General features: G+C 71.4%; 56 protein-coding genes (2 of these 56 running past the window's edge). 7 read left to right on the plus strand and 49 right to left on the minus strand.

Features of this window, described 5'->3' with window-relative positions; genetic code table 11:
• The 9 genes from DEJ04_RS04900 to fmt form a co-directional block, all read right to left on the minus strand.
• On the minus strand, positions 1–592 hold the beginning of the coding sequence (locus DEJ04_RS04900; protein ID WP_111046406.1) for an anthranilate synthase component I. The gene continues 953 nt to the left of window position 1, outside the view; 592 of the gene's 1,545 nt are visible here — the first part of the coding sequence; the start codon lies at positions 590–592; the stop codon falls past the left edge of the window.
• Complete coding sequence (hisI, locus tag DEJ04_RS04905; protein ID WP_110864563.1) at positions 589–987, minus strand: phosphoribosyl-AMP cyclohydrolase; 399 nt, start codon at positions 985–987, stop codon at positions 589–591. The genes DEJ04_RS04900 and hisI overlap by 4 nt, the downstream gene beginning before the upstream one ends.
• Before the next feature lie 25 nt (positions 988–1,012).
• A complete protein-coding gene (gene hisF, locus DEJ04_RS04910; RefSeq protein ID WP_232536485.1) occupies positions 1,013–1,768 on the minus strand; it encodes an imidazole glycerol phosphate synthase subunit HisF in 756 nt (251 codons plus the stop codon).
• An 11-nt stretch (positions 1,769–1,779) separates the two neighbouring features.
• The gene (gene hisG / locus DEJ04_RS04915; protein WP_071403725.1) at positions 1,780–2,619 is read right to left on the minus strand and encodes an ATP phosphoribosyltransferase; all 840 of its coding nucleotides are present in this window, start codon (positions 2,617–2,619) and stop codon (positions 1,780–1,782) included.
• Between the two features lie 58 nt (positions 2,620–2,677).
• A complete protein-coding gene (locus DEJ04_RS04920; protein ID WP_027465728.1) occupies positions 2,678–2,941 on the minus strand; it encodes a phosphoribosyl-ATP diphosphatase in 264 nt (87 codons plus the stop codon).
• 101 nt (positions 2,942–3,042) lie between these two features.
• Positions 3,043–3,702, minus strand: a complete 660-nt coding sequence (gene rpe, locus DEJ04_RS04925; protein ID WP_111029262.1) for a ribulose-phosphate 3-epimerase — start codon at positions 3,700–3,702, stop codon at positions 3,043–3,045.
• Positions 3,703–3,739: 37 nt separating this feature from the next.
• Positions 3,740–4,642, minus strand: a complete 903-nt coding sequence (locus tag DEJ04_RS04930; protein WP_258371314.1) for an Abi family protein — start codon at positions 4,640–4,642, stop codon at positions 3,740–3,742.
• Positions 4,643–4,743: 101 nt separating this feature from the next.
• Complete coding sequence (locus tag DEJ04_RS04935; RefSeq protein WP_258367002.1) at positions 4,744–6,312, minus strand: RsmB/NOP family class I SAM-dependent RNA methyltransferase; 1,569 nt, start codon at positions 6,310–6,312, stop codon at positions 4,744–4,746.
• Positions 6,309–7,244: a methionyl-tRNA formyltransferase gene (fmt, locus tag DEJ04_RS04940; protein ID WP_111046408.1), complete on the minus strand. Its 936-nt coding sequence runs from the start codon at positions 7,242–7,244 to the stop codon at positions 6,309–6,311. The genes DEJ04_RS04935 and fmt overlap by 4 nt, the downstream gene beginning before the upstream one ends.
• A 134-nt stretch (positions 7,245–7,378) precedes the next feature.
• On the opposite strand from fmt, the gene DEJ04_RS04945 reads away from it, so the two are divergent.
• Together DEJ04_RS04945 and DEJ04_RS04950 are read left to right on the plus strand one after the other, a co-directional pair.
• The gene (locus DEJ04_RS04945) at positions 7,379–7,708 is read left to right on the plus strand and encodes a hypothetical protein (RefSeq protein ID WP_111046409.1); all 330 of its coding nucleotides are present in this window, start codon (positions 7,379–7,381) and stop codon (positions 7,706–7,708) included.
• A gap of 14 nt (positions 7,709–7,722) precedes the next feature.
• Entirely contained in the window at positions 7,723–8,178 is a 456-nt protein-coding gene (locus tag DEJ04_RS04950) for a DUF4383 domain-containing protein (protein ID WP_111046410.1), read from the plus strand.
• 126 nt (positions 8,179–8,304) lie between these two features.
• Here the strand turns inward: DEJ04_RS04950 and DEJ04_RS04955 are convergent, their stop codons facing one another.
• The 14 genes from DEJ04_RS04955 to DEJ04_RS05020 all read right to left on the minus strand — a co-directional run bounded on the left by DEJ04_RS04955 (position 8,305) and on the right by DEJ04_RS05020 (position 24,502).
• Entirely contained in the window at positions 8,305–10,287 is a 1,983-nt protein-coding gene (locus DEJ04_RS04955; protein WP_111046411.1) for a primosomal protein N', read from the minus strand.
• 8 nt (positions 10,288–10,295) lie between these two features.
• Complete coding sequence (metK, locus tag DEJ04_RS04960; protein WP_110858970.1) at positions 10,296–11,507, minus strand: methionine adenosyltransferase; 1,212 nt, start codon at positions 11,505–11,507, stop codon at positions 10,296–10,298.
• 5 nt (positions 11,508–11,512) lie between these two features.
• Entirely contained in the window at positions 11,513–11,776 is a 264-nt protein-coding gene (gene rpoZ, locus DEJ04_RS04965) for a DNA-directed RNA polymerase subunit omega (protein ID WP_017887186.1), read from the minus strand.
• Between the two features lie 27 nt (positions 11,777–11,803).
• Entirely contained in the window at positions 11,804–12,727 is a 924-nt protein-coding gene (gmk, locus tag DEJ04_RS04970) for a guanylate kinase (RefSeq protein WP_239001435.1), read from the minus strand.
• A complete protein-coding gene (pyrF, locus tag DEJ04_RS04975) occupies positions 12,724–13,608 on the minus strand; it encodes an orotidine-5'-phosphate decarboxylase (RefSeq protein ID WP_111046412.1) in 885 nt (294 codons plus the stop codon). The genes gmk and pyrF overlap by 4 nt, the downstream gene beginning before the upstream one ends.
• An 11-nt stretch (positions 13,609–13,619) precedes the next feature.
• Positions 13,620–16,913 (minus strand): carbamoyl-phosphate synthase large subunit, encoded by a 3,294-nt coding sequence (carB, locus tag DEJ04_RS04980; RefSeq protein ID WP_111046413.1) that lies wholly within the window; start codon positions 16,911–16,913, stop codon positions 13,620–13,622.
• Positions 16,913–18,112, minus strand: coding sequence for a glutamine-hydrolyzing carbamoyl-phosphate synthase small subunit (carA, locus tag DEJ04_RS04985; protein ID WP_071403717.1), 1,200 nt, complete (start codon positions 18,110–18,112; stop codon positions 16,913–16,915). Before carA ends, carB begins: the two co-directional genes overlap by 1 nt.
• Complete coding sequence (locus DEJ04_RS04990) at positions 18,109–18,672, minus strand: hypothetical protein (RefSeq protein WP_051596738.1); 564 nt, start codon at positions 18,670–18,672, stop codon at positions 18,109–18,111. Before DEJ04_RS04990 ends, carA begins: the two co-directional genes overlap by 4 nt.
• The gene (locus DEJ04_RS04995) at positions 18,669–20,027 is read right to left on the minus strand and encodes a dihydroorotase (protein ID WP_111046414.1); all 1,359 of its coding nucleotides are present in this window, start codon (positions 20,025–20,027) and stop codon (positions 18,669–18,671) included. The genes DEJ04_RS04990 and DEJ04_RS04995 overlap by 4 nt, the downstream gene beginning before the upstream one ends.
• A complete protein-coding gene (locus tag DEJ04_RS05000) occupies positions 20,024–20,998 on the minus strand; it encodes an aspartate carbamoyltransferase catalytic subunit (protein ID WP_071403715.1) in 975 nt (324 codons plus the stop codon). The genes DEJ04_RS04995 and DEJ04_RS05000 overlap by 4 nt, the downstream gene beginning before the upstream one ends.
• Positions 20,998–21,597, minus strand: a complete 600-nt coding sequence (pyrR, locus tag DEJ04_RS05005; RefSeq protein WP_017887177.1) for a bifunctional pyr operon transcriptional regulator/uracil phosphoribosyltransferase PyrR — start codon at positions 21,595–21,597, stop codon at positions 20,998–21,000. Before pyrR ends, DEJ04_RS05000 begins: the two co-directional genes overlap by 1 nt.
• 24 nt (positions 21,598–21,621) lie before the next feature.
• Entirely contained in the window at positions 21,622–22,074 is a 453-nt protein-coding gene (gene nusB / locus DEJ04_RS05010; protein WP_027465744.1) for a transcription antitermination factor NusB, read from the minus strand.
• A gap of 11 nt (positions 22,075–22,085) precedes the next feature.
• Entirely contained in the window at positions 22,086–22,649 is a 564-nt protein-coding gene (gene efp, locus DEJ04_RS05015) for an elongation factor P (RefSeq protein ID WP_017887175.1), read from the minus strand.
• Positions 22,650–22,810: 161 nt separating this feature from the next.
• The gene (locus DEJ04_RS05020) at positions 22,811–24,502 is read right to left on the minus strand and encodes an AarF/ABC1/UbiB kinase family protein (RefSeq protein WP_181437739.1); all 1,692 of its coding nucleotides are present in this window, start codon (positions 24,500–24,502) and stop codon (positions 22,811–22,813) included.
• Between the two features lie 466 nt (positions 24,503–24,968).
• Here DEJ04_RS05020 and DEJ04_RS05025 point away from each other — a divergent pair, with 466 nt between their 5' ends.
• On the plus strand, positions 24,969–25,148 hold the full coding sequence (locus DEJ04_RS05025; RefSeq protein WP_110864577.1) for a hypothetical protein: 180 nt from the start codon (positions 24,969–24,971) through the stop codon (positions 25,146–25,148).
• 9 nt (positions 25,149–25,157) lie between these two features.
• On the opposite strand, the gene aroB is transcribed toward DEJ04_RS05025, so the two are convergent.
• The 9 genes from aroB to DEJ04_RS05070 form a co-directional block, all read right to left on the minus strand.
• Positions 25,158–26,255: a 3-dehydroquinate synthase gene (gene aroB / locus DEJ04_RS05030; protein WP_111023065.1), complete on the minus strand. Its 1,098-nt coding sequence runs from the start codon at positions 26,253–26,255 to the stop codon at positions 25,158–25,160.
• Entirely contained in the window at positions 26,252–26,833 is a 582-nt protein-coding gene (locus tag DEJ04_RS05035; protein ID WP_111039074.1) for a shikimate kinase, read from the minus strand. Before DEJ04_RS05035 ends, aroB begins: the two co-directional genes overlap by 4 nt.
• Positions 26,830–28,050: a chorismate synthase gene (aroC, locus tag DEJ04_RS05040; protein ID WP_110858979.1), complete on the minus strand. Its 1,221-nt coding sequence runs from the start codon at positions 28,048–28,050 to the stop codon at positions 26,830–26,832. The genes DEJ04_RS05035 and aroC overlap by 4 nt, the downstream gene beginning before the upstream one ends.
• Before the next feature lie 42 nt (positions 28,051–28,092).
• The gene (gene mltG, locus DEJ04_RS05045) at positions 28,093–29,655 is read right to left on the minus strand and encodes an endolytic transglycosylase MltG (protein ID WP_146248643.1); all 1,563 of its coding nucleotides are present in this window, start codon (positions 29,653–29,655) and stop codon (positions 28,093–28,095) included.
• A 93-nt stretch (positions 29,656–29,748) separates the two neighbouring features.
• Complete coding sequence (ruvX, locus tag DEJ04_RS05050) at positions 29,749–30,192, minus strand: Holliday junction resolvase RuvX (RefSeq protein WP_171907752.1); 444 nt, start codon at positions 30,190–30,192, stop codon at positions 29,749–29,751.
• Positions 30,193–30,200: 8 nt separating this feature from the next.
• Entirely contained in the window at positions 30,201–32,858 is a 2,658-nt protein-coding gene (gene alaS, locus DEJ04_RS05055) for an alanine--tRNA ligase (RefSeq protein ID WP_111046417.1), read from the minus strand.
• Between the two features lie 59 nt (positions 32,859–32,917).
• Positions 32,918–33,100, minus strand: a complete 183-nt coding sequence (locus tag DEJ04_RS05060; RefSeq protein WP_110891564.1) for a hypothetical protein — start codon at positions 33,098–33,100, stop codon at positions 32,918–32,920.
• A gap of 247 nt (positions 33,101–33,347) precedes the next feature.
• Positions 33,348–33,977, minus strand: a complete 630-nt coding sequence (gene rpsD / locus DEJ04_RS05065) for a 30S ribosomal protein S4 (protein ID WP_017887166.1) — start codon at positions 33,975–33,977, stop codon at positions 33,348–33,350.
• 234 nt (positions 33,978–34,211) lie between these two features.
• On the minus strand, positions 34,212–35,564 hold the full coding sequence (locus DEJ04_RS05070) for a replication-associated recombination protein A (protein WP_084740335.1): 1,353 nt from the start codon (positions 35,562–35,564) through the stop codon (positions 34,212–34,214).
• A 132-nt stretch (positions 35,565–35,696) separates the two neighbouring features.
• Between DEJ04_RS05070 and DEJ04_RS05075 the strand changes: the two genes are divergently transcribed.
• Together DEJ04_RS05075 and DEJ04_RS05080 are read left to right on the plus strand one after the other, a co-directional pair.
• Positions 35,697–36,509: a peptidylprolyl isomerase gene (locus DEJ04_RS05075; protein ID WP_111046418.1), complete on the plus strand. Its 813-nt coding sequence runs from the start codon at positions 35,697–35,699 to the stop codon at positions 36,507–36,509.
• Positions 36,510–36,622: 113 nt separating this feature from the next.
• A complete protein-coding gene (locus DEJ04_RS05080) occupies positions 36,623–37,855 on the plus strand; it encodes a DUF349 domain-containing protein (protein WP_110864584.1) in 1,233 nt (410 codons plus the stop codon).
• A 97-nt stretch (positions 37,856–37,952) separates the two neighbouring features.
• Here DEJ04_RS05080 and DEJ04_RS05085 read toward each other — a convergent pair whose 3' ends face one another.
• From DEJ04_RS05085 to DEJ04_RS05105, 5 genes are read right to left on the minus strand one after another with little or no spacing between them, the layout of a single operon-like run.
• Positions 37,953–38,915: a bifunctional riboflavin kinase/FAD synthetase gene (locus DEJ04_RS05085; RefSeq protein WP_111046419.1), complete on the minus strand. Its 963-nt coding sequence runs from the start codon at positions 38,913–38,915 to the stop codon at positions 37,953–37,955.
• Positions 38,916–38,923: 8 nt separating this feature from the next.
• On the minus strand, positions 38,924–39,379 hold the full coding sequence (locus DEJ04_RS05090) for a hypothetical protein (protein ID WP_111046420.1): 456 nt from the start codon (positions 39,377–39,379) through the stop codon (positions 38,924–38,926).
• Between the two features lie 45 nt (positions 39,380–39,424).
• Positions 39,425–39,790 carry a hypothetical protein gene (locus DEJ04_RS05095; RefSeq protein WP_071403707.1) on the minus strand — a complete coding sequence of 122 codons (366 nt, stop codon included), beginning with the start codon at positions 39,788–39,790 and terminating at the stop codon, positions 39,425–39,427.
• Entirely contained in the window at positions 39,787–40,749 is a 963-nt protein-coding gene (truB, locus tag DEJ04_RS05100; RefSeq protein WP_111046421.1) for a tRNA pseudouridine(55) synthase TruB, read from the minus strand. Before truB ends, DEJ04_RS05095 begins: the two co-directional genes overlap by 4 nt.
• A 22-nt stretch (positions 40,750–40,771) precedes the next feature.
• Entirely contained in the window at positions 40,772–41,218 is a 447-nt protein-coding gene (locus tag DEJ04_RS05105; RefSeq protein WP_111046422.1) for a hypothetical protein, read from the minus strand.
• A 52-nt stretch (positions 41,219–41,270) separates the two neighbouring features.
• Here DEJ04_RS05105 and DEJ04_RS05110 point away from each other — a divergent pair, with 52 nt between their 5' ends.
• Positions 41,271–42,197, plus strand: a complete 927-nt coding sequence (locus DEJ04_RS05110; protein WP_375334724.1) for an A/G-specific adenine glycosylase — start codon at positions 41,271–41,273, stop codon at positions 42,195–42,197.
• On the opposite strand, the gene rbfA is transcribed toward DEJ04_RS05110, so the two are convergent.
• From rbfA to DEJ04_RS05170, 12 genes are all read right to left on the minus strand, one after another.
• Positions 42,194–42,667, minus strand: a complete 474-nt coding sequence (gene rbfA / locus DEJ04_RS05115) for a 30S ribosome-binding factor RbfA (protein WP_111046423.1) — start codon at positions 42,665–42,667, stop codon at positions 42,194–42,196. The two genes, DEJ04_RS05110 and rbfA, sit on opposite strands and share 4 nt — an antisense overlap.
• A 113-nt stretch (positions 42,668–42,780) precedes the next feature.
• The gene (infB, locus tag DEJ04_RS05120; RefSeq protein WP_110864590.1) at positions 42,781–45,633 is read right to left on the minus strand and encodes a translation initiation factor IF-2; all 2,853 of its coding nucleotides are present in this window, start codon (positions 45,631–45,633) and stop codon (positions 42,781–42,783) included.
• A 74-nt stretch (positions 45,634–45,707) separates the two neighbouring features.
• A complete protein-coding gene (locus DEJ04_RS05125) occupies positions 45,708–46,019 on the minus strand; it encodes a YlxR family protein (RefSeq protein WP_031259737.1) in 312 nt (103 codons plus the stop codon).
• A gap of 68 nt (positions 46,020–46,087) precedes the next feature.
• Positions 46,088–47,083 (minus strand): transcription termination factor NusA, encoded by a 996-nt coding sequence (nusA, locus tag DEJ04_RS05130; protein WP_071414715.1) that lies wholly within the window; start codon positions 47,081–47,083, stop codon positions 46,088–46,090.
• 143 nt (positions 47,084–47,226) lie between these two features.
• The gene (locus DEJ04_RS05135; RefSeq protein WP_111046424.1) at positions 47,227–48,978 is read right to left on the minus strand and encodes a proline--tRNA ligase; all 1,752 of its coding nucleotides are present in this window, start codon (positions 48,976–48,978) and stop codon (positions 47,227–47,229) included.
• Between the two features lie 693 nt (positions 48,979–49,671).
• The gene (ispG, locus tag DEJ04_RS05140) at positions 49,672–50,826 is read right to left on the minus strand and encodes a flavodoxin-dependent (E)-4-hydroxy-3-methylbut-2-enyl-diphosphate synthase (RefSeq protein WP_171907786.1); all 1,155 of its coding nucleotides are present in this window, start codon (positions 50,824–50,826) and stop codon (positions 49,672–49,674) included.
• Between the two features lie 56 nt (positions 50,827–50,882).
• Complete coding sequence (locus DEJ04_RS05145; protein WP_111046425.1) at positions 50,883–51,443, minus strand: cysteine hydrolase family protein; 561 nt, start codon at positions 51,441–51,443, stop codon at positions 50,883–50,885.
• Positions 51,440–52,930 carry a cytosine permease gene (locus DEJ04_RS05150; protein ID WP_111046426.1) on the minus strand — a complete coding sequence of 497 codons (1,491 nt, stop codon included), beginning with the start codon at positions 52,928–52,930 and terminating at the stop codon, positions 51,440–51,442. The genes DEJ04_RS05145 and DEJ04_RS05150 overlap by 4 nt, the downstream gene beginning before the upstream one ends.
• 24 nt (positions 52,931–52,954) lie before the next feature.
• On the minus strand, positions 52,955–54,289 hold the full coding sequence (locus DEJ04_RS05155) for an RIP metalloprotease (protein WP_173034034.1): 1,335 nt from the start codon (positions 54,287–54,289) through the stop codon (positions 52,955–52,957).
• Positions 54,290–54,417: 128 nt separating this feature from the next.
• The gene (dxr, locus tag DEJ04_RS05160; protein WP_111046427.1) at positions 54,418–55,530 is read right to left on the minus strand and encodes a 1-deoxy-D-xylulose-5-phosphate reductoisomerase; all 1,113 of its coding nucleotides are present in this window, start codon (positions 55,528–55,530) and stop codon (positions 54,418–54,420) included.
• 2 nt (positions 55,531–55,532) lie between these two features.
• Positions 55,533–56,504: an FKBP-type peptidyl-prolyl cis-trans isomerase gene (locus DEJ04_RS05165; protein ID WP_071404621.1), complete on the minus strand. Its 972-nt coding sequence runs from the start codon at positions 56,502–56,504 to the stop codon at positions 55,533–55,535.
• A gap of 6 nt (positions 56,505–56,510) precedes the next feature.
• Entirely contained in the window at positions 56,511–57,020 is a 510-nt protein-coding gene (locus tag DEJ04_RS05170) for an OsmC family protein (protein ID WP_071404620.1), read from the minus strand.
• Positions 57,021–57,054: 34 nt separating this feature from the next.
• On the opposite strand from DEJ04_RS05170, the gene DEJ04_RS05175 reads away from it, so the two are divergent.
• Positions 57,055–57,098, plus strand: the 5' portion of a protein-coding gene (locus DEJ04_RS05175; RefSeq protein WP_111046428.1) for an asparaginase. The gene runs 949 nt beyond the window's last position; only the first 44 of its 993 coding nucleotides appear in the window; the start codon lies at positions 57,055–57,057; its stop codon lies off the right edge, out of view.

The following is a 57,098-nucleotide window of genomic DNA, read 5'->3' on the forward strand; positions in this document are numbered from 1 at the left end:
AGAGGGTGTCCGCGTCGTCGGTGCCGTCGTTCAGCACGCTCGCGACCAGCAGCACGAGACCGGTGCGGTGGTCGAGCGCGGCGAGTTCGGAGACGAAGGACAGCGCCTGTCCGGGCACGTCGAAGTCGGCCGGCGGCACGTTCGGCAGGTGCTCGAGCTGACGAACGGCCTCCCACCCGATGAAGCCGACGGTCCCGCCGACGAGCGGCGGCGAGCCGGGCACGCGGGGCGTCGCCCAGCGCTCGTGCAACCGTGCCAGGACCTCGAGCGGGGCGCCGTCGAGCGACCCGACGGCGCGCTCGGCGTCGATGCCGGTGTCGATCCAGGCCGCGCGGTCGCCGTCCTGGGTCAGGACTCCGAAGCTCCGCACGCCGACGAACGACCAGCGCGACCACAGGCCGCCCTGGCCGGCGGACTCGAGCAGGAAGGATCCGGGGCGGCCGTCGGCGAGCTTGCGGTAGACGCCGACCGGCGTCTCGCTGTCGCCGTACAGCGCGCGGACGACCGGCAGGACACGGTGGTCGCCGAGCAGGCCGTCGAACTCCGGTCGGGAGGTCGTGTGCGGGGTCTCGGAGATCGTCGCGGTGGTCATCGGGTCGGCTCCACGGCCGTGTCCGCCGGGGCGGACATGGTCACGGGCGCGAGCGGGTCGACGTCGAAGCACCGGTGCGCACCGGTGTGGCACGCAGCCCCGACCTGCTGCACCGTGACGAGGAGCGTGTCGTCGTCGCAGTCCAGCGCGGCACCGCGGACGTACTGGGCGTGTCCCGACGTGTCGCCCTTCCGCCAGTACTCGTTCCGCGACCGCGACCAGAAGGTCACACGGCCTTCGGTGAGGGTGCGGCGGAGGGCTTCCCGGTCCATGTAGCCGAGCATGAGGACGTCCTTCGACGATTCCTCCTGCACGATGGCGGGGAGCAGGCCGTCCGCACCGAAGTGTGCGCGGTCGAGGACCGCCTCGGTGTCGGTGCTGGTGCTGTCGGTCATGAGGCTCCTAGCCTACGGCGGCGGATCAGCGGACGGCGTGGCCGGTCGCGCGGAGCGCGGCCTTGACGTCCCCCACGGTCATCTCGCCACGGTGGAAGACGCTGGCGGCGAGGACTGCATCCGCACCCGCGTCGACGGCCGGGGCGAAGTGCTCGACGCGACCCGCGCCTCCCGAGGCGATCACCGGGACGGACGAGACGGCGCGCACCGCGGCCACGAGTTCGAGGTCGAACCCGTTCTTCGTGCCGTCGGCGTCGATGGAGTTGACGAGCAGCTCCCCCGCGCCGCGCTCGACGGCCTCGCGTGCCCACGCGATGGCGTCGAGGTCGGACTCGGTCCGCCCGCCGTGGGTGGTGACCACGAAGCCCGAGGGCATCCGGTCGGAGCGCTTGACGTCGAGCGACAGCACGACGGCCTGGGCACCGAACCGGTCGGCGATCTCGCCGATGAGCTCGTGCCGGGCGATCGCTGCGCTGTTCACGCCGATCTTGTCCGCGCCGCACTGCTGCAGCCGCGAGACGTCGTCCACACTGCGCACCCCGCCGCCGACGGTGAGCGGGATGAAGACCTGCTCGGCCGTCCGGGTCACGGTGTCGTACATCGTCGCCCGGTTCTCGACCGTGGCGCCGACGTCCAGGAAGGTCAGCTCGTCGGCACCCTGCTCGTAGTACCGAGCCGCGAGTTCGACGGGGTCACCGGCGTCCTGCAGGTCGAGGAAGTTCACGCCCTTGACGACGCGGCCGCCCTTGACGTCGAGGCACGGGATGACCCGGACCGACACGCCACCGGGGGTCACAGGCGTGCGGCGTGGATCGGGCTGACGAGGATCGCCCGGGCGCCGAGGTCGTAGAGCGCGTCCATGATGAGGTTCGCGTCGTCGCGCGGGATCATCACGCGGACCGCGGCCCAGTCGCGGTCGTGCAGCGGTGAGACCGTGGGTGACTCGATGCCGGACGCCACCGCGGTCGCCTGCTCGAGCAGGGCCGTGGGGACGTCGTAGTCGAGCATCACGTAGCCACGGGCGACGAGGACGCCCTGCAGGCGTCGGCGGAGCACGTCGATGCCCGGGATGGTCTCGTCGGTGGAGACGAGCACCGCGGTCGACTCGAGGATCACCGGGCCGAAGATCTCGAGGCCCGCCTGCCGGAGCGTGCTGCCCGTCGACACGACGTCGGCCACGGCGTCGGCGACCCCGAGCCGCACGGCGCTCTCGACCGCGCCGTCGAGCTTCACGAGCGTGGAGCTGACCCCGTGCTCGGCGAGGAACGCCCCGACCAGTCCGGGGTAGCTCGTGGCCACGCGGACGCCGTCGAGGTCCTGCAGCGAGCCGAACCGACCCGGGGTGCCGGCGAACCGGAAGGTGGAGTCGGCGAAGCCGAGCGCGTCGACCTCGTGCGCCTCGGACCCGGAGTCGAGCAGCAGGTCGCGGCCGGTGATGCCGACGTCGAGCGCGCCGGACCCCACGTACGTGGCGATGTCCCGCGGGCGGAGGAAGAAGAACTCGACGCCGTTGCGCTCGTCGAGCAGGTGCAGCGCCTTCGGGTCGCGGCGGCCGGCGTACCCGGCCTCCCGCAGCATGTCGGACGCGGTCTCGGACAGGGAGCCCTTGTTGGGCACGGCGATGCGGAGCATCAGTGGGTCTGCTTTCTGTGGGGTCGTCGGCGGTCGTCGGTGCACCGGGCGGCGCTTCCTACAGATGTCGCCAGACGTCCGCCGGGGTGAGCCCCTTGGCGACCATGAGGACCTGGAGGTGGTAGATCAGCTGCGAGATCTCCTCCGAGGTGCGCTCGTCGCCCTCGTACTCGGCCGCCATCCAGACCTCGGCGGCTTCCTCCACGATCTTCTTGCCGATCTGGTGCACGCCGGCGTCCAGTTCGGCGACGGTGCCGGAGCCCTCGGGGCGCGTGCGCGCCTTCTCGGTGAGCTCCTGGAACAGGTCGTCGAACGTCTTCACGGGGTCCAGGCTACCGGTCTCCGCTGACGCTTCCGACGCACCGTCCGGACGGGAGGCAGTGGTCACCCCGGTGACACCGGTACCGTCCGACGCTCCCCCGGTCACGAGCGAGCCCGAGCGGCGGCCTCGCGCAGGTCGGCGATGCGCGCGGCGGGTTCGCCGCCGTACACCGCGGAGCCCGCGACCAGCGTGTCGGCACCGCTCCGGACGGCCTCGGGCACGGTGTCGACGGCGATCCCGCCGTCCACCTCGAGCCAGACGTCGAGCCCGGACGCGTCGACGGCGGCGCGGGCGTCGGCGAGCTTCGGCATCACGGACGGCATGAAGGACTGGCCGCCGAACCCGGGCTCGACGGTCATCAGCAGGATCATGTCGTAGGCGTCGAGGTGGTGCAGCACCTGCGTGATCGGGGTGCCGGGCTTCACGGCGACGGCGGCGCGGGCACCGTTCGACCGGATCGCCGCGGCGGTCGCCACCGGGTCGTCGGCTGCCTCGAAGTGGAACGTGACGCTCGACGCACCCGTCTCGGCGTACTTCGGCGCGTTGCGGTCGGCGTCGGTCACCATCAGGTGGACGTCGAGCGGCACCGGCGACACCTGCTGCAGGCGCTGCACGATCGGCAGCCCGAGTGTCAGGTTCGGGACGAAGTGGTTGTCCATCACGTCGACGTGCACCAGGTCAGCGGTCTCGATGCGCTGGAGTTCGCGCTCGAGGTTCGCGAAGTCGGCGGACAGGATGCTCGGCGAGATGCGGATCGTCACCGGGCAAGCCTACCGGCGTGCCGCTGGAGGCCCGCGGTCATCGCCACAGCGACGTCGCGTTCCAGTCCGCTGGCGCCCCCGTCTGCTCGAAGGGGACCAGTGCGATCGGCGGGTAGGCAGCCATCGCTCCGGCGAGCAGCCGGGATGGCCCGATGCCGCTGGCTTGACGGAGGTACTGCACCAGCGTCAGCTGGCCGTAGGTCCGGTTCATCGCGTGGGCGGCGAGGTCGAGTCCGTCGTGCGTCCCTCCGCGCGGCAGGCGGGGGCGCTTCGGGTACACCCGGTTGAACAACCGCCCGTGGTGGGCACAGGCGTTTCGGACGACGTTCAGCGCGCGGAGCCACGAGGCGAACTGCGGCGGCCTCAACCCGAACGCTCCGGCGACCTCGGTCTGCACCATCAGCGGTGCGAACCCGAAGAGGCGGCTCAGACTCCCCCAGTCCATGAGCTCGACCGCGGCCCACACGGGCAGGGTCCCGCCGTAGGCGAGCCGGTGGTGCTCCACGAAGTCCTCTCGGGACCGCCCGACCTCACGGTCGTGGCGACGGCGCCAGTCGGCGTACTGGTCACCCGACCGGGCGAGCACGCCGAGCAGCGCCGGCTCCAGGTGGGCGCACGGATCGAGCCGCCCCAGTTCATGGCCGAGTGCGGCGCGGACGGCGAGTTCGATCGGCGCGATCGCGTCGAAGACCGTGGTCCGGAGGCGGGCGTCGAAGTCGGAGAGGGAGACCACGTCAGCGAGACGAGTGCCCGCCGCGAAGTCGTCGCTCCGGTGCCCGGACCGCAGTCGACGGAACGAGTACCAGTACCCACTGAGTCGGTAGTAGCTGACCCGCCGCAGCAGCTCGACCGCGGCGTCGTGGTCCCCGACGTCCATCCCGCGGGCCTCGAGCAACGCGACCTGTTGGCTTGTCGACCGGAACGCCTTGACCTCGCTCAACGCACCCCCACACGAAGAGGACCGGCCCTGGACCTGCTTTCGCAGGCGGAACCGGTCTTGTGGAACCAACATATCAGAAGCGTTCCAGCGGAGCAACCGCCTCAGTCGACGCGACGGAACAGCGCGATGAACATCGCGTCCGTCCCGATGCGGTGCGGCCACAGCTGCGCCGTGGCACCGTCGGCGATCTCGGGGTCACGTGCGGCGACACCCCGGACGATCGCGGCGGTGTCGAGCTGTTCGAGCCGGTCCCCGTGCCGCCCCATCAGCGCGTCGACCTGCCCGCGGGTCTCCGCCAGGTGCGGCGAGCAGGTCACGTACGCCAGGGTCCCGCCCGGTGCGAGCACCCGGACGGCGGCGTCGAGCAGTTCGGTCTGCAGGGCAGCGAGCTCCTCGACGTCCTCGGGGAGCTTCCGCCAGCGTGCCTCCGGTCGGCGACGCAGCGCGCCGAGCCCGGTGCACGGGGCGTCGAGCAGGATGCGGTCGAAGGTCATCCCGGTGCCGTCGCGTCCGTACCGACGGGCGTCGCCCTCGACGACCCGCACGTGGTCGCCGAACACACCGAGCGCGTTCCGCACGAGGCCGGCGCGCGCGGGCACGAGTTCGTTGGCGACGAGGGTCGCCCCGCCCTGCTGCGCCTCGGCGGCGAGCAGCGCGGCCTTGCCGCCGGGCCCGGCACACATGTCGAGCCACCGCTCCCCCGCACGCACGTCCGACGAGCGGCTCAGCGCCAGCGCGGCGAGCTGCGACCCCTCGTCCTGCACACGCAGGCGTCCGGCGGCGACGCCCGGCACACGCGCCGGGTCGCCGCTGATGCCGCGGATGCCGACGGGCGACACCGGCGCGGCGTCCGCCTGCACAACGGGCTCGCCGGCCCGGACGGGAGGCACGGTGCCGGTCGCGCCGTCGGCCTCCGGTTCGTCGTCGGCGGGCACCAGGGCCGCGGGCACGTCGTCCGCACCGGTCGCGTCGGCGAACGCGGCATCGATGTCGTCGTCCGGGGCGGTGCGGGCGGTCGCGGTTGCGATGTCCTCGTCGGTGGCGAGGCCGGGCAGGGCCGCGAGCTGCACCCGGGGTGCGGCGTTGTCGGCGGCGAGCAGGGCGGCGAGCTCGTCGCGGGAGCGTTCGGCGGCCAGGGCGTCGCGGAGCGCCGAGACGACCCAGACCGGGTGCGACCAGCGGGTGGCGAGCAGGGCGTCCCCGGCGCGGCCCTCGGTGATCAGGGCGTCCCACTCCTGGTCGGTGCGGGCGGCGATCTTGCGCATCACGGCGTTCACGAACCCGGTCGCGCGGCGGGCACCGACCTCACGGGCGAGCTCGACCGTGGCGTCGACGGCGGCGTGCGTCGGCGTGCGCATGGCGAGCAGCTGGTGCGCACCGAGGCGCATCACGTCGAGGACGTCCGCCTCGATGTTCTCGGCCCGGCGACCGGATGCCAGCGCGATGATCACGTCGTAGCGGCCGAGCATCCGGATCGACCCGTAGGTGAGCTCGGTCGCGAACCCGGCGTCGCGGGCGGTGAGCCCGGCGCGGCGGATGCGCGTCGGCAGCAGCAGGTTCGCGTAGGCATCGTCGACCTGCACGGCGCGGAGCACGTCGAACGCCACGCGGCGGGCACTCGCCGGACGCGGGCCGCGGCGGGCACCCTGGGGCTTCGTCTGGGGGCTCATGCGAGGACCTTCCCGTCCAGTTCGCCGAGGCCACGGGCCCAGGCGGCGGCGTCCATCGCCTTCTTGCCCGCCGGCTGCACCTCGAGCAGCACGAGCGGGGTGTCGGCGGTCCCGACCAGCAGCCGGCCGCCGTGGAGTGCGAGCGCACCGGGCGCGAGCGACGGGGCGGGGTCCTGCGTGCCTCCAGGCTCGATCGTGCTGCGGAGCAGCTTCACGCGGGTCTCGCCCAGGTGGGCGTACGCGCCGGGCTCGGGCGTGACCCCGCGCAGCCGCGCGTGCACGGAGGCGGCGGGCGCGGCGAAGTCGGTGCGGCCGTCGTCGATCGTGAGCTTCGGGGCGAGCGTGGGCTCGCCGGACTGCTCCGTCGCGACGGCGGTGCCGGTGGCGATGGCGTCCACGACGTCCGCCACCACGTCGGCGCCGACCTCGGCCATCGCCGCGAGGACCTCGCCCGAGGTCGCCTCGGGGTCGATCTCGAAGGGCCGCGCGGCGTAGACCGGGCCGGCGTCCAGCGACTCGACCAGCTGGAAGACGGTGGCGGCGGTCCGGGTGTCGCCAGCCATCACCGCACGCTGCACCGGAGCCGCACCGCGGTACGCCGGCAGGTCGGAGAAGTGCAGGTTGATCCACCCGTGCCGCGGGGCGTCGAGGGCCGGGCGGCGGAGCAGTGCGCCGTAGGCGACGATCACGCCGAGGTCGACGTCGAGGTCCGCGATCCGGGCGGTGACGGCGTCGTCGACACGCGAGGCCTCGATGACCGGCAGTCCGAGCTCCGCGGCGACGACGGCCACCGGGGTCGGGGTGAGGACACGCTTCCGGCCCTGCGGGGTGGCCGGCCGCGTGAGCACCGCGACGATCTCGTGGTCGGACGCCGCCAGACGGCGGAGGGTGGGGACGGCCGCAGCGGGGCTGCCGGCGACGACGAGACGCATGGGTTCGATCCTCCCACGCCGACGGGCCCACCCGACCCCGACCGCCTGTCCGGAGCACGCGGTGCTCGGCACTGCCTGTGCACCAGCAGAGCGTGGGCTGCGTAGGTTCTGGCGGTATCGACGGAAGGAGCACCATGACCGACCGAGACCTGCCCATCCCGGACTTCGACCACGTCCCGCTCGGCAACCTGACGGAGCACTTGACGGCCCTCGACCGCGAGCAGCTCGAGGTGCTGCTCGACCACGAGCACGCCCACGGCGCACGGTTGCCGGTGCTGGAGCGGATCCGTCACCGGATCGAGGCCCTGGACGGTGGCGCGGAGCCGACCGGTTCCGTGCCGGAGCACCTCCCCGAGACGTCTGCGGGGGCCTCGGCACCCGCGGACGTCACGCCGGCCACCGCCGGTCCGACGATCAACCCGCCGTCCCACGGCGTGCCCACCAACCCCGCGCAACCGCGCTGAGATCAGGAGACACCATGAGCGACGTCACCACCGCCACCAACCGCTACGCCGGTTCGTCCGTCCAGAAGGCCGCCCTCGTGGTCGGCATCGTGTTCCTGCTCGTCGGGATCGCCGGGTTCGTCCCCGGCATCACGACCGGCGACCTGGCCGGGGCCGGACACGAGTCGATGGGCATGCTGCTCGGAATCTTCCAGGTGTCCGTGCTGCACAACATCGTGCACCTGCTGTTCGGCGTCGTCGGACTGCTCGCCGCCAACCGCGCTTCCGGCTCGCGGATGTACCTGGTGCTCGGCGGGATCGTCTACTTCGTGCTGTGGATCTACGGCCTGTTCACCGCCGGCCACAGCTCGGGTGCGAACTTCGTCCCGCTGAACAACGCCGACAACTGGCTGCACCTCGTGCTCGCCATCGGCATGGTCGCCCTCGGCGTCGTGCTGCCGCGCGAGCGTCGCCGGCCCACCAACGCCTGACCGACCCGCACCAGCCGGTCGCCGCACGGCGGCAGACCCCGAACGACACCGCCGACGTCCCACGACGTCGGCGGTGTCGTTCTGCGTCGTGCCCCCACAGCCGTACCCACACGGACCCGGGCGCGGTCAGACCTCGGAGAACGGCTCCGCGTCGTCCAACCGCACCCGCAGCGTCGGAGCGGCCCGTCTTCGGTTGCCGCCCTTGAGCACCCGCCGGGTCGACGAGCGCCGGATCACCTCGGCCTTGAGCGTCGCGGCGACCTCGGCCCCGTGCGCGTACGGGAACCGCACGATCGCCCGGACCGTGCCCGGCAACGTGTCGTCCTCGACCGGGACCGGGCCGAGCACCGGACCGACGACAGCGTCGCCGAGGGCCTCGACCGCAGCGGTGACGGCCTCGTCGGTACCGGTCATCGTCGCCACCCGCACCGCCGGCGGGAAGTGGAGTTCGCGGCGGTCGGTGAGCTCGTCGTGCGCGGGACCGTCGAGCCGCCACAGGGCCATCGCCGACGCCAGCCGCCCACCGATCCCGACCAGGTACACCTCGGCACCGGGGGCCGACTTCGCGGCGGCGTTCGTCCAGAAGCGCAGCACGTCCTCCTGCACCCGCAGCCCTTCGCGGGCGAGCATCTTCTCGCCGTCGAGCAGCAGCACGCAGGCGTACCCGCCCGGCACCGACGGCTCGGCCCCACGGGTGGCGACGACGACCGATGGCTTGGCGGGAACCTCGTCGAGCGGGCGGGAGCCGTCCGCGACGATGATCCGGGTGCCGGGGAACGCCCGCCCGAGCTCCTCCGCGGTGCGCTGTGCCCCCTGGCCGACCGGCTTCACGGTGCCGTTGCCGCACGTCGGGCAGCGGAACCCGACGGCCAGGGCGCCGCAGAACCGGCACTGGGGCGTGGCGCCGCGGTGCGGGCTTCCGAGCGGCCCGCCGCAGACCCGGCAGTGCGCGCGTTCGCCGCACTCGGCGCAGACCAGCCCCGTACCGAAGCCCGGGCTCGCGACCTGCACCAGGACGGCACCGTGCTGGCTGGCCTCGCGCGCGGCACGCCAGGCGGAGCTCGGGATGCGGGCCTGTGCGGCAAACCCCTCGGCCCCGGTCTGCTGCACGGTGGGGATGACCTTCGGCGTCTTCACGCGGTAGGGCACGACGTCCTGCAGCCAGTGCAGCTCCACCAGCCGTTGCACGTCGGTGCTGCGCGCGTGTGAGACGAACAGCAGCGCGGCCCCGGACTGGGCGGCCCGCACCAGGGCCACGTCACGCGTGTGCACGTAGGGGGCCCGCTGCTCGATGAACGAGGCGTCGCCGTCGTCCCACATCGCGATCAGCCCGAGGTCGGTCGCCGGCGCGTACATCGCCGTACGGTTGCCGATCGCGACCACCGGGTGCGTGCGGGCCTGCAGCAGGGCCTTCGCGCGCTGCCCGTTCGTCTGCTTGGCGTCGAACCGAACCACCCGTTCCGGCGGCAGCACGGCGAGCAGGGCGCGCTCGAGGTCGATGACGTCGCGGAAGTCCGGCACGGCGATCACCGCAGACTGCTCGGCCGCCACCGTGTGTGCGGCGGCCTGGGCGAGCGTCGCGGCCCATCCCGGCACCCAGACCGGTGCGTCCGCGTCACCCACCGCCACGGGCTGGGGCACGGCGGCGACCGCGGCGCGTCCGTGCTCCGTCACCACAGCCTCCAGGACGCCGTCGGCGTAGCCGGTGACGGGCGGGGCAGTCACCGGCGGCGGCGACCACGCGGTGTCCCGGGCGAGCCAGGCCTTCTCGGCGCGCACCTGCCGCGGTGGCACGGCAAGGCGCAGGACGTCGGAGGCGACACCCGCGGCCCGGTCGGCGACGGCACGCGCGAGGGTCCAGATCTCCGGCGCGAGCACGGGCACCGGGGACAGCACGGCCTCGATCTGACTGAGTTCCCCCGGGTACTCGCCCTCGGTGACGATCTCGACCACGTAGCCGTCGGACATCCGGGCCCCGGTGCGCAGCGGCACCTTCACGCGGACCCCCGCGACGCAGTCGTCCTCGAGCTCGGCCGGCACCCGGTAGTCGAACAGACGGTCCAACTGCGGGAGCGGCGAGTCGAGGACGACGCGCGCGACGGTGGTCACGCGGTGCTTCAGACGGTCGCGGCGACGAGTCCTGCGGCGGCGCGGAGTTCCTCGACACGGTCGAGCTGCTCCCACGTGAACCCGGGGAGCTCGCGGCCGAAGTGGCCGTAGGTCGCGGTCTGCGCGTAGATCGGTCGGAGCAGGTCGAGGTCGCGGATGATCGCGGCCGGACGCAGGTCGAAGACCTGACGGATGGCGGCCTCGATCGTGGCGTCGTCGACGTGTCCGGTGCCGAAGGTCTCGACGTACAGCCCGACGGGCTTCGCACGGCCGATCGCGTAGGCGACCTGCACCTCGAGCCGGTCGGCGAGCCCCGCGGCGACCGCGTTCTTGGCGACCCAGCGCAGCGCGTACGCCGCCGAACGGTCGACCTTCGACGGGTCCTTGCCGCTGAACGCGCCGCCACCGTGACGAGAGGCCCCGCCGTAGGTGTCGACGATCACCTTGCGGCCGGTGAGCCCGGCGTCACCCTGGGGGCCGCCGATCTCGAAGCGACCGGTCGGGTTCACGATGACGTCGACGTGCGACGAGTCGAGGTCGACCAGGTCGAGGACCGGACGGATCACGTGCTCGGTGATCGCGGCGGTGAGCTCGTCGAGCGTGACGCTCGGCGAGTGCTGCGTGGAGAGCACGACGGTCTCGACGGTCTTCGGCACGACGCCGTCGTACCCGATGGTGACCTGGGTCTTGCCGTCCGGGCGCAGGAACGACAGCTCGCCCGACTTCCGGACCGCGGCCAGGCGCTCGGCCAGGCGGTGCGCCAGCCAGATCGCGACCGGCATGTACTCGGGGGTCTCGTTCGTCGCGAAGCCGAACATGATGCCCTGGTCGCCGGCGCCCTGACGGTCGAGCGGGTCGACCGCACCGGTGCGGGAGTCGAGCGACTCGTCCACACCCTGCGCGATGTCCGGCGACTGCGCACCGATCGAGACCTCGACACCACAGGTGGCACCGTCGAACGAGACGTCCGACGAGTTGTAGCCGATCCCGGTGATGACGTCACGGACGAGCTTGGGGATCTCGACGTAGCCGGAGGTCGTGACCTCGCCGGCGACGTGCACGAGCCCGGTGGTCACCATCGTCTCGACGGCGACGCGCGCGTTCGGGTCGACCGTGAGCAGTGCGTCGAGGATGCTGTCCGAGATCTGGTCGCAGATCTTGTCGGGGTGCCCCTCGGTCACCGACTCGGACGTGAAGAGGCGGAGAGCAGCTGCAGTCACCGGGATCAGTCGGTGGGCTGCTGCTGCTTGGTGACGGTGAGCTTGTCCTCGTTGATCTCGTGGAGCGCGACGGACAGCGGCTTGTCGTCGATCGTCGAGTCGACGAGCGGTCCGACGTTGTCGAAGAGCGAGCCCTCGTGCAGGTCGGCGTAGTAGTCGTTGATCTGGCGGGCGCGCTTCGACGCGAAGATGACGAGCGCGTACTTCGACTCGACCTTGCTGAGCAGGTCGTCGATGGGCGGGTCGATGATGCCCTGGGGGTTGGCCATGGTGTCTCCTCGAAGTCAGTGCACCCGTCAGGGCGCAGAGAACAAGTCTACGACCTCACGTGCCGCGGTGCCGACATCGGAGTTCACGATCCGCACGTCGAACTCGTCCTGGGCGGCCAGCTCGACCTTCGCGGTCTCGAGGCGACGCGCCTGTTCCTCCGCGGATTCGGTCCCGCGGCCGATCAGCCGGCGCACCAGTTCCTCCCACGTCGGGGGCAGCAGGAACACGAGCACCGCCTCGGGCATGGCGTCGCGGACCTGCCGCGCGCCCTGCAGGTCGATCTCCAGCATGACCTTCTCGCCGGCGTCGAGCGCGCGGTCGATCGGCGGGCGCGGGGTGCCGTAGCGGTACGAGTTGTGGACGGTCGCCCACTCGAGCAGCTCGCGGTCGCGGATCATGCGATCGAACTCGTCGTCGTCCACGAAGTAGTAGTGCACGCCGTCGACCTCGCCGGGGCGCGGCTTCCGGGTGGTGGCGGAGACGCTGAGGTTGACGTCCGGGTAGTGCTGTCGGATGTGCGCGCTCACCGTGCCCTTGCCGACCGCGGTGGGTCCGGCGAGCACGACGAGCTTCGAGGCACCACGCTTGCGACCGCGGGCGGCGAGCCAGTCCGCCAGGGCGGTGCGCTGCCGGGTCCCCAGGCCCCCGAGGCGCTTCGAGGGGGCGATCCGCAGGGTCCCCATGATCGCCTCGGCTCGTGCGGGGCCGATCCCCGGCAGGCTGACGAGCAGGTCACGGACCCGGAGCGAGCGTTCCGCCGAGGTCGTCTCGACCAGCGAGTCGTCCCAGGCGGCACGGGCGACGTCGAGCGCGGAGCGCTCCCCCGACGCGATCGCGGCCTTCACCGCGGCCCGGGCGCGTCGCGCGGCGACCGCGGCCTTCGCCGCAGCGACGCGGTCGACCTCTGGCGGGGTCCGGTGGGCGGGCAGGCCCTCGTGCTCGTCGGTCACGCTGCCGCCGCCAGTGCAGTGCGGATGCGGTCCGCGCGCTCGGTGACGAGCGCCGCGACGCCGTCCGGACCGTCGGTCAGCAGGCCCCGCGACTCGCTCACGAGCACCTGCTCGGCACGCGCGCCGTACAGCGCACGGAGGTCCTCGATGCGGGCCCCCTGGGCACCGAAGCCCGGGGCGAGGACCGGCGCGGTGCCGATCGCGTCCGCGTCGATGCCGAAGTCGTCGAGGTGAAGGGTCGCGCCGAGCACGAGCCCGACGTCGCCGAGGGCCTGATCGCCCACGGACCGGTTGTCGTCTGCCACGTCCAAGACGATACCGGCCGCGACCGTCCGGCCGGTACGCGGTCCTTCCGCGAGCACCGCGGTCTGCAGCACACGGGCCTCGGGGTTGCTCGTCGCCGCGAGCACGAAGACCCCGGCACCGTTCCGGCGCGCGACGTCGATCGTGCCCCGGAGCGAGCCGTACCCGAGGTACGGCGACACCGTCATCGCGTCGGCCGCGAACGGCCCGTCGCGGTCCAGCCACGCCAGCGCGTAGTCGTCACCGGTGGTCCCGATGTCGCCCCGCTTCACGTCGGCGACGACCAGGAGGCCCGCATCGCGCGCCCGACGGATCGTCGCGTCGAGCGCACGGTAGCCCGCGACCCCCGCCGCCTCGAAGAAGGCGACCTGCGGCTTCACGATCGCCGCGCGGCCGGCGGCCGCGTCGACCAGGGTGGCGCCGAACGCCGTCAGGCCCTGCTCGTCGCGGGCGAGCCCCCACGCCGCCAGGGTGGCGGCGTGGGGGTCGATCCCGACGCAGAGCGGTGAACGCTCCCCCATGGCGGACGCGAGGCGGTCGCCGAAGGAAGCCGGGCCTCCCGACCGGGTCGTTGCCATGCTGGCAGCCGTCACCAGGTCGCGCGCTCGAGCGCGTAGTCCTGCAGGCTGCGGACGTTGAGCGGCGAACCGATCGTCTCGATCGCCGCGACGGCCGCCCCGATCTGCGCGATCGTCGTGAACAGCGGCTTGTCCGCCGCGACCGTGGCCGCACGGATCTCGTACCCGTCCGCACGACCGGCGGCACCCGAAGGCGTGTTGATGACGATGTCGACCTCGCCCCTGGCGAGCAGGTCGACGACGCTCTCGCCGCCCTGGCTGTACTTGCCGACGATCCCGACCTCGATGCCGTTGCGGCGGAGGATCTCCGCCGTGCCCTCGGTCGCGATGATCGTGAAGCCGAGCTGCTGCAGGCGGTGCACCGGCAGCACGATCGCGCGCTTGTCGGTGTCGGCGACGCTCACGAAGACCGTGCCGCTGGTCGGCAGGCCGCCGTACGCGGCGTCCTGCGACTTGAGGAACGCCCGCGGGAAGTCGCGGTCGATGCCCATGACCTCGCCGGTGGAGCGCATCTCGGGGCTGAGCACCGAGTCGACGACCTGGCCCTCGCGGGTGCGGAAGCGACGGAAGGGCAGCACGGCCTCCTTGACGGCGACCGGCGACTGGGCGGGGACGAACGCGCCGTCACGCTCGGGCAGCATGCCCTCGGCGACGAGCTCGGCGACCGTGGTACCGGTCATGATGCGGGACGCGGCCTTGGCCAGCGGGATGCCGAGCGCCTTCGAGACGAAGGGCACCGTGCGGCTGGCGCGCGGGTTTGCTTCGAGGACGTAGAGCACGCCGGCGCCGATGGCGAACTGGACGTTGAGCAGGCCCTGCACGCCGATGCCGCGGGCGATCTTCTCGGTCGCGTCGACGACGCCCTGGATCTCCGCGCGGCCGAGGCCGACCGGGGGCAGGGTGCAGGCCGAGTCGCCGGAGTGGATGCCGGCCTCTTCGAGGTGCTCCATGATGCCGCCGATGTAGAGCCGCTCGCCGTCGAAGAGCGCGTCGACGTCGATCTCCACGGCGTCGTCCAGGAACCGGTCGACCAGCAGCGGGAGCTCCGGGCCGATGATCGCCTGGTCGGCCATCCGGTCGAAGTAGTCCGCGAGCGACGGGGAGTCGTAGAGGATCTCCATGCCGCGGCCGCCGAGCACGAACGACGGGCGGACGAGGACGGGGTACCCGATCTCCTCGGCCACCGTGGTCGCGCTGGCCAGGTCGTGGGCGGTGCCGTTCCGCGGTGCGAGCAGGCCGGCGGCGTCGAGGATGGCGGAGAACTGCCCGCGCTCCTCGGCCGAGTCGATCGCGGTGGGGCTGGTGCCGAGGATCGGGATGCCCGCGGCCTCGAGCGGCTTCGCCAGGCCGAGGGCGGTCTGGCCACCGAGCTGCACGACGACGCCGACGAGTTCGCCGGACGCCGCCTCGGCCTCGATGACCTCGAGGACGTCCTCGGCGGTCAGGGGCTCGAAGTACAGGCGGTCCGAGGTGTCGTAGTCGGTCGACACGGTCTCGGGGTTGCAGTTGATCATGATCGTCTCGAACCCGGCGGCGCTCAGCGCGAAGGAGGCGTGCACGCAGGAGTAGTCGAACTCGACGCCCTGTCCGATGCGGTTCGGGCCGGAGCCGAGGATGACGACCTTCTTGCGGTCGCTCGGCGTGATCTCGGTCTCGGTGTCGTACGACGAGTAGTGGTACGGCGTCAGGGCGGGGAACTCGCCGGCGCAGGTGTCGACGGTCTTGAAGACCGGTCGGATGCCCTGGGCGTGCCGCTCGTCACGGACCTGCTGCTCGGAGACCGGTGCCGCGTCCGTGCTGCGCAGGCTCGCGATCTGGGTGTCGCTGAAGCCGTGCTCCTTCGCCCAGCGCATCGTGTCCGCGTCGAGGGTGTCGGCGGCCCGGACCTCGTCCGCGACCTCGTTGATGAGCACGATCTGGTCGATGAACCAGGGGTCGATCTTGGTGGCCTCGAAGACCTCGTCCGCGGTGGCACCCGCGACCAGGGCCTGCTGGACCGTGACGATGCGGCCGTCGGTCGGGATCGACGACTTCGCCAGCAGGGCGTCCTTGTCGAGCTCGGCCGCCGGGGTGTCCCAGTGGAAGCTCGACCCGCGCTTCTCGAGCGAGCGCAGCGACTTCTGCAGTGCCGTGGCGTAGTTCCGGCCGATGGCCATCGCCTCGCCGACGCTCTTCATCGTCGTGGTCAGGGTGGCGTCGGCGGCCGGGAACTTCTCGAAGGCGAACCGCGGGGTCTTCACGACCACGTAGTCGAGGGTCGGCTCGAAGCTCGCCGGGGTGACCTTCGTGATGTCGTTCTCGATCTCGTCGAGCCGGTAGCCGATGGCGAGCTTGGCGGCGATCTTGGCGATCGGGAAGCCCGTGGCCTTCGACGCGAGGGCCGACGAGCGGGACACGCGGGGGTTCATCTCGATGACGATGACGCGGCCGTTGGACGGGTCGACGGCGAACTGGATGTTGCAGCCACCGGTGTCGACACCGACGCGACGGATGATGTCGATGCCGATGTTCCGCATGTTCTGGTACTCGCGGTCGGTCAGGGTCAGCGCGGGGGCGACCGTGATCGAGTCACCGGTGTGGACACCGACCGGGTCGACGTTCTCGATGGAGCAGATGACGACGGTGTTGTCGTAGTTGTCCCGCATCAGCTCGAGCTCGTACTCCTTCCAGCCGAGGATGGACTCCTCGAGCAGGACCTCGGTCGTCGGGCTGGACTGCAGCCCGTCGCCGACGAAGCGGACGAGTTCGGCCTCGTTGTAGGCGAAGCCCGAGCCGAGGCCGCCCATGGTGAACGACGGGCGGACGACCAGCGGGTACCCGAGGTCCTTCGCGAACTCCTTCGCTTCCTCCAACGTGTGCGCGATGTGGCTGCGGGCGACGTCGGCACCGGACTCGAGCACGAGCTCTTTGAAGAGCTGGCGGTCCTCGCCGCGCTGGATCGCCTCGACCTTGGCGCCGATGAGCTCGACGCCGTGCTTGGCGAGGATGCCGGCCTCGTCGAGCGCGATGGCCGCGTTCAGGGCCGTCTGGCCGCCGAGGGTCGGCAGGACGGCGTCCGGCTTCTCGATGCGGATGATCTCCTCGAGCGACGCGTTCGTGATCGGCTCGATGTAGGTCGCGTCGGCGAAGTCGGGGTCGGTCATGATCGTCGCCGGGTTCGGGTTGACCAGGATGACCCGGACGCCCTCGGCCCGGAGGACGCGGCACGCCTGGGTGCCGGAGTAGTCGAACTCGGCGGCCTGACCGATGACGATCGGGCCGGAGCCGATGACGAGGACGGAGTTGATGTCTGCGCGCTTGGGCATCAGTTCGCTTCCTTGGTGATGTCTGCTGCGGGGGTCGTGGCGTCGGCGGTGGCCGCGTCGAGCGGCTCCCCGTCGCGACGCTCGCGCACCATGTCCGCGAACCGGTCGAAGAGGTACATGCTGTCGTGCGGTCCGGCGGCGGCCTCGGGGTGGTACTGCACGCTGAACGCCGGCACGTCGAGCGCGCGGAGGCCCTCGACCACGTTGTCGTTCAGCGAGTAGTGCGAGACCTCGACCCGACCGAACCCGGCCGGCGACTCGAGGACCTCGCCGAGGGGCGCGTCGACCGCGAAGCCGTGGTTCTGGCTCGTGATCTCGACCTTGCCCGTGGTCGTGTCGAGCACCGGCTGGTTGATCCCGCGGTGGCCGAAGGGCAGCTTGTAGGTGCCGAAGCCGAGCGCGCGGCCGAGCAGCTGGTTGCCGAAGCAGATGCCGAAGAACGGGCGGCCGGTGCGCAGGCTGTCCTGCAGCAGCTCCACCTGTGCGTCCGACGCGGCGGGGTCGCCGGGGCCGTTCGAGTAGAACAGGGCGTCCGGTGCGAGGGCTTCCAGCTCCGCAGCGGAGATGTCCTGCGGCACCACGTGCACCTCGAAGCCGCGGGCCGCGAGGTACCGGGTGGTCGAGGCCTTCACGCCGAGGTCGAGCACGGCCAGGGTGCCGATCTGCTCGCCGACGGCGGGGACGACGTAGGTCTCCGGGGTGGACACGACCGCCGAGAAGCTCGCGCCGGCCATCGTCGCCTGCGACACGACCGCGTCCAGCTGCGACTCGGCCGACAGCGCCGCGTCCGCACCGCTGAAGACGCCGCCCTTCATGGCGCCGGCGTCACGGATGCGGCGGGTGAGTGCGCGGGTGTCGATGCCGGAGATGCCGACGATGCCGTCGCGCACCAGGTGGTCGTCGAGCGTCGCGTTCGCGCGGTGGTTCGACACCACGCGGCTGGGGTCGCGCACCACGTACCCGGCGACCCAGATGCGACGGGACTCGGGGTCCTCGTCGTTCACCCCGGTGTTGCCGATGTGCGGCGCGGTCTGCACCACGATCTGTCCGGCGTAGGAGGGGTCGGTCAGCGTCTCCTGGTAGCCGGTCATGCCGGTCGCGAAGACCACCTCGCCGAGCGTGCGCCCACGGGCGCCGTAGGCCCAGCCGTCGTACCGGGTGCCGTCTTCGAGGACCAGGACGGCCCGTTCGCGTGTCATGCTTTCTTCCCTTCGCCCGCGGTTCGCGGAGCATCGGCCGCAGTCGCCTGCGGCCCGGTCTCGGTCAGTCCCTGCAGGGCGTGCAGCGCGGCTGCGTCGCCCTCCGGGAACCGGAAGTAGGTGTCCAGGTCCGTCGCACCTGCGGCGCCGGTCGCCGTCCATCGCAGACGGACCAGTCCCCCGGGTTCGACCACTCGGTCGATGGCCCACGTGGAGCGGTCGGCGCCGCGGACCGCGTCGCGCGCGATCCAGCGGTCGTCGGTACCGGCGAGGCGCATCACCACGCCGGTCGCGTGGACCGTCACCCCGCCGCGGCCGCGGAACCCGAGGCCGCCTGCGGTGATGCGTTCCAACGGCTGGTCGGCGCGGGTCGTCGCGACGGTGAACCCGTCCCACGACCCGACCGCCGGTGCCAGGTCGGCCGGCACCCGGACTGGAGGCACGGCTTCCGCCTGCTTCCTGGTCCGCGTCCGCCAGGTGCGCGCCATCGCGACGAACAGGGCGGCGACCGCGAGCAGGATCACCGCGCCGAGGAGCCAGCGCTGCGCGTCGCCGCTCATGCGCGCGCCCCTGTCCGGAGCGCCGCGGCGTGCGCCGCGATCGTGTCCGCGTCGACGACCCGGCCGTCGAGCACCGTCGCGTACCCCTGGTGGAAGGTGGCGACGACCCGGCCAGGCAGCGTCATGCCGAGGTACGGCGAGTTCTGCGACTGCCCGGCGAGGTCGGTGACCGCGAACTCGCGGCTGGCCGACGGGTCGTAGAGCGTGATCTCGGCGGGTGCTCCCTCGGCGATGCGCTGCCCGTGCCCCTCGACCTGGCCGATCCGCGCCGGCGCCTCGGACAGCACCCGGGCGACGTCGGCCCAGTCGAGCCGGCCGTCGTCGACCACGGCGGACTGCACCACGCTCAGCGCCGATTCGAGGCCGACCATGCCGTTCGCGGCAGCGGGCCACTCGCAGCACTTCGCCTCGGCGGTGTGCGGCGCGTGGTCGGTCGCGACGATGTCGATGGTGCCGTCGGCCAGGGCCGCGCGGAGCGCCTCGACGTCCTCGCGGGCGCGGAGCGGCGGGTTCACCTTGTAGCGGGCGTCGTAGCCGGGCGCACCGTCGTGGCCGGCGACGAGGTCCTCGGTGAGCACCAGGTGGTGCGGGGTGACCTCGGCCGTGACGTCGATGCCGCGGGACTTCGCCCACCGGATCACCTCGACACTGCCGGCCGTCGAGACGTGGCAGACGTGCAGGCGTGCCCCGACGTGGTCGGCGAGCAGGACGTCGCGGGCGATGATCGCCTCTTCCGCGACGGCGGGCCACCCGGCGAGGCCGAGCTCCGAGGACAGCCGGCCCTCGTTCATCTGCGCGCCGATGGTCAGCCGGGGCTCCTGGGCGTGCTGCGCGAGCACCCCGCCGAAGCCCTTGATGTACTCGAGTGCGCGGCGCATGAGCAGCGGGTCGGCCACGCAGGAGCCGTCGTCCGAGAACACCCGGACCTTCGCACGCGAGGTCGCCATCGCGCCGATCTCGGACAGGTGCGTGCCCTGCAGCCCCTGTGACACGGCGCCGATCGGGCGGACCGTCACGTAGCCCGCGTCGTCGCCGAGGGCCTGGACCTGCTCGACGACCCCGGCGGTGTCGGCAACGGGGCTCGAGTTGGCCATGGCGTTCACGGCGGTGAAGCCACCGGCGGCCGCGGCACGCGAGCCGGTGAGGACCGTCTCGGACTCCTCGTGACCGGGCTCGCGCAGGTGCGTGTGGAGGTCCACGAGGCCGGGCAGGGCGATGAGGCCGTCCGCGTCCACGGTGGTGGCGCCGGCCGTGTCGAGACCGGACCCGACCGCGGTGATGCGCCCGGCCTCCAGACGGATGTCGGCACGCGAGCCGTCGACCAGCTGCGCGCCACGGATCAGGTGAGCGGTCATGCGGCGGACTCCTTCGCGTCGGTGCCGGTTCCGGCACTGCCCGTCAGGGCGAGGTAGAGGACGGCCATCCGGACCGAGACGCCGTTCTCGACCTGCTCGACGACGGTCGAACGGGGGTCGTCGGCGGCGACGCCGGCGATCTCGAGCCCGCGGTTCATCGGACCGGGGTGCATGATCAGCGTGCGCTCGGACAGCCGACCGAAGCGCGCCGCCGTCAGGCCCCAGTGCCGCGTGTACTCGCGCGGGTTCGGGAAGAAGGCGTCGTTCATCCGCTCCTGCTGGATGCGGAGCGTCATGACGACGTCCGGGTCCTCGGCGAGGGCCGTGTCGAGGTCGTGGTGCACCGCGGCGCCGAACGGCGACGGGGTGGCGGGCAGCAGCGTCGGCGGCGCGGCGAAGGTCACGCTCGCGCCGAGGGTGCGGAGCAGCCAGGCGTTCGACCGGGCGACCCGGCTGTGCAGCACGTCGCCGATGATCAGGACGCGCACGCCGTCGAGGCCCTGGCCGCGCGAGCCGGCACCGTGCAGGCGGCGGCGCATGGTGAAGGCGTCGAGCAGCGCCTGCGTCGGGTGTTCGTGGGTGCCGTCACCGGCGTTGACCACCGGCACGTCGATCCAGTCGGCGTCGGCGAGTACCCGCGGCGCGCCCGATGCCCCGTGGCGCATGACGATGCCGTCGATGCCCATCGCGCCGAGGGTCTGCACGGTGTCCTTCAGGGATTCGCCCTTGGAGACGCTCGAGCCCTTCGCGGCGAAGTTCAGGACGTCGGCGGACAGGCGCTTCGCGGCGGCCTCGAACGAGATGCGCGTGCGCGTGGAGTCCTCGAAGAACAGGTTCACCACGGTCTTGCCGCGCAGCGCCGGGAGCTTCCGGACCTCGCGCGTGTTGACCTCGGCCATCTCCTCGGCGACGTCGAGGATGTGGACGGCCTGGTCGCGGGACAGGTCGGCAGTCGAGAGCAGGTGCCGCATCACGCCACCCCCTGCTCGATGAACACGGTGTCGTCGCCGTCGGTCTCGGCCAGGTGCAGCGTGACCCGCTCGTCGGACGCGGTCGGCAGGTTCTTGCCCACGTGGTCCGCGCGGATCGGCAGCTCGCGGTGGCCACGGTCGACGAGCACGGCGAGCCGGACGGCACGCGGCCGGCCGATGCCCTGCAGCGCGTCGAGTGCGGCGCGGACGGTCCGACCGGAGTACAGCACGTCGTCGACGAGCACGACGACCTTGCCGTCGATGCCGCCGGCGGGGATCACCGTCCGGTGCGGCGCGCGGCCGATGCCGTGACCGAGGTCGTCGCGGTGCATGGTGACGTCGAGCGTGCCGACACGCTCCGTCCCGATGCCGCCGGCGGCCGAGGACCACTCCGGCTCGATGCCGGCCAGGATCCGGCCGAGGCGCTCCGCCAGGACGGCGCCGCGGGTCGGGATGCCGAGGAGCACGAGGTCCGAGCCCCCGTGGTTGGCTTCGAGGATCTCGTGCGCGATGCGTGTCAGGGCACGCGTGATGTCGGGCTGTTGCAGGACCGTTCTGGTTCCCACGTCGACCCCCTTCCCCGCCTCACTGGACGGCATTAAAGGATGCTGACGTGGTCAACCCTACCGGGACTCCTGGTCTCCTGCGACCGTCCGACCGGACGGTGCACGACCGCCGGCGACGGCCCCGAGGACGCCGTTGACGAAGCCGGCGGAGTCCTCGGTGGACAGCGACTGCGCGAGCTCGACCGCCTCGGCGATGGCGACGGCGTCGGGCACCTCCGGGTTGAAGCGGAGCTCCCAGACGGCCATCCGCAGGATGCAGCGGTCGAGGACCGGCATCCGGGCGATCGACCAGCCCTGGGCGTGGTCGACGATGACGGAGTCGATCTCGTGGCGGGCATCGTCGACACCGGTGACGATCTGGCGGGCGTAGTCCCAGCTGGAGGCGCGCTCCGGCTGGTCCAGGTGCCGGACCGTCTCGGTGGCGAGCACGTCCGCGATCGGCAGCTCGCGCACCTCGGCGACGTACAGCATGTCGAGGGCGCGCTTGCGGGCCTTCGAACGAGCACTCATACGGTCAGCGCCTAGGAGTTGACGCGGCCGAGGAAGCTGCCGTCGCGCGTGTCGATCTTCACCAGGGTGCCGCTCTCCAGGTACAGCGGGACCTGGATGCGGTGGCCGGTCGCGATGATGGTCGCGTCCTTGGTGCCGCCGGAGGAACGGTCGCCCTGCAGGCCGGGCTCGGTCTCGACCTCGGTGACGATCGACGTCGGGAGCTCGACGTACAGCGGGTTGCCCTCGTTCATCGCGATGGTGACCATCGCGGACTCGAGCAGGTAGTTCTTGGCGTCGCCGACCACGGTCGCGGAGACCGGGATCTGGTCGTACGTGTCGGTGTCCATGAACACGTAGGAGTCGCCGTCCTCGTACAGGAACTGGTAGTCACGACGGTCGACGACGGCGGTGTCGATCTTCGCGCCGGCGTTGAACGTGCGGTCGACGACCTTGCCGGAGACGACGTTCTTGAGCTTCGTGCGGACGAACGCGCCGCCCTTGCCCGGCTTGACGTGCTGGAACTCGACGACCGACCACAGCTGGCCGTCGATGATGAGAACGGCGCCGTTCTTGATGTCTGTGGTACTGGCCATGAGTCGTCGGTGTCCCGTTCGGTCGTGTTGTGAAGTGTCCTCGGGCCGCGGACGGCCCCGGACGAGTGTAGCGGACGCCCGCCCGGCGGCCGGAGCGGTGCGCGTGCGTGCCGGACGCGCCGGTCTCGGGCGGGCGCCGGGCGCCGGGCCCGGGCCCTGGCTCAGCGTCGCCGTCGAGCGAGCCAGGCGTCGATCGCCGCCCAGCCGAGCAGCACCACCGCCGCTCCCCCGAGCAACCCGCCCGCGACCCCCGTGGACAGGGCCGCCGTCGGTCGTGCCGGCAACGACAGGTAGACGATCGCCAGGATCCCCGCCCCCGCACCGAGCAGCACGAGCAGGATGCGCCGGATCATGCCGGACACGAGCTGCCGGTCGCGGCTGTCCGCGAAGAGCCGGATGTTCACCGTGAACCGGCCGGTCTCGATCGCCTCGCCGATGCGGTCCACCCGGCGGGGCAGGCGACGAGCGGCCGACACGACGCCGAGCAGCTCCTTCGCCGCCAGGTCGCGGAGCTTGCCCGGCCGGAGCTGGTCGGTGATCTGCTCCCGGGCGAGTCCACGGGACTCCTCGAGCAGGTCGAACGACGGTGCGAGCGTGCGGAGCGTCCCCTCGAAGATGGCCAGGGCGCGTGCCGCGGCGACGAAGTCCGGCGGCGGCTTCAGCCGGTAGCGCCCGAAGACCTCGACCGCGTCGTCCACGGTGTCGACGCCGATGCGCGCACCGGGCCCGAGCTCGTCCGCGACGAAGCGGGCGATGTCCCGACGGAAGTCGGGCTCGTCGTGCGCATCGCGCACGGGTGCCATCCGCAGGACCGCATCGGCGATCCGCGACGTGTCGTCCTGCAGGTAGGCGGCCAACAGGTCCTGGACCGTGTCCCGGAGACCCGGGTCGAGCCTCCCGACCGATCCGAAGTCGATCAACGCGGGCCGCCCGTCGGGCAGCACCAGGACGTTCCCCGGGTGCAGGTCCGCGTGGTACAGGCCGTCGAAGACGACCTGGCGCAGGAAGGCGCGGAGGATGGCGCGCATCGGCGCGTCGAGGTCGCGCTCGGAACGCTCGGCGCGGATCGCGCTGAGCGTGTCGCCCTCCAGGAACTCCATCACGAGCACACGCCGGCCGGACAGGTCCGGGTAGGGGTCCGGGAACCGGACCTCGTCCGGACGCGCGCTGCGGGCCTGGGCCGCACGCAGCGCGGTGAGGTTCCGGAGCTCGGAGACGAAGTCGACCTGCCGGATCAGGTCGTCCGCGTACTGGCCGGCGATGTCCTGCACGCCGACCTGCCGCGCCTCGGTCGACCACCGGGCCATGAACCGGACGACCCGCAGTGCGATGTCCACGTCGCGGCGCACCGCTGCGTCGATCCCCGGCCGCTGCACCTTCACGGCGACCGCGGTGCCGTCGGGCAGCCGGGCGCGGTGCACCTGCGCGATGGACGCCGCTGCGACGGGCACCGGGTCGAAGGTCGCGAAGACCTGGTCGACCGGGGCGCCGAGCTCCTGCTCGAGGAGCGCACGGACCTCGTCAGCCGGCGCCGCCGTGACGTTCCGCTGCAGGTGGGCGAGTCCCTCGGTCCACTCCTCGGGCAGCAGGTCGCCACGGGTGGAGAGCAGCTGGCCCATCTTCACGAACCCGCCACCGGCTTCCTCGAGCGCCCGGCGCAGGTGCTCGGCCTGGTCGCGACGCAGCTCCGACGTTGCCGGGTCGTGCGAGAAGTCGAGACGACGGAACGGCACCAGGTGGTGGCGGCGGGCGATCGAGAGGAGTTCGGTGAAGCGTCGACCACGGGAGCGCAGGGTGCCGGTGTCGGCATCGCGCGGGCCGGAGAGGTCGCTCAGTCGGGGTGGGGTGGGCACGCCCGCCAGTCTGCTCCCCGGTGCTGGGTCCGCAGCGTGCGGGTGGCGCGGTCCGTCGCGTCGTCCCATCCTCCTCCACAGCCGGGAGGCCCGGTGCGGCTTCCACAGCCCGGCGCGGGCCCGGCGCGGGGCGCGGTCCTGGAGCGAGACACTCGTGCCGTGGAGACAGCACTGATCGCGGCGTGCATCGCCGCCGGAGCGGCGATCGTCGCGGCCGTCGTCAGCTGGTTCGGGGCGTTCCAGAGTCGACGGACGTCCGATCGTGACCACGCCTGGCATCGGTTCACCTGGGCCGTCACGGAGCGGCCGGACATGAACACATACGACATTTCGACAACGGTGCTCCGAGACCTGGAGACCGTACCGTGTGGTCGAAGGCCGATCGCCGACTCGCGAGCCGAGCGCTCCGCAGGCGAGCCAGCGCCGACCAGGCACATGACGACGACGAACGAAGGGCCTCCGACTGATGTCGATCCTGCGACCGCTCCCCGACGCGCCCGACCTCGACGAGGACGACGACGTCCTCTTCGCCTGGGACCACGGCGCCACCGTCGACGAATGGCGGGAATCCCAGCGCACCGGCGTGGTCACCGTCTCGACGCGTGTCACCTGGTGGTGGCGCAGGATGCGACGGGTCCTGCGCTGACCGGCGTGGCTAGACGCCGACCTCCTGGTAGGCGGTGAAGAGCAGGTGGTCCTCGGGGCCCTCGAGCACGACGGGCTTGCCGACGCCGTCCAGGATGATGAACCGCAGCATGCCGGCACGGGCCTTCTTGTCACGACGCATGGTGGCGAGCAGCCCCTGCCAGCGCCCGACGCCGTACGAGGTCGGCAGGTCGAGCGACTCGAGGATCGCCCGGTGCCGATCGACCGTGGCGTCGTCCAGGTGGCCGGTCAGTCGGGCGAGCTCGGCGGCGAACACCATGCCGACCGACACCGCTGCGCCGTGGCGCCACTGGTACCGCTCGGCGTGCTCGATCGCGTGCCCGAGGGTGTGCCCGTAGTTCAGGATCTCGCGTCGGCCCTGCTCCGTGAAGTCGTCCGAGACGACCTCGGCCTTGAGCGCGATGGCGAGCTCGACGACCCGGCGGAACTCCGGCGTCGTCGGGTCGGTCACCCGGTCGACATCGGCCTCGATGATGTCCAGGATCTCGGGCACGGCGATGAACCCGGCCTTCACAATCTCGGCGAACCCGGTCAGGATCTCGTTGCGCGGCAGCGTGCGGGCGAGGTCGAGGTCCACGACGACGGCACGGGGAGCGTAGAAGGCGCCGACCAGGTTCTTGCCCTCGTTCGTGTTGATGCCCGTCTTGCCGCCGACGCTGGCGTCCACCATGCCGAGCACGCTGGTCGGGACGGCCACGTACGGCACACCGCGCAGCCAGGTCGCGGCGACGAAGCCGGCCAGGTCGGTGACCGCGCCGCCCCCGAGGCCGATCACCGCGTCGGTGCGGGTGAAGTCGGCCTGCCCCATGATCTGCCAGCAGAACGCCGCGACCTCGACGCGCTTGGCGCCCTCGGCGTCGGGGACCTCGGCGATCAGGGCCTCGAGCCCGGCCTCGACCAGCAGCGCACGGAGCTCGTTCGCCCGGGCACCGAGCGTCGGCGAGTGCACGATGAGGACCTTGGCGACACGCGGGCCCAGGATCGCGGGCAGGGCACCGAGCAGGTCCGTGCCGACGGCCACCGTGTAGCCGTCGTCACCGCCGACCCGGATCTCGGTGGTCCCGGCGGGCAGGGTCGACTCGGTCACGGTGCTCCTTCGGTGCTGGTGGTGCTGCTGGTCGTGCTGCCGGGCGCGGCGGTGGTGCCGGCGTCGCTGCGCAGCCACGTGACGACCTCGTCGACCACGCGGGACATCGGCCGGCGCGACGTGTCGACCACGACGTGCGCGAGTTCGGCGTAGGTGGCCGCCCGCTCGTCCATGATCGTCTGCCAGGCGTCGATCCCGCCGTTGGCGAGCAGGGGCCGGTCGGACCCGGCGATCCGGTCGGCGACGGCCTCGGGCGACACGGTGAGCAGGACGATGCGCGCGCCGCTCAGGGCCTGCCGCGTGTCCGCGTGGGTGACGGCTCCCCCGCCCACGGCGATCACGCCGCCGGTGGCCAGCGCCGCCCGGACCGCCTGGGCCTCGAGCGCGCGGAACGCCGGCTCGCCGCGGTCGGCGAAGATCCCGGGGATCGGCCCGTGCTCGCGCACGATGACCCGGTCGGTGTCCGTGAACGGGACGCCCAGGGCCTTCGCCACCCGCTTGCCGACGCTCGACTTGCCGGCGCCCATCGGGCCGATCACGACCACGGGCGCGTCGGCGCGTCGGACGTCGGTGCTCACAGGTCGGTCGACGTCGCCGACGGCTCGGTCCGGCGCGTGCGCAGGGTCTCCGGGATCGCCGCGAGGTAGGCGTCGAGGTTGCGCTTCGTCTCGACGACGTTGTCGCCGCCGAACTTCTCGAGCACCGCGTCGGCGAGCACCAGGGCCACCATCGCTTCGGCGACGACACCGGCAGCGGGCACGGCGCAGACGTCCGAGCGCTGGTGGTGCGCCGAGGCGTCCTCACCGGAGACGACGTCCACCGTGTGCAGGGCGTGCGGGATGGTCGCGATCGGCTTCATCCCGGCGCGGACGCGCAGCACGGTGCCCGTGGACATCCCGCCCTCGGTCCCACCGGCGCGGTCGCTCGTGCGGTAGATCTCGCCGTCCTCGCGGTACAGCTCGTCGTGCGCGGCGGAGCCCCGGCGGCCGGCGGTCGCGAAGCCGTCACCGACCTCGACCCCCTTGATGGCCTGGATCCCCATGATCGCCGCGGCGAGGCGGGCATCGAGCCGGCGGTCCCAGTGCACGTGCGAGCCGAGGCCCGGCGGGACGCCGTAGAACAGCACCTCGACGACGCCGCCCAGGGTGTCGCCGTCCTTCTTCGCGGCCTCGACCTCGGTGACCATGCGTGCCGAGGTCTCGGCGTCGAAGCACCGCAGCTGGTCCTCGTCGAGGCGGTCCACGTCGTCGGGCAGCGGCAGGTCCGTGCCGTCGGGGACCCGGACGGTCCCGACCTGCAGCGTGTGTGCCACCGAGCGGATGCCGAGTTCGGCCAGGAACGACTTGGCGACGGCACCGAGCGCCACGCGTGCGGCGGTCTCGCGGGCGCTCGCACGCTCCAGGATCGGGCGCGCCTCGTCGAAGCCGTACTTCTGCATGCCGACCAGGTCGGCGTGGCCCGGTCGCGGTCGGGTGAGCGGCGCGCTCCGCCCTCGGGACATCTCGGTGGACTCGATCGGCTCGGGGTTCATGACCTCGACCCACTTCGGCCACTCGGTGTTGCCGATGCGGATCGCGATGGGGCTGCCGAGCGAGTAGCCGTGCCGGACGCCGCCGGACACGTGCAGCTCGTCCTGCTCGAACTTCATCCGCGAGCCACGGCCGTAGCCGAGCTTGCGGCGCGCGAGATCGGCACGGATGGACTCGAACGACACCGGGACACCCGCGGGCAGGCCCTCGAGCATGGCGATCAGTTCGGGTCCGTGGGACTCACCAGCAGTCAACCAACGAAGCATGCCGCAATCCTCCCACAGCGATCGTCCGTGCGACGTCGTCGCCTACTGGTAGTCGGGGTGCGCCCGCAGCCACGCCTGGAACTGCTCGACCGCCACCAGGTGCTGGTCGTAGGTGTCCGAGAAGACGGTCTTGCCCGACTCCAGGTCGACCGTCACGAAGTACAGCCACTTGCCCGGGGCCTCGTTCGTCACGGCCTTGATCGCGATGTCACCCGGGTTGGAGATCGGTGCGGGCGGGAGCCCCTCGTGCACGTAGGTGTTGTACTCGTTCGAGGCGTCCGCACGCTCGGCGTCCGTGGTCGTCACGGTGTGCGTGTTGCCCGTTCCGTACGCGACCGTGGCGTCGGACTGCAGCTTCATCCCCTGGTCGAGGCGGTTCTGGAACACCCGGGCGACCTTGGGGTAGTCGGCCGCGAGGCCGGCTTCCTTCTGCACCAGCGACGCGAAGACGATGGTGCGCTCCTGGTCGGCCTCCTTGACGCCGGCGGCGGACAGGTGCTCCTTCATGGTGTCGACCATCGACTTGAAGTACTGCTCGGCGGTCCAGCCCGGGTTGATCGGGTAGGTCGCGGGGAAGAGCCAGCCCTCGAGCGTCGTGACGCCGGACGGCAGGTCGTAGGCCGACAGGTCCTTCGCGGCCGCGTCGACCTGTTTCTCGGTCAGGCCGGCCTTCGAGACCATCCCGGCCTTGATGTCGGCGAGTGCCGTGCCCTCCGGGATGATGATCGACGCCTGGACGCGGTTGTCCTTGTCCTGCAGGGCCGCCAGCGCGGACTTCGAGCTCATCTGCTTCTTCAGCGCGTACGAACCGGGCTGGAACTGCACGTCCGGCGAGGCCAGCAGGAGCTTGTAGAAGACCTTCGAGTCCTTGACGACGCCGCTGCGCTGCAGCGTCGCGGCGACGTTCTCGCCGATGTCGCCCTGCTTGATCGTGATGGTCACCTTCGAGGTGCCGTTGCCCGTGTAGTCGTCGGGCTCCTGCGCGCCGCTGATCGCCGCGATGAGCTGCTGGATCTTGGGTGCGGCGAACGTGTACGCCCCGACGCCGGCAGCGAGCACGACCGCGACGATGACGAGCCCCGCGACGAGCGGTCCGCGCCGGCGCTTCGGCCGTGGCTCGCGGGGCGGCCTGGAGGCGCGTCCTCCGCCGCCTCGTCCACCGCGTCCGCCGCCTCCCGCGGCACCACCGCCGCCGGTCGCGTCACCGTCGTCCGTCCCGTCGGCTCCGGATCCGCCGGCCGCGGCGGTCGCCGCGGACTCGGTCGGCAGCTCGCCGGTCAGCAGTGCGGCGACCTCGGGGTGCAGGTCTTCGGGGCGGGTGGCGATCGGTGCGTCGGCGGGGGACGCCGGGCGTTCGTCGCGTGCGGCTGGCGGGGCCTCGGTGGCCCGTTCGGCGGCCGGCGGCTCCTCGGTCGCTGCGACGCGGGCTCGTTCGGCCTCGAGGGCGCGGGCTTCGCGTCGGGACAACGGAGGCGCCGGCGGTGGGGTCACCTGACCAGCGTCGTCGCGGTCATCGGTGCCTGTCGTGCGGTCGGAAGTCGCCTTCCGCCGCTCGGCGTCGTTGCCGGGCGCGATGATCGCGTTCCAGTCCAGATCGTCTGCCAACGTCCTCGGTCTCTCGGTCGGGAACTCCACCTGGGCACCGTCGTCCTCGCAGCTGACGACGAGAGCACCCATGTGCGGTACCGGGCAGCCCTGTCAGGGAAGCGTGGTGCCCGGAGGGGCACCGGCACTGCGCTCGTGGTCGAGCGCGTGTTGCAGAATGATAACAGCGGCTGCTTGGTCGATCACGGCCCGGGACTTCTTCGTGTTCTTCCCGGCCTGGTGCAGCCCTCGCTGGGCGGTCACGGTCGACAGTCGTTCGTCGACCAGGCGCACCGGCCGACGCGCCGCGATCCGGGCCGCGAACACGCGGGCGTCCTCGGTGGAGGCCGTGTCCCCACCCGACATCGACAGGGGCAGCCCGACGACGACCTCGAGCACGTCGTACTCGTCCGCGAGCTCGAGGATCCGCCGGAGGTCCTTCGAGTCGTCGCGACGGACGGTCTCGACCGGCGTCGCCAGCAGGCCGTCGCGGTCGCACACGGCGACCCCGATCCGGGCGCGCCCGACGTCCACGCCGAGCCGCCGCCCGGACCGGATGCCCACGGTCAGCCCGCGAGCCGTGCGGTCACGGCACGCAGCGCCGCGGGGAGCGCTGCAGCGTCGGTCCCGCCGCCCTGCGCCAGGTCCGGCTTGCCGCCGCCACCGCCACCGAGCACGCCGGCGGCCTCCTTCGCGAGGGGGCCCGCCTGCACGCCCGCAGCACGGGCGGCGTCGTTCGTCGCGACGATCACGATCGGCTTGCCGCCCACGACGGCACCGAGCACGACGACGGCCGCGCCGTCACCGAGCTGGCCCCGCACGCCGGTGGCGAGCGAGCGCAGGTCGTCACCGGACTGCAGCCCGTCGACCGTCTCGGCGACCACGGTGGTGGCACCGACGGTGGTGGCGTTCCGGGCGATGGCGGGCACGCGCTGCTGCAGGTTCGCCGACTCGTACTCGGCGAGCTTCTTCTGGGCGGACCGGAGGTCCTCCATCAGGTTCTGCACGCGGGCCGGCAGGTCGGCACGGGGAGCCTTGAGCGCGCTGGAGAGCTGCGACACGATCGTGCGCTCGACGGCGAGGTCGCGGAACCCCTCGAGCCCGACCAGTGCCTCGACGCGGCGGTTCGTCGAACCGACGCTCGACTCCCCCACCAGGTTGACGAGCCCGATCTGCGCGCTCGAGGCGACGTGCGTGCCACCGCAGAGCTCGCGGGACCACGGGCCGCCGATGTCGACCATGCGGACCTCTGCGCCGTACTTCTCACCGAACAGGGCCTGCGCCCCGAGGGCCTTCGCCTCGTCGATGGGCAGGATGCGCGTGGAGACCTCGAGGTCGGTGCGGATCGCGGTGTTCACGACCTCCTCGATCTCGGAGCGCGTCTCGAGCGAGACCGGCTGCGACCACGAGAAGTCGAGGCGCATGTAGCCGGACTTGTTGTACGAACCGGCCTGCAGCGCCTCCGGTCCGAGGATGTCGCGGAGCGCCGCGTTCACCAGGTGCGTCGCGGAGTGTGCCTGGGTCGCGCCGCGGCGGTACTCCGCGTCGACGACGGTGCTCGCGGCGTCGCCGACACCGACCTCACCGGAGCGGACCTGCACGGTGTGGCTCCACAGTCCGGAGACCGGTCGCTGGACGTCGAGGACCTCGAGGTCGAACCCGTTGCCGACGATCGAGCCCTGGTCGGCGTCCTGGCCGCCCGACTCGGCGTACAGCGAGGTCTCGCCGAGGATCACCTCGGCGATGTCACCGGCGACCGCACGGTCGACGCTCACACCGCCGACGATGATGCCGAGCACGCGCGTCTCGGCCTCGAGCGCGTCGTAGCCGAGGAAGGTCGTCTCGCCCTTGGCCCGGAACGCGCTGTACACGCTCAGGTCGGCGATCGCGGTCTTCTTGCTCTTCGCGTCGGCCTTCGCCCGGGCACGCTGCTCGGACATCAGGGTCTCGAACGCCGTGCGGTCGACGTGGACCCCGGCTTCCTCGGCCATCTCCATCGTCAGGTCGATGGGGAACCCGAAGGTGTCGTGCAGCAGGAATGCCGTGTCGCCGCCGATCGACGGGGCGCCGTCCTGCTTCGCACGCTCGACGGCCACGTCGAGGATGGTCGTGCCCTGCGCCAGGGTGCGGAGGAAGGTCTCTTCTTCCGCGTACGCGATGCGGGAGATCCGGTCGTAGTCGGACGCCACCTCCGGGTACGCGTCGCGCATGGCGTCGCGGGACGCCGGGAAGAGCTCGGGGAACGTGGGCGCCTCGACACCGAGCAGGCGCATCGCGCGGACGGTGCGACGGAGCAGACGACGGAGGATGTACCCGCGGCCCTCGTTCGACGGGCTCACGCCGTCGGCGATGAGCATCAGCGAGGAACGGACGTGGTCGGCGATGACGCGCATCCGCACGTCGTCCTCGTGCACGGCGCCGTAGCGTCGGCCGGAGATCTCGGCTGCGCGGTCGAGCACCGGGCGCACCTGGTCGATCTCGTACATGTTGTCGACGCCCTGCTTGATGAAGGCGACGCGCTCGAGCCCCATACCGGTGTCGATGTTCTTGTTCGGCAGCTCGCCGGTGATCTCGAAGTCGTACTTCGACCGCACGTCGGCGATCTGGTACTGCATGAAGACGAGGTTCCAGATCTCGACGTACCGGTCATCGTCCGTCGCCGGGCCGCCGTCGATGCCGTACTCGGGGCCACGGTCGAAGAAGATCTCCGAGCAGGGACCCGCCGGTCCGGGCTGTCCGGTCGACCAGTAGTTGGTGTCCTTGCCGAGGCGCTGGATCCGCTCGTCGGGCAGCGAGGAGTGCTGCTTCCAGAAGCCGATCGCCTCGTCGTCCTCTTCGTAGACGGTGACCCAGAGGTCGTCGGGCGAGAAGCCGAGTCCGCCGTCGGTCTCCGGGTTGGTCAGGAACTCCCAGGCGAACTGGATCGCCTGCTCCTTGAAGTAGTCGCCGAACGAGAAGTTGCCGTTCATCTGGAAGAACGTGCCGTGGCGCGGGGTCTTGCCGACCTCTTCGATGTCGTTCGTGCGGATGCACTTCTGCACGCTCGTCGCCCGCGGGAACGGCGCCGGGATGAGACCGGTCAGGTACGGGATGAACGGCACCATGCCGGCGACCGTGAAGAGGAGCGACGGGTCGTCGGAGACGAGGGACGCGGACGGGACGACGGTGTGGCCGCGGTCACCGAAGTACTGGAGCCAACGGCGGCGGATCTCTGCGGTCTGCATGGTGCTTCCTGGGTTCAGGTCGTGGGTGGAGGAGGGTCGAGGCTGCTCGGTCGGAGCGCTCAGACGTCGGTACGGAGCTCGGCCTCGCGCGACCGGTAGCCGTCCGCGACGGCACCCGTGAAGGCCTTCGTCCTGGCGTTCACCTCGGCGAAGAGCCGGGCGCCACCGGAGGTCTGGGCGACCCGGTGTGCGACGGCGAACCCGATGACGATGCCGACGGCGACGAAGAACAGCTGCTTCACGGTGCCTCTCCCTCTGTGCACCCGGGCGGTGCATGCCCGGACAAGCTTAGTCGCCGGGCACTTCCGCGCGTCCCCGTCCGCAAGACGCCGTCGTGTCGGCAGGACGCCGCCGAAACCGGGGGCGTCTTGCTCATCCGGCGGCGCGTCGCCGAGACGACGGCGTGTTGCGAAGCGGAGGCGGTGCCGGAACGCCGAACGGCGGGTCGCCCTCGAGAGGACGACCCGCCGTTCGGGTGTGATCAGTGGATCAGCGAGCTGCGTAGTACTCGACGACGAGCTGCACTTCACAGGTCACGGGGACCTCGGCGCGCTTCGGGCGACGCACGAGGCGGGCCTGGAGCTTCTCGATCTCGACCTCGAGGTAGCCCGGGACCTTCGGGAGGACTTCCTGGTGGCCACCGGCAGCGGCGACCTGGAAGGGCTCCATCGACTCGGACTTCGCCTTGACGTGGATCAGCTGGCCCTCCTTGACGCGGAAGGAGGGGCGGTCGACGAGCTTGCCGTCGACCAGGATGTGGCGGTGCACGATCAGCTGACGGGCCTGCGCGGTGGTGCGGGCGAAGCCGGCACGGACCACGAGGGCGTCGAGGCGCTGCTCGAGGAGCTCGACCAGGTTCTCACCGGTCAGGCCCTTCGTCTTGCGGGCCTCTTCGAAGACGATGCGGAGCTGCTTCTCGCGGATGCCGTACTGGGCGCGCAGACGCTGCTTCTCACGGAGGCGGACGGCGTAGTCGCTGTCCGCACGACGGCGCGTACGGCCGTGCTCACCGGGCCCGTAGGGGCGCTTCTCGAGGTAACGGGCGGCCTTCGGCGTCAGCGGGATGCCGAGTGCGCGCGACAGGCGGGTCTTGCTGCGGGTACGTGACTTGGTAGACACAGGGTCCTTTTCTCTGTTCGAACTGAATACTCACCGGAGGCCGGGCACGCGAGTGCCGGTGGCCCCGACGACGGGATCCAGAGGGATGAGCCTGTGGGATCGGACGGCTACAGTCCGAACCTCTGCCCCCGTACCACCGGAGTGGCACTCTGTCCTCGACGCAGCCGTGCTCGAGGACCAGGACGTAGGCCCGGCAATGCTAGCAGCATCGGGGCGAGCGCAGAAGCACCGACGCTAGTGGCCGCGTGTGATCTTCCGGAGTCGTTCGAGCCGCGGCCCGACCTCGCGCTCGTAACCGTTGGCCGTCGGCGTGTAGTACTCGGTGCCCTCGAGTGCGTCCGGCAGGTACTGCTGCTCGGCGACCCCGTGCTCGGCGTCGTGGGAGTAGACGTACCCCTTGCCGTGCCCGAGGCGCTTCGCCCCGGCGTAGTGCGCGTCGCGCAGGTGCATCGGCACCGTGCCCATGCGCCCCGCCTTGACGTCGGCCATCGCCTGGTTGATGCCGTTGTAGGCGGCGTTCGACTTCGGCGCCGTCGCCAGGTAGACGACGGCCTCGGCCAGCGGGATCCGCCCCTCGGGCATCCCGATGAGCTGCACGGCCTGGGCCGCGGCGACCGCGATGGGCAGCGCCTGGGGGTCGGCCATGCCGATGTCCTCGGACGCGGAGATGATGATCCGGCGCGCGATGAACCGGGAGTCCTCGCCGGCCTCGATCATCCGGGCGAGGTAGTGCAGGGCGGCGTCGACGTCGCTCCCCCGCACCGACTTGATGAAGGCGCTGATGACGTCGTAGTGCTCGTCACCCTGTCGGTCGTAACGCAGTAGTGCCCGGTCGACCGCGGCCGCGACGGTGTCGGCGTCGACGACGGGCACGGTGTCGTCGTCCTCGTCCTGCGCGGCGGTGGCCGACGCCGCCGCGGCCTCGAGCGCGGTCAGGGCACGTCGGGCGTCGCCGGACGCGAGCCGGATGATCGCGCTGCGGGCTTCGTCACCGAGGACGACGGCACCGCCGAGCCCGCGGGGGTCCTCCACCGCGCGGTCGACGAGCATGCCGAGGTCGGGATCGGTGAGCGGTTTGAGCGTCAGGAGCAGCGAGCGGGACAGGAGCGGCGAGATGACCGAGAACGACGGGTTCTCGGTGGTGGCCGCGATCAGGATGACCCACCCGTTCTCGACCCCGGGAAGCAGGGCGTCCTGCTGGGCCTTGCTGAACCGGTGGATCTCGTCGAGGAACAGCACCGTGGTCGACCCGTACAGGTCGCGGTGGGTCAGGGCCTTCTCCATGACCTCGCGCACGTCCTTCACGCCGGCGGTCACGGCGGAGAGCTCGACGAACTCGCGACCGGACTGCCGTGCGATGGCCTGCGCCAGCGTGGTCTTGCCGGTACCGGGTGGGCCCCACAGGATCACGGAGACCCCGCCGGGGTTCTCACGCGTGCCGGTGGCGAGCTGCACCAGGGGCGAACCCCGGCCGAGCAGGTGCTGCTGACCGGCGACCTCGTCGAGGCTGGTGGGGCGCATCCGGACGGCGAGCGGGACGGAACCCTGCGCGAGACCGGCGCGACCACCCGTGGTGGGCGCGTGCATTCCCGAACGATCCGCTGCCATCCTGCAATCGTAGGCCGGTCCACCGACGCAGGCCGCGCCTCCCGCCAGGTGGTGGTGGTGACCGTTCGGCTACGCTCGTTGCACACTGCGACGAGAGGGCAGACCAGCACCGTGGCACCGAAGAACCCAGCGCGTGACAACCGTGAGGCGCGCGAGCGCCTCCGTCTCTACCAGGCCCGCCAGGGCCTCCACGAGCGGCAGCGCCGCCGCCGCGTGCGGGACAACCTGATCGGCGCCGGCGCCCTCGTCCTCGTCGCGGCCCTCGCCACCGGGTCGCAGCTCGCCTTCGCCGGGTCGCGGGGGTCGGACGCCCCGGCCCCGAGCGCCTCCGCGTCGTCGACGGCCACGCCGTCGCCCAGCGCCACGGCCGGCAACACCGGCGACGTGCCGAGCAAGTCGATCGCGAAGGGCGCGACCTGGACCGGTACGCTCACACTCAACAAGAGCATCGACCTCGGCATCGAGCTGGACGGTGCCAAGGCGCCGCAGGCCACGAGTGCCGAGATCTCGCTGATCCGTGAGCAGTTCTACAACGGCACCACCTGCCACCGGCTCGCCGACAGCGACGGCCTGAAGTTCCTGCAGTGCGGCTCCGCGAACGGCGACGGCACCGGCGACGCCGGCTTCGAGTACGGCCCGCTCGAGAACGTGCCGGAGGACGGCGTCTACGAGAAGGGCACGATCGCGATCGCGCGGTCGGACTCCCCGTACTCGCAGTCGACGCAGTTCTTCATCGTCTACGGGGACACCACGCTCGACGGCTCCACGGGCGGCTACACGGCCGTCGGCAAGGTCACGAGCGGTCTGTCCGAGCTCGAGTCGAAGATCGCCGCGAAGGGCATCGCGTCCCCCGGCAGCGACGGCACCGGTGAGCCGAAGGTGGCGACGAAGATCACCGACGCGACCATCGCGGAGCAGAAGTAGTCCACAACCCGTCGCACCGGTCGGGCGGCGGAGCCCGTCCGTGCAATAGGCTGACGACCTGACCGTGCCGACGGTGACGTCGGCGATGCACGACCACGATCGAGGCGAGACCTGTGGGATCTGACGAAGCAACGACCTGGGGGCGGGTCGACGAGAACGGGACCGTGTACGTCCGGTACGAAGAGACCGAACGTGCTGTCGGTGAGTACCCGGACGCCACCCCCGAAGAAGCCCTCGCCTACTTCGCGCGGAAGTACGCCGACCTCGAGGGGCAGGTGAAGATCGCCGAGCAGCGCGTCCAGCGCGGTGCGTCGGCGAACGACGTCGCCCGGACGGTCGAGCACCTGACGGCCCTGGTCGCCGACGCGCGCGTGGTGGGTGACATCAAGTCGCTCGAGACCCGCGTGGGCGTTCTCGCCGAGCAGCTCGGCTCGCTCACCAAGGAGCAGGCGGAGCAGGCGCAGCAGGCCCTGCAGGACGCCCTGGCGCACCGCACCGCCCTGGTGGAGGAAGCCGAGGCACTCGCCGCGGTGGACCCCGCACGCGCGCAGTGGAAGCAGATCACGGCGCAGCTCGACGACGTGTTCGCGCGCTGGCAGCAGCACCAGCACGACGGGCCGCGGATCCCCAAGAACGAGGCGAACGACCTGTGGAAGCGGTTCCGCGCAGCGCGGTCCACCGTCGACCAGCACCGTCGTGCCTTCTACTCCGAGCTGGACGCACAGCACCGTGACGCCCGGACCCGCAAGCAGGAGCTCGTGGCGCAGGCCGAGGCCCTCGCGCCCCGCGGTTCCGACGCGATCCCGGACTACCGCCAGCTGCTCGACGACTGGAAGAACGCCGGACGTGCCGGCAAGCGCCACGACGACGCGCTCTGGGCACGCTTCAAGGCCGCCGGAGACGTGCTGTTCGAGCAGCGCCACGCCGAGAGCGCGGCCGAGAACGAAGAGTTCTCCGCCAACCTCGAGGCGAAGCAGGCCCTGCTGACCGAGGCCGAGCCGCTCCTGCAGGCGACCGACCGTGTCGCGGCGCGCAAGACCCTCACCGGCATCCAGCGCCGCTGGGACGAGATCGGCAAGGTCCCCCGCGGCGACGTCCGTCGGGTCGAGGACCGCCTGCGTGCGATCGAGGACCACGTCCGTGGGCTCGAGGACGCGCACTGGAAGGAATCGAACCCGGAGCGCAAGGCCCGTCAGAACGGCCTCGCGAGCCAGCTGGAAGACGCGATCGGCAAGCTCCAGTCCGAGCTCGCCGCGGCGCAGGCCACCGGTGACGCCCGGAAGATCAAGGACGCGCAGGAAGCCCTCGACGCCCGCAAGATCTGGCTCGACGCCCTGGGCGGCTGAGCCTCCGCAGCACGAACGACGCCCCCGTGACCGATCGGTCACGGGGGCGTCGTCGTACGGGGCGTCGTCGTACGGGGGAACCAGTGTGCTCGGCAGGTCAGACCGGCGCGGGCAGTCCGAGCAGCAGCCGGATGTCCAGGTCGTCCTGCCGCATCTGCGCGGCGAGCTCGTCCATCGACGAGAACTTGACCATGCCGCGCACGTACGACACGAAGAGCACGGAGATCCGATCGCCGTACAGGTCGATGTCGACGTCGAGCAGGTGCGCCTCGATCTGCTTCGCGGGCACACCCTCGAACGTCGGGTTGTTACCGACCGACACCGCCGCCGGGTAGACGGTGCCGTCGTGCAGCACCTGGGCGGCGTAGACACCGTCGGCGGGGACGAAGCCCTCGCACGCCGGGTCGAGGTTCGCTGTGGGGTAGCCCATCGCACGGCCGCGCTGGTTGCCGTGCACGACGACGCTCCGCACGGCGTGCTCCCGCCCGAGGAGTCGTGCGGCCTCGGCCACGCGGCCCTGGCCCAGGAGCTCCCGGATCCAGGTGGAGGACACGCGGCGCTCACCGTCGGGTCGGACGTCGTCGATCAGGTCCACGTCGTCGATGAGCTCGACGGTGAAGCCGTGCTGCTCCCCCAGGGTCCGGAGCAACGCGACGTCACCGGCGCCCTTCGCACCGAAGCGGAAGTCGCTGCCGACGAAGACGAGCCGGGCGTGCAGGGTGTCGACGAGGATCTCGGACACGAACGCCTCGGGCGACTTCGACTGCAGTTCCTGGTCGAACCGGAGCAGCAGGGTGGCGTCGACCCCGGCGTCCTCGAGCAGTTCGCGGCGCTGCGCGGTGCTCGTCAGGGCCGGCGGGACGTGCGGCGGGTCGATGACGTTGAGCGGGTGGCGGTCGAACGTGACCACGGTGGCCACGAGGTCGTGCTCGCGGGCGGCACGCTCGAGGTGTGCGATGACGGCTCGGTGCCCGACGTGCACGCCGTCGAACTTGCCGATGGTGACGGCGCTCGGGCCGAACCCGTCCGCCACGTCGGCGGTGTCCTCGTAGAACTGCACGGTGGCTCCTACTCGCTCGCCGGGGCGGTCGACGAGGACGCAGCCGGTGCCGACGGCTCGGCGACCGCGGTGCGGTGGTGCTTGCGGAGCCACCAGAGCCCGGCGATCGGCAGCACGAGCGGCGCGAAGGCGTAGCCCAAGCCGTAGTACGACCAGATGGTGTCGTCGGGGAACAGCTGGCGGTCGAACAGCGACAGGGTGCCGATGACGAGCACGCCGGTCATCTCGAACACGATCGTGACGCAGGCGACCCGGTACCAGAACCGGCCGGGCACGATGAGGGCGATCATCGCGACGATGTAGACGACGGCAGCGATGGCACTGAGCGTGTACGCGAAGGGTGCGAACGAGAACTTCTCGATGATCTGCACGACGCTGCGTCCGGTCGCCGCCAGCGCGAGGATGCCGTACACGGCGATGAGGACGCGGCCGATGCCGGTCGCGAGTGAGGATCTGGTCGCCATTGCACCGATTCTACCGACGCGCGGCTGCGCGCATGACCTCCGGCGTCAGTTCAGCGCGAACCAGATCTGGTACATCCGGTAGACCATCACCGCGACGGTGAAGGCCCCCGCGCCGAGCACCACGGTGCTCCACTTCGTGCGGTCGATCAGCGCCCACACGACCGCGGCCGGTGGGACGAGCAGCACCGAAACGGCGTACACGCCGAACTCGAGCGCGTTGCCGTCGGGCGGGCTGCCCGTCGCCGGCAGCACGATCGAGATGACGCCCTGCGCAAGGAGCAGCAACTCGATGAGCACGAGGGCGCCGACGGTGTAGTCGTTCGGCTTCCAGCCGATGAACCCCACGACGACCGCGAAGAGCCCCACCACGACGGCGAGCACCAGCTGCACCCACATGTACCACTCGATCACGCGCGGGCTCCGGTCTGCGAGGAGGACGACGCACCGGGCGTCGGGAAGTTCGTGATGACCCGGAGCAGTCCGCGGCGGACGGAGACGAGGCCGACCAGCCGGTCGTCGGACGCCGTGACCGCTGCCACCGGCCCGTCCGAGTCGGGGTGCTCGGCCGCGACGCGCTTGCCGTCGGTGAGGTCCTTCGCCGAGGCTGCGTCGAGCGTCACCGACGAGAAGAGTCGCCGGGCGATGTCCGCCGGACGTGCGAGCGCGGCGCGGACGTCGACGGCGTCGTCCTCGAGGTCGATGGCGTCCTGCACGTCGAACGGTCCGACGCGTGTCCGACGGAGGGCGACGAGGTGCGCCCCGGCGCCGAGGGCAGCGCCGACGTCACGGGCGAGCGCGCGGACGTAGGTGCCCGACGAGCAGGTCACGACGACGTCGAGGTCCACCACGGCGACGTCGGTGCCGTCGACGGCGACGGTCCGCTCGTTCCGCGTCGTGACGTCGAACTGCGAGACGGTCACCGTGCGGGACTTGAGCTCCACCGCCTCGCCCTTGCGCGCCAGGTCGTAGGCGCGGCGCCCGTCGACCTTGATCGCGCTGACCGTGGACGGGACCTGGTCGATGACGCCCCGCTGTGCTGCGACGGCGGTCTCGACGGCGTCGTCCGAGACGTCGGCAGTTCCCACACCGACAGCAGCGGTCGGCGTGCCGTCGGCGTCGTCGGAGTCCGTGGAGACACCGAGCCGGATGGTCGCCGTGTAGGTCTTGTCGAGGCCCACCAGGTGCGTCAGCAACCGGGTGGACGGCCCGATGCCGAGCAGCAGCAGCCCGGTGGCCATGGGGTCGAGGGTGCCGGCGTGGCCGACCTTCTTCAGGCCGAGGCGCCGTCGGGCGATGGAGACCACCCGGTGGCTGGAGATCCCCTGCGGTTTGTCGACGAGGAGGATGCCGTCCGGCGCGGTTTCGAGCACCAGCCGAGATTACCAGCGCCGGTCAGCAGGCGTCGTTCCACTCGCGGCGGGGGTGCTCGGGATCGGTGACGTCGAGCACGGCGGAGGCCGCGATCTTCACGTCGGCGCGGCGCTCGAGCCGGCCGGACTCCTGCTCGACCCACAGCGACCAGCGCCACAGGGTACGGACCCCGTGAGCCAGGATGCCCCGTCCGTGCACGATCAGGACACCGTCACCGGCTCCGGTCGTGCGGAAGGGCGTCACCAGGTCGGACCGCAGCGTGTCCTGGTCGGCGGACGGCGCGGCGGCCGCCATCGCGGAGACCCCGTGCTGCTCGAAACCGGTGACGAGCGCGGCCGCGACCCGCTCGAGGTCGGTGCCGTCCTGCCCGTCGACGCCGATGACCGTGCGGTTCGTGCCGACCTGCGCGATCGCCTCTGCGGCGATCGCAGCCATCGTGTCGGTCTCTTCGGGTGCCCAGCGTGCCATGCGTCCACCGTAGGCTGTCGAGGTGAACGCGAGTCGGGCCTCCAGACCGGATGTGGACAAACCGACCGCGCGACGCGGTGTGCAGGAGCCGGCCACGCCGGAACGGCCCGACATCGCGACCCCGCTGATCGCGTGGTTCCGGCAGCAGGCGCGGGACCTACCGTGGCGCAGCCCCGGCTTCCCCGCGTGGGGGACGCTCGTCAGCGAGATCATGCTGCAGCAGACGCAGGTCGCGCGCGTGGTCCCCCGACTGGAGGCGTGGCTCACCCGGTGGCCGACGCCTCGCGACCTCGCGGACTCGCCCCCGTCCGAGGCGGTGCGTGCCTGGGACCGGCTCGGCTACCCGCGACGCGCGCTCGCGCTGCACGCGGCGGCGACCGCCATCGCGAACGACCACGGCAACGTCGTGCCCCGCGACGTCGACGCTCTGCTCGCTCTGCCGGGCATCGGCGACTACACCGCCCGCGCCGTCGCGGTCTTCGCGTACGGCGACCGGCACCCGGTCGTGGACGTCAACGTGCGCCGCGTGCTCGCACGTGCGGTCCTCGGCCAGGGCGAACCCGGGCCGGCGAAGGCGAAGCAGGACCTCCCGCTCATGGAGTCCGTGCTGCCGGCGGACCGCGACGACGCCGCCGCCACGAACGCCGCCGTGATGGAGCTCGGCGCGCTGGTGTGCGTGTCCCGCTCCCCCGCGTGCGATGCGTGCCCCATCGCGGACCGCTGCGCGTGGCGTGCGGCCGGGTACCCGGAGCACGACGGGCCGCGGGCTCCGCGGCAGGCGAAGTTCGCCGGCAGTGACCGCCAGGTGCGCGGCCTGATCATGGCCGAGCTGCGCGCCAGCGACGTGCCGGTCACCCGGTCCGAGATCGAACCGGTGTGGCCGGACGCCGACCAGCGGGACCGGGCGCTCGCGTCGCTCCTGCGTGACGGACTGGCCGTCGGGGACGACGCGAGCGGCTACCAGCTGCCCGGGGTCTAGGAACGCGGCTCGGCGGAGCCGTCGGTCTCGGCAGCGTCGTCGTCGTCCTCGTCCTCGTCGCGCTTGTACGGGTCGGCGTCGCCGGCGTACGTCGCACCGACTGAGGCTGCGCGGACCTGCTCGTCGCGCACCTGGGCCTGCACGAGCAGGTCCTCCATGTGCGCCGAGGTCTCGGGCAGGGCGTCGGCGATGAACTCGAGCGACGGCGTGAGCCGGGCGGTGATGTTCTTGCCGACCTCGGACCGGAGCATGCCGGTCGCGGCCTTGAGCGCCGCGGCGGAGTCCGCACGCTCCTCGTCGGTGCCGTAGACGGTGTAGAAGATCGACGCGTGCTGCAGGTCACCGGTCACACGGACGTCGGTGATCGTGACGAACCCGAGTCGCGGGTCCCGCAGACCCTTGTCGAGTCGACGTGCGACGACTTCCTTGATGCGGTCCGCCATCTTGCGTGCGCGCTGCGGATCGGCCATTGGGTGCCTCCTGAGGCAGTGGCGGGACGCTTCCCGCCGGTGGTCCTGCGTGGGAAAGGGGTCGGGCCCCGGCCTCCCGCGTGGGGAGGCCGGGGCCCAGAGGAGTCACGCGATCAGTCGCGCGGCTTCTCGACGAGTTCGGTCGTCTCGACCTCGTCGCCGATCTGGATGTCGTTGAACTTGCCCAGACCGATACCGGCTTCGAAGTCCGTGCGGACCTCGGTCACGTCGTCCTTGAAGCGACGCAGTGACTCGATGGCCAGGCCATCGGCGACCACAACACCCTCGCGGATGACGCGCGCCTTGGCGTTGCGTGTGATCGTGCCGGAGCGGACGATGACACCCGCGATGTTGCCGAACTTCGAGGAACGGAACACCTCGCGGATCTCGGCGACGCCCGACTGGACCTCTTCGTACTCGGGCTTGAGCATGCCCTTGAGGGACTGCTCGATGTCGTCGAGTGCGTTGTAGATGACCGAGTAGAAGCGCACGTCGATGCCTTCGCGCGCCGCACGCTCACGGGCCTTGACGTCCGGACGGACGTTGAAGCCGATGACGATGGCGTTGTCGATCGTGGCGAGGTCGATGTCCGACTCCGTGATCGCACCGACACCGCGGTGCAGGATGCGGAGCTGGACGCTGTCGTCGACCTCGATGTCCAGGAGCGACTGCTCGAGTGCCTCGACGGCACCGGAGACGTCACCCTTGATGATGAGGTTGAGCGACTCGACCTTGCCCTCTTCGAGCGCACGGGTGAAGTCCTCGAGCGAGATGCGCTTGCGCGACTTCGCCAGCAGGGCGTTGCGCTCGGCGGCTTCACGCTTCTCAGCGATCTGACGCGCCGTGCGGTCCTCTTCGGTGACGAGGAACGTGTCACCGGCGCGGGGCACCGAAGACAGACCCTGCACCTGGACCGGACGGCTCGGCGTCGCGGCCTTGACCGCGACCCCGTTCTCGTCCGTCATCGCACGGACTCGGCCGTAGGCCGTGCCCGCCACGATGGCGTCACCGACGTGGAGCGTGCCGGACTGGATGAGGACCGTGGCGACTGCACCGCGACCCTTGTCGAGCCGGGCCTCGATCGCGACACCACGGGCGTCCTTGTCGGGGTTCGCACGCAGGTCGAGACCGGCGTCCGCGGTGAGCAGCACGGCGTCCAGGAGCTCCTGGATGCCGATGTTCTGCCGCGCCGACACGTCGACGAACATGACGTCGCCGCCGTACTCCTCGGCCACCAGGTTGTACTCGGTGAGCTGCTGGCGGACCTTGGCGGGGTTCGCGCCTTCCTTGTCGATCTTGTTGACCGCGACGACGATCGGCACACCGGCCGACTGCGCGTGGTTCAACGCCTCGATGGTCTGGGGCATGATGCCGTCGTCCGCCGCGACCACGAGGATCGCGATGTCCGTCACCTGGGCACCACGGGCACGCATGGCCGTGAAGGCTTCGTGACCCGGGGTGTCGATGAAGGTGATCGGGCGGTCGATGCCCTCGTGCTGCGCGACGATCTGGTACGCACCGATGTGCTGGGTGATGCCACCGGCCTCGCCCTCGACGACCTTCGAGTTGCGGATCGCGTCGAGGAGGCGGGTCTTGCCGTGGTCGACGTGACCCATGACGGTGACCACCGGCGGCCGCTGCTGCAGCACGTCGTCGTCTTCGTCCTCGAGTTCTGCGTCGAGGTCGATGTCGAAGCCCTCGAGGAGCTCCTTGTCCTCGTCCTCGGGCGAGACGATCTGGATCTTGTAGCCCAGCTCGTCACCGAGGACCTCGAACGTGGCCTCGTCCAGCGACTCGGTCGCGGTCGCCATCTCACCGAGGTGGAACAGCACCGTCACGAGGTTGCCGGGCATGGCGTCGATCTTGTCCGCGAAGTCCGAGATGCTCGCACCACGACGGAGTCGGACGACCGTGTTGCCGTCGCCACGAGGGACCTGCACACCGCCGAGCGACGGGGCCTGACGCATCTCGTACTCGGCGCGCTTCGTCCGCTTCGACTTGCGGGCACGGCTCTTGCCGCCACCGCGACCGAACGCACCGGCGGTACCACCACCGGGGCCACGACCACGGCCACCGCCACCGGCGGGACGCGGGCCACTGAAGGCCGGACGCGGGAAGCCGCCACCGGCTCCGCCGCCGGCACCCGGACGGGCACCGGGGCCGCCACGGCCACCACCCTGGCCCGGGCGCTGCCCGAAGCCGTTGGGACGGTTGCCCTGACCGGGACCACCCGGACGCGGAGCACCCGGACGGGGCGTGCCCGGACGCGGGGGCTGCGGACGCGGGATGCCACCGCCACCGGCTGCGCCGGCGGCCGGGCGCTGGCCCATGCCCTGGTTGGACGAGTACGGGTTGTTGCCGGGGCGCGGCGGGCGCGAGCCCATGCCCTGGTTCGACGAGTACGGGTTGTTGCCCGGACGTGCACCGGGCTTGGGGCCACCCGGCTTCGGACCGGCTGCCGCGGGAGCCTTCGGGCTGGTGCCCGGCTTCACGGCGTCGGACTTCGGAGCAGCGTCGGTCGACCCGCCTGCCTGCTCGGCGGCCTGCTTCTCAGCGGCCTGCTTCTCGGCACGGGCCTTCTGCGCGGCCTCGGCCTCGGCCTGTCGCTGGGCGACGGACTTCGGTGCGGCCGGTGCGGGGACGTCGGCAGCGGGTGCTGCCGGAGCCTCGGGCTCGGGAGCCGGTGCCGGACGAGCCGGACCCGGACGGGGACCGCCGGGCTTGGGTGCACTCGACTTCGGCGCGCTGGCCTTGGCGGGTGCGCTCGGCGCGGAGGCCGAGGCGGCGGGCTTCGCCGCGGGGGCGCCGTCTGCCTGGAGGGCGGCACGGAGCTTCCGTGCCACGGGGGGCTCGATGCTCGAGCTGGCACCCCGAACGAACTCGCCGAGCTCCTTGAGCTTCTCGAGTGCGGTCTTGCTGTCGACGCCGAGTTCGCTTGCGATCTCGTGTACGCGTGGTTTAGCCACTGTTCTCCTTCACGGGTCCCACCCCGTGAAGGGGCAGGACTCAATGGATGACGGGTCTCATTTCGAGCCGCTCATCAGTTGTCCATAAGCCGTTCAGCCTGTTCTGTCATGTCCGGGCGCTCGGCCGGTTCCTGTGGGAGACCGACGATGTGGTCGAGCACCGCGGACGTGTCGGGATCGCGATCCAACCGGAGCGCACGGCGGAAAGCCCTGCGCTTGACGGCCAGATCGTAGGCATCGACGGTCGGTGTGAGCCACGCTCCCCGGCCCGGCATGACTGCCTTCGGATCCGCCACGACACGGCCATCGCTCAGGGCGACGACTCGGAGGAGGGAGGATCGGGAAGCGCGACGACGACTGCCGATGCACGTTCTGACGGGAACCACTCTACTCCTTGCCTCGGACGTGCGCGATCCGGCGCGCCCTCGCAGGGCGCGCCGGGAGCGAAATCGTCCTAGTCCTCGCCGTCCAGGATGGAGTCCGGCTGGATGTCGATGCGGGCACCGGTGAGCTTCGCGGCGAGGCGGGCGTTCTGCCCCTCCTTGCCGATCGCGAGCGACAGCTGGTAGTCCGGCACGAGCGCGCGGACGGCCTTCGTCGAGGCATCGAGCACGAACGCGCTCGTCACCTTGGCCGGCGACAGGGCGCTCGCGACGAACGATGCGAGGTCGGACGAGTAGTCGACGATGTCGATCTTCTCGGCACCGAGCTCGTTCGTGACCGCACGGACACGTGCGCCGAGCTCGCCGATGCAGGCACCCTTCGCGTTCACGCCGGGCTCGTTCGCCTTGACGGCGATCTTCGTGCGGTGGCCGGCCTCGCGGGCGAGCGAGGTGATCTCGACGACACCGGACGCGATCTCCGGGACCTCGAGTGCGAAGAGCTTCCGGACGAGGCCCGGGTGCGTGCGCGACACGATGATCTGCGGGCCCTTGTTGCCGCGGGCGACGCTCGTCACGTAGACGCGGATGCGGGAGCCGTGCTTGTACGACTCCCCCGGCACCTGCTCTTCGGGCGGCAGGATCGCCTCGATCGTGCCGAGGTCGACGTGCACCATCTTCGGGTTCGGGCCCTGCTGGACCACGCCCGCGACGATGTCGCCTTCCTTGCCGCGGAACTCGCCGAGGATCTTGTCGTCGCCGATGTCGCGCAGGCGCTGGTTGATGACCTGCTTCGCCGCGAAGGCCGCGATGCGTCCGAAGTCGCTCGGCTGGTCGACGGCTTCACCGATGACGGTGCCCTCGTCGTCCAGCTCGGGGACGTAGACGCTGACCTCGCCGGACTTGCGGTCGAGCTCCACACGCGACTGCGCGTGGGCCGGCTCGCCGTTCTCGTCGGCGTGCTTCTGGTAGGCGGTCAGGATGGCAGATTCGATGATCTGGACGAGCTCGTCGAACGGGATCTCCCGCTCGCGCTCCATGAGTCGCAGGACTGCGAGATCGATCTTCACCGAGGTGCCTCCGTATTCAGATGAGTCGCTCCTGCGGGGTGGAACTGCGCAGAAGTCGGCCACAAGCGTACCCCAGAACCAGGAGACGGACAGGAGGCCCGTGGCGGCGTCGCCACGGGCCTGCTGTCCGTCAGGGGTCGCGTCTAGATCGCGCGGACCGCGTCGAGCAGCTCGGCCACCGGCACGTCGCGGCGGTCGCCGGTCGCGCGGTCCCACAGCTCGACGACGCCCTCGGCGGCGCCGCGACCGGCGACGACGACGATCGGCATGCCGAGCAGCTCGGCGTCGCGGAGCTTCACGCCGGGCGAGACCTTGGGGCGGTCGTCGTACAGCACGTCGAACCGCTCGCCCTCGAGCTCGGCGACGACGGACGCCGCCAGCTCGTAGGCCACCTGGTCACGGCCGGTGGCGACGATGTGCACGTCGAACGGCGCGACGTTCTTCGGCCAGACCAGGCCCTTCTCGTCGTTGTGGGACTCGGCCAGGATCGCGAGGATGCGGGTCACGCCGATGCCGTACGAGCCCATCGTGACCGTCGCGAGCTTGCCGTTCTCGTCCTGCACCTTGAGACCGAGCGCCTCGGCGTACTTGCGGCCGAGCTGGAAGACGTGCCCGATCTCCATGCCGCGCGCGGTCTCGAGGGGGCCGGAGCCGTCCGGCGACGGGTCACCCGCGCGGACGTCGGAGACCTCGACGACACCGTCGGCCACGAAGTCACGGCCGGCGACGAGGCCGGACACGTGCACGCCGCGCTCGTTGGCGCCGGTGATCCAGCTCGTGCCGCCGACCACACGCGGGTCGACGAAGTAGCGGAGGCCGGTGGCGCTGTCGGCGCCGAGGACCTGCGGGCCGATGTAGCCCTTCACCAGGCCGCGGTGCTTCTTGAAGTCGTCGTCGCCGGCGGCCTCGACCTCGGCCGGGGCGAACGACACCTCGGCGCGCTTCAGGTCGACGTCGCGGTCACCGGGCAGGCCGACGACCACGACCTCACGCGTGCCGTCGAGGTGGGTGAGCGCGAGGACGACGTTCTTCAGCGTGTCGGCAGCGGTCCACGGGGCGCCCTCGCGCGGCGCGACCTGGTTCGCGTGGGCGACGAGCGTGTCGATCGTCGGGGTGTCCGACGCCGGCAGCAGCACGGGCTCCGGCTGGCCCTCGATCGGCAGCGACTCGGGGACGGGGGTGACGTACGCCTCGACGTTGGCCGCGTAGCCGCCGGCGCTGCGGACGAAGGTGTCCTCGCCGACGCCGATCGGGTGCAGGAACTCCTCGGACTTCGAGCCGCCCATCGCGCCGGCGTCGGCCTTGACGATGACGTAGTCGAGGCCGAGGCGGGCGAAGATCTTCTCGTACGCGTCACGCATGACCTGGTAGCTGCGCTCGAGGCCCTCGTCGGTGAGGTCGAACGAGTACGCGTCCTTCATGGTGAACTCGCGGCCGCGCAGGAGCCCGGCGCGGGGCCGGGCCTCGTCGCGGTACTTGTCCTGGATCTGGAACAGCGTGACCGGCAGGTCCTTGTAGGACGAGTACAGGTCCTTCACCAGGAGCGCGAACATCTCCTCGTGCGTGGGTGCGAGCAGGTAGTCGGAACCCTTGCGATCCTGCAGGCGGAACATGCCGTCGCCGTACTCGGTCCAGCGGTTCGTGGCCTCGTACGGCTCACGCGGCAGGAGCGCGGGCAGCAGGACCTCTTGCGCACCGGCGGCGACCATCTCGTCGCGGATGATCGCCTCGATCTTGGCGCGTACCCGGAGGCCGAGCGGCAGCCAGGCGAAGATCCCCGGGGACTGGCGACGGACGTACCCGGCGCGGACGAGCAGCTTGTGGCTCGTCACCTCGGCGTCGGAGGGGTCGTCGCGGAGCGTACGGAGGAACAGATGCGAAAGCCGTGTGACCACGGGGCAAGCCTAGTGGCGGCGGGCCGACGGTGCGGGTTCGCTGCGGTGTGCCCGCCGCTGGGCGCGAGCGGCGCCGCTCGGCACGGTGCGCGGTTCGCCGGCTCGTGCGGCGCCAGCCGCTCCGTGCGCGCCTGCAGGCTCGCACGGGGCGGTCAACGCGGCGGCCGCTCGCGAAGTCCGCACCGTGCGGAGGGGACGCGCGTCGAGCAGCCGCAGCGAGCCTCCGGGCCGGTCCGCGGTGCGGCACGCGCGTCGCGGGCGCCGCCGGCGACGCGGAGCGGAGCCGCACCGCGCGAGGTTCATCGGCCGGTGCGGCGGCGGCCGCTGCGTGCGCGCCTGCAGCCTCGCACGGGGCGGTCAACGCGGCGGCCGCTCGCGAAGTCCGCACCGTGCGGAGGGGACGCGCGACGAGCAGCCGCAGCGAGCCTCCGGGCCGGTCCGCGGTGCGTCGCCCGCATCGGCCGCGCCGCGGGCGACGCGGAGCGGAGCCGCACGGTGCGAGGTTCATCGGCCGGTGCGGCACCAGCCGCTGCGTGCGCGCCTGCAGCCTCGCACCGGGCGATCAACCCGGCGGCCGCTCGCGAAGCGCGCACCGTGCCGACCGGCGCTGGCGCCGGCACCAGCACCGCACGACGACGGACCGGAGGCCCGGTGCCAGCTGGCACCGGGCCTCCGGTCGGAGGTTGGTCGCGCCTACGGCGCCATGATCACCTGGGGCGTGCCGGTGGCGGCGGCCGGACCCATCTCGTCCGCGATGCGGTTCGCCTCGTTGATGAGGGTCTGGACGATCTCGGCCTCGGGCACGGTCTTGACGACCTGGCCCTTGACGAAGATCTGCCCCTTGCCGTTGCCCGAGGCGACGCCGAGGTCGGCCTCGCGCGCCTCGCCCGGGCCGTTCACGACGCAGCCCATGACGGCGACGCGGAGTGGGACGGTCATGCCCTCGAGCCCCTTGGTGACGTCGTTCGCGAGCTGGTAGACGTCGACCTGCGCGCGACCGCAGCTCGGGCAGGAGACGATCTCGAGCTTGCGCTCGCGCAGGTTGAGCGACTGCAGGATCTGCAGGCCGACCTTGACCTCTTGCGCGGGCGGGGCGGACAGCGACACGCGGATGGTGTCGCCGATGCCCTCGGCCAGCAGGATCCCGAACGCGGTGGCGCTCTTGATCGTGCCCTGGAACTCCGGGCCGGCCTCGGTCACGCCGAGGTGCAGCGGCCAGTCACCGGCGGCGGCGAGCTGCCGGTAGGCCTTGACCATCACGATCGGGTCGTTGTGCTTGACCGAGATCTTGAAGTCGTGGAAGTCGTGCTCCTCGAACAGGGAGGCTTCCCACACCGCGGACTCGACGAGCGCCTCGGGGGTGGCCTTGCCGTACTTCTGCAGCAGGCTCGGCTCGAGCGACCCCGCGTTCACGCCGATGCGGAGCGAGACGCCGGCGTCCTTGGCTGCCTTGGCGATCGCGCCGACCTGGTCGTCGAACTTGCGGATGTTGCCCGGGTTGACGCGGACGGCAGCGCAGCCGGCGTCGATCGCCTGGAAGACGTACTTCGGCTGGAAGTGGATGTCGGCGATCACGGGGATCTGCGACTTCTTCGCGATGATCGCCAGCGCGTCGGCGTCGTCCTGCGTGGGCACGGCGACCCGGACGATGTCGCAGCCCGACGCCGTGAGTTCGGCGATCTGCTGCAGCGTCGCGTTGATGTTGGTGGTCTGCGTCGTGGTCATCGACTGCACGGACACCGGGGCGTCGCCGCCCACGAGCACCTTGCCGACCCGGATCTGCCGCGACTTGCGACGCGGAGCGAGGGTTTCGGGGGACTTGGGCATACCGAGGTTGACTGCGGGCACGTGAGCACTCTACGCGCTCGGTCTGACCGTGCCGGGTCCGGTCCCCGTGCGTCCGTTCAGAGCTCCCTGACCGAGTCCACGACCGTGATCAGCGGGGCGTAGAGCCGCATCACCGCGAGCGCACGGTCGTGGTCCTCGTCGCTGGCGCCGGCGCAGGCGTCCGCCACGACGGTCACCGTCGCACCCGCGTCGGCCGCCGCCAGCGCGGTCGACAGCACGCAGCAGTCGGTCGACACCCCCGTGAGCACCAGGTGCGGGTGGTCGCCGACGACGGCCTGGAGGCTCGTCCCCCACTTGCCGAAGGTCGGTTCCGTCACGACGGGGTCGTTCCGGTCCGCTGCCGCCGACGCGAACGGCTCGGTGAGCGCGTACAGCGGGTCGGCGTCCGGCACCAGTGCGAAGGGCCAGTCGCGGTAGTACGGCACCCACGCACCCTCGGGCTCCGCCGGAGCCACGAAGCGGGTGAAGACCGTGCGGCCCGTGAACCGCGGCAGGAGCCGCTCGATGCCGGCGCCGGCGTGGTCGTACCGCGGGGCGGCCCACGGGTTCTCGCCGGTGAAGACCTGCTGCATGTCGATGACGACGAGCCAGGCGTCGTCGGGGATCTCCGCGCTCATCGCAGGTCGTCCGGCGTGCTCGGTGCTTCCGGCGTGGCGAGTGCTTCCTGGCGGCGGATCGAGCCGCGAGCGAACAGCAGCGTGCCGAGGAACCCGACGACCAGGGCGACGAGGACGCCGAGGTTCGCGTAGGCCCACGGCCCCTCGCGGCCACCGAGGCCGAACGGGCCGAGCAGGTAGCCCTGCCACGACAGCCACGCCGGTGACGCCAGCGTGACGAGCCCCCACCCGAGCGCCGTGCCGACGGCGACCAGGGCGATCGCGCCCCACCGGACGTCACCGTAGCGGCCGCGACGGTCGTCGAGCTCGGACTCCGCGTAGGTGCGTCGGCGCAGCAGGACGTCCGCGACGAAGATGCCGGCCCACACCGCGATCGGCACGCCGAGGGTGATCAGGAACGCCTGGAACGGCTTCGCGAAGCTGGTCGCGAAGAAGGCGATGTACACGGCGCCGGCGACCATGAACACGCCGTCGACCCCGGCGGCGACCGGCCGCGGGATCTTCACGCCGACGCTCAGCAGCGCGAGGCCCGACGAGTAGATGTCGAGGACCGCTCCCCCGACGAGCCCGAGGATCGCCACGATCGCGAACGGGATGAGGAACCAGATCGGCAGGATGGTGGTGAGCGCGCCGATCGGGTCGTCCTGGATGGCGGCGTTCAGGTCCGGCGACGACCCGGCGAGCAGGACGCCGAAGACCACGAGGATCGCCGGGGCCAGCGCGCCGCCGAAGGTCGTCCACCCGACGACCCCACCGGTGGACGCGGCCCGCGGCAGGTACCGGGAGTAGTCAGCGGCGGCGTTCACCCAGCCGAGGCCGAAGCCGGTCATCACCAGGACCAGGGCCCCGATGACCTGCTGACCGCTGCCGGAGGGCATCGCGGCGATCGCGGCGAAGTCGATGGAGGGCACCGCGAGCACGATGTAGACGACGGTGAGCACCCCCGTGATGACCGTGATCCAGGTCTGCAGGCGCATGATCACGTCGAAGCCCGCGACGCCGGCCCCGACCACGAGCGCGGCGACGACGACCAGCGCGACGACCTTCGTCAGCACCCCGCCGTCCCAGCCGAGCTCGGTGAAGACCGTCGAGGTCGCCAGGACCGCCAGTGCGGCGAGCGAGGTCTCCCACCCGACGGTGAGGATCCAGCTGAGGAACGAGGGCACCCGGTTGCCCCGCACGCCGAACGCCGCACGGCTCAGCACCATCGTCGGCGCCGACCCCCGCTTGCCGGCGATCGCGACCACGCCGCACAGCAGGAACGAGAACACCACCCCGACGACCGAGACGGCGGTGGCCTGCCAGAAGGAGATGCCGAACCCGATGACGAACGCCCCGTAGGCGATGCCGAGCACGGAGATGTTGGCGGCGAACCACGGCCAGAACAGTCCCCGTGGGGTGCCCCTCCGATCGGACTCGGCGATGACGTCGAGGCCCTGGCGCTCGACGGTGCGAACCTCGGGAGGGTTCGGGGCGGCTGTGGTCATCCGCTGAGCGTAGCGCCGGAGCGACTACCCGAACAGGTTCACCGGCCGCACGATGTCGGCGTAGATGAGCAGCGCGCTCATCCCCGCCAACAGCACCACGACGACCATCGTCAGCGGCATCGTCTTCGCCAGGTCGATGGGCCCCGGATCGGCCTTGCCGACGAGCTTGAACGACCGTCGCTTGATCGCTTCCCAGAGCGCACCAGCGATGTGTCCGCCGTCGAGCGGCAGCAGCGGCACCATGTTCAGCACGAACAGGCCGATGTTGAGCGAGGCCAGCAGCCCGAGGATCGTGTACGCCTTGTCGACGACGGGGACGCCGCTCATCGACGAGACCTCGCCGATCGCGCGGCCCACGCCCACCACCGACACGGGGCTGTCCTGCGACCGCTCCTGGGCACCGAACGCGGCGTTCCACACGGCGACCAGGCGCTGCGGCAGGTCGATGATCAGGTGCGCCGACGCCGCGATCTGGGCGCCGGTCGCGGGCAGCACCTCGGCCGGGGACTGCCGCACCAGGGACTGCCCGATGCTGACGCCGACCACGCCGACGCGCTGGGTCTTCGTGGTGCCGTCGTCGTTCTTGACGACCTTGCCCTCGGCGTCGTAGACGTCGCGGGTGGCGGTCGTCGGGGTGATCTCGAGGGTCTTGCGGGCACCGTCGCGCTCGACGACCACGGTGACCTGCTCACCGGCGGACTCCTGGAAGACCTCGGAGACGCGGGTGATGGTGGGGTCCTGCTCACCGTTCACCGAGAGCACGACGTCGCCGGACTCGATGCCCGCCTGCTTCGCCGGGGACACAGCGTCGCCGGGCGAGCACTCGGTCGTCTGGCTGTTCGGCAGCACGCACCCGACGCTCGACGTGAAGGTCGTCGTCGGCGCCCCGAACCCGCACAGCAGCACACCGAACAGCACGATGCCGATCACCAGGTTCATCGCCGGGCCCGCGACCATCACGATGATCCGCTTCCACGGCGTCAGGCGGTAGAAGGCGCGGGAGTCGTCACCGCCGGAGTCCGCGATCTGCTCGGCGCTGGCCTGGCGGGCGTCCTGCACGAACGCGCCGTACATGCCGGTGTTCGTGATGGCGTTCGCCCGGCCCGAGGCGCGCGGCTTGAGCATGCCGACCATCGAGATGTACCCACCGAGCAGGATCGGGCGGATCCCGTACTCGGTCTCACCCCGCTTGAACGACCACATCGCCTTGCCGAAGCCCAGCGAGTACTGCGTCACCTTGACGTTGAAGAGCTTCGCGAAGGACAGGTGCCCCAGCTCGTGGAGTCCGATCGAGACCAGCAGGCCGATGATGAAGACGACCACGCCGAGGACGAAGAGCAGGACGGATTCGACGGTCACCGGGAAAGAGTACGGGACTGATTCCATGACGGAGCCGAGCGCCGTCTGAGAGGCGAGCTGGGCCTCCAGGCCGGTGCGTCACGTCCGCGGTCTGCCGCCTCCGCGTCGGACGGGAGGCGCGACTCGCGTCAGCGGGTCAGCGCGCGGTCCGCAGCGGTGCGGGCCCACTGCTCCGCCGCGAGCACGCCGTCGAGTGACGGCTCCCCCGCGGTGTGCTCCTCGACGACGCGCTCGACCGTGTCGACGATGTCCAGGAAACCGATCGCGCCCGCGTGGAACGCGGCGACGGCCTGCTCGTTCGCGGCGTTGAACACGGCCGGGAACGTCCCGCCCAGCTCACCCACCCGCTTGGCGAGGGCGACTGCGCCGAAGGCGTCCTGGTCGAGCGGCTCGAACGTCCACGTGCTCGCGGTCGTCCAGTCGAGCGGCACGCCGACGCCGGGCACCCGGTCCGGCCAGGCCAGGCCGAGCGCTATCGGCAGACGCATGTCCGGCGGCGACGCCTGGGCGATGGTGGAGCCGTCGACGAACTCGACCATCGAGTGCACGATCGACTGCGCGTGCACGGTGACGTCGATGCGGTCGTACGGCACGTCGAAGAGCAGGTGGGCCTCGATGACCTCGAGTCCCTTGTTGACCAGGGTCGCGGAGTTCGTCGTGACGACGAGACCCATGTCCCAGGTCGGGTGCGCCAGTGCCTGGGCGGGGGTGACGTCACGGAGCTGTTCGCGGGTGCGCCCACGGAACGGACCGCCGCTCGCCGTCAGGACGAGCCGCTGCACCTCGGCGTCGGCGCCGGAGCGCAGCGCCTGCGCGATGGCGGAGTGCTCGCTGTCCACGGGCACGATCTGCCCGGGCGCCGCGGCCTGCTGCACGAGGGAGCCGCCGACGATCAGGCTCTCCTTGTTCGCGAGGGCGAGCACGGCACCGGTCTCGAGGGCCGCGAGCGTCGGGCCGAGGCCGACCGAGCCGGTGATGCCGTTCAGGACGACGTCTGCCTCGACGCTCCGGACGAGCTGCTCCGAGTCGGCCGCGCCGAACGCCGTTTCGCGGACGCCGAACCGGGCGGCCTGCTCGGCGACGAGGTCGCGGTTGCTGCCGGCGGTGAGCCCGACGACCTCGAACCGGTCGGGGTTGCGGGCGACCACGTCGAGCGCCTGGGTGCCGATCGAGCCGGTGCTACCGAGGACGACGATCCGCCGACGGTCCGGACCGGTGGTGCCGAGGCGGCCGTCCGTCACGGTCAGCCCTTGGCGAGGATGTCGACCACGAAGACGAGCGTGGCGTTCTTCGGGATGCCCGAGCCCTCCTGCGGGTTCGCGCCGTAGGCGTCCTCCGGCGTGGCGACGATCAGGACCTGCGAGCCGACCTTCTGCCCGACGAGCCCGGTGACGAAGCCCTTGATGAGCGCGCTCTCCGACACGGTGAAGGTGGTGGGGACACCCTTCGACCACGAGGAGTCGAACTCCTTGCCGGTGTCGTAGACGACGCCCTTGTACTGCACGAGTGCGGTGTCGCCGTCGGCGATCTCGGTGCCGTCGCCCTGCTTGAGCACCTCGACCGTGGTCTTCGTGGGCGCCTTGACGCCGTCGGGGACCGTGATCTCCGGCTCGCCCGAGGCCTTGTCCTTGACCGTGGGCAGGCCCGGGTCCTGGTCCTGCGGGGTGCCGGTCGCCTTGGTCGGGGTCTGCGCGACGACGTCGGCGACCACGACGATCTCACCGCCGGTGTTGAAGCCGAGTGCGGAGGACTGTCCGACCGCGGCGACGCGGTCGCCCACCTTCGAGCAGGCGAGGAGCGCACCGAAGCCCGATCCGCCGACCGAGAGCACCTGCGGGTTGCCCTCGTCGAAGCCGACGGTGCCGAGCTTCTTGGCGTCCGAAGCCTCGTACACGCTGTAGGAGACCTGCGCGTAGTCGCCCTCGTCGAGCGCCGCGCCCTTGCCCTTCACGAGGCGGGTGGCCTGCGGCGTCTTCGCGGACAGGCCGGACGAGAACTTCACCGTCGGGGCCTTCGGTCCGCCGAACGACCCGGTCGCCTTGATGGCATCGGACGACTTGCCCGGGTCGGGGCAGGAGGTGATCGCCGAGGCCGTGGCACTGGCCGACGGGGTCGGCGAAGCCGAGGACCCGTTCGAACCGGAGCCGGAGCAGGCGGCGAGTCCCAGCACGACGGCGGGGACGATGGCGATCGGGAGCAGGCGGAGACGCTTCACGAGGACCTAGTCTGCCCCACCTGTCGAAGAGTCCCCTGCCAATGACGCAGGTCGGACGACCAGCTGCGGCTCGTGGTGCACCGGGAACGCCACGGACCGCGCGATGAAGCAGAGCTCGTTGGCGGTGACGTGTGCTGCTTCGGCGTCCGCGACCCGGTCGGCCTCGAGGATCGTGACGACCGGGTGCAGGGTCGCCTCGGTCAGTTCACCCGAACCGTCGCGGTTCAGGCGGAGCGACGCGGTCGCGGTGTCCTGGTAGTCGACGACGGTGAAGCCCTTCGTCACCGCGACGTGCAGGTAGCTGAGCATGTGGCACTGGGCCAGCGCCGCGACCACCATCTCCTCGGGGTTCCAGCGGTCACGGTCCCCGCGGAACGTCGGGTCGGCGGAGCCGGGGACGTCGGGCTTGCCGGTCGCGGAGACCACGTGTTCGCGTCCGTAGTCGCGGTACCCCGAGGTGCCGGTCCCGCGGTCGCCGGTCCAGCTGACGGAGACCTCGTAGGAGTGGTCGTGCACGGGTGCGCCCCTTCGCCTTGGCTAGCATGGCGGCATGACGGTGAGCCCCGAAGTCCGCAGTGATCGCCATCCTCTCAC

This window comes from Curtobacterium sp. MCLR17_044, from assembly GCF_003234435.1.
Classification (GTDB): domain Bacteria; phylum Actinomycetota; class Actinomycetes; order Actinomycetales; family Microbacteriaceae; genus Curtobacterium; species Curtobacterium flaccumfaciens.

What these genes read in the sequence shown, in the direction of transcription:
- hisI (WP_110864563.1), bottom strand. Translation starts at nt 987, where the DNA reads ATGACCGACAGCACCAGCACCGACACCGAGGCGGTCCTCGACCGCGCA.
- hisG (WP_071403725.1), bottom strand. Translation starts at nt 2,619, where the DNA reads ATGCTCCGCATCGCCGTGCCCAACAAGGGCTCCCTGTCCGAGACCGCG.
- DEJ04_RS04935 (WP_258367002.1), bottom strand. Translation starts at nt 6,312, where the DNA reads ATGAGCCCCCAGACGAAGCCCCAGGGTGCCCGCCGCGGCCCGCGTCCG.
- fmt (WP_111046408.1), bottom strand. Translation starts at nt 7,244, where the DNA reads ATGCGTCTCGTCGTCGCCGGCAGCCCCGCTGCGGCCGTCCCCACCCTC.
- DEJ04_RS04945 (WP_111046409.1), top strand. Translation starts at nt 7,379, where the DNA reads ATGACCGACCGAGACCTGCCCATCCCGGACTTCGACCACGTCCCGCTC.
- DEJ04_RS04950 (WP_111046410.1), top strand. Translation starts at nt 7,723, where the DNA reads ATGAGCGACGTCACCACCGCCACCAACCGCTACGCCGGTTCGTCCGTC.
- rpoZ (WP_017887186.1), bottom strand. Translation starts at nt 11,776, where the DNA reads ATGGCCAACCCCCAGGGCATCATCGACCCGCCCATCGACGACCTGCTC.
- pyrF (WP_111046412.1), bottom strand. Translation starts at nt 13,608, where the DNA reads ATGGCAACGACCCGGTCGGGAGGCCCGGCTTCCTTCGGCGACCGCCTC.
- carB (WP_111046413.1), bottom strand. Translation starts at nt 16,913, where the DNA reads ATGCCCAAGCGCGCAGACATCAACTCCGTCCTCGTCATCGGCTCCGGC.
- carA (WP_071403717.1), bottom strand. Translation starts at nt 18,112, where the DNA reads ATGACACGCGAACGGGCCGTCCTGGTCCTCGAAGACGGCACCCGGTAC.
- DEJ04_RS04990 (WP_051596738.1), bottom strand. Translation starts at nt 18,672, where the DNA reads ATGAGCGGCGACGCGCAGCGCTGGCTCCTCGGCGCGGTGATCCTGCTC.
- DEJ04_RS04995 (WP_111046414.1), bottom strand. Translation starts at nt 20,027, where the DNA reads ATGACCGCTCACCTGATCCGTGGCGCGCAGCTGGTCGACGGCTCGCGT.
- DEJ04_RS05000 (WP_071403715.1), bottom strand. Translation starts at nt 20,998, where the DNA reads ATGCGGCACCTGCTCTCGACTGCCGACCTGTCCCGCGACCAGGCCGTC.
- pyrR (WP_017887177.1), bottom strand. Translation starts at nt 21,597, where the DNA reads ATGCCGTCCAGTGAGGCGGGGAAGGGGGTCGACGTGGGAACCAGAACG.
- nusB (WP_027465744.1), bottom strand. Translation starts at nt 22,074, where the DNA reads ATGAGTGCTCGTTCGAAGGCCCGCAAGCGCGCCCTCGACATGCTGTAC.
- efp (WP_017887175.1), bottom strand. Translation starts at nt 22,649, where the DNA reads ATGGCCAGTACCACAGACATCAAGAACGGCGCCGTTCTCATCATCGAC.
- DEJ04_RS05025 (WP_110864577.1), top strand. Translation starts at nt 24,969, where the DNA reads ATGTCGATCCTGCGACCGCTCCCCGACGCGCCCGACCTCGACGAGGAC.
- aroC (WP_110858979.1), bottom strand. Translation starts at nt 28,050, where the DNA reads ATGCTTCGTTGGTTGACTGCTGGTGAGTCCCACGGACCCGAACTGATC.
- alaS (WP_111046417.1), bottom strand. Translation starts at nt 32,858, where the DNA reads ATGCAGACCGCAGAGATCCGCCGCCGTTGGCTCCAGTACTTCGGTGAC.
- DEJ04_RS05070 (WP_084740335.1), bottom strand. Translation starts at nt 35,564, where the DNA reads ATGCACGCGCCCACCACGGGTGGTCGCGCCGGTCTCGCGCAGGGTTCC.
- DEJ04_RS05090 (WP_111046420.1), bottom strand. Translation starts at nt 39,379, where the DNA reads ATGGCGACCAGATCCTCACTCGCGACCGGCATCGGCCGCGTCCTCATC.
- DEJ04_RS05105 (WP_111046422.1), bottom strand. Translation starts at nt 41,218, where the DNA reads ATGGCACGCTGGGCACCCGAAGAGACCGACACGATGGCTGCGATCGCC.
- rbfA (WP_111046423.1), bottom strand. Translation starts at nt 42,667, where the DNA reads ATGGCCGATCCGCAGCGCGCACGCAAGATGGCGGACCGCATCAAGGAA.
- DEJ04_RS05145 (WP_111046425.1), bottom strand. Translation starts at nt 51,443, where the DNA reads ATGAGCGCGGAGATCCCCGACGACGCCTGGCTCGTCGTCATCGACATG.
- DEJ04_RS05150 (WP_111046426.1), bottom strand. Translation starts at nt 52,930, where the DNA reads ATGACCACAGCCGCCCCGAACCCTCCCGAGGTTCGCACCGTCGAGCGC.